Here is a 56,756-nt window from a genome sequence, read left to right as displayed (position 1 = left end):
GTGGTGGTCAGGTTGTCCAGTGCCTGCACCAGTTCCGGCGCGCTGTCGGAGAAGTTGTCGGAGAACTTCGCCAGCTCCTGCAGGTTGCGCTGCAGGTCGGGCAGGTGCGGGTTCAGGTCGCCCACGTACTGGCCGAGTTCGCTCAGCGTCTCGCCGAGCGGCTCGCCGCGGCCCTGCAACGCCGAGGAGATCGCGGTGAGCGTGCTCGACAGCTTCTGCGGCTGGACCGCCTGCAGCACCGGCAGCAGGTGCTCGAAGGCCTGCGACAGCTCGACCGCGCTGGAACTGCGGTCCTGCGGGATCACGTCCCCGTCGGCGATCTTCACCGGGGCCGGGTTCTCCGGGATCTCCAGCGACACGAACCGCTCGCCGAACAACGTCTTCGGCAGGAACCGCGCGGAGACGTTGGCCGGGATCAGCTGCGCCGACTCGGGCAGCAGCTCCAGGGTCAGCTCCGAGCCGTCCGGGGTGGCGGCGACGTCGGAGACCACCCCGACGATCAGGCCGCGCACCTTCACGTCCGACTGCCTGGCCAGCTGGTTGCCCACCTTGTCGGCCTGCAGCTTGACGTGCACGAACGAGCTGAACGCCTTGTTGTACATGGCCACGCTGAGGGTGACCCCGCCGATCATCACCACGATGAACGCCAGGCCCAGCAGGCGCTTGCGAATCGTGCTCATCCCGCGATCCTCACCGTGGTCGTGGTCCCCCAGATGGCGAACCCGATGAAGAAGTTCACGATCGCCACGGTGACGATCGTGGTCCGCACCGCGCGGCCGACGGCCACGCCGACCCCGGCCGGACCGCCGCTGGCGCGGTAGCCGTAGTAGCAGTGCGAAAGGATGATGATCACCGCGAAGATGAGCACCTTCACAAACGAGATGAACACGTCTTCGGGTGGTAGGAACAGGTTGAAGTAGTGGTCGTAGGTGCCAGCCGACTGGCCGTAGAAGTACACCGTGACTATTCGCGAGCCGAGGTAGGACATCAGCAGGCCGATGATGTACAGCGGGATGACCGCGATGAAGCCGGCGATGATCCGGGTGGTCACCAGGTAGGGCAGGCTCGGCACGCCCATCACTTCCAGCGCGTCGATCTCCTCCGAGATGCGCATCGCGCCGAGCTGGGCGGTGAAGCCGGCGCCGACGGTGGCCGACAGCGCGAGCCCGGCGACCAGCGGCGCGATCTCACGCGTGTTGATGTAGGCCGAGGCGAACCCGGCGAAGGCCGCGGTGCCGATCTGGTCCAGCGCGGCGAAGCCCTGCAGGCCGACCACCACCCCGGTGAACACGGTCAGGCCGACCATCACGCCGACCGTGCCGCCGATCACGGCGAGCGCGCCGGAGCCGAAGCTCACCTCGGCGAGCAGCCGCATCGTCTCCTTCATGTACTTCCGCAGCGACTGCGGGATCCAGGCCAGCGCGCGGATGTAGAACGACAGCTGGTCCCCGAGCTGGTCGAGCAGGCCGAGCGGGGCGTTCACCGCGCGGCGCGCGCCCTGGCCGATGGCGTGGCGAAAGGCCATGGTCAGCTCCCCTTCGCCGGAACGACCTGCAGGTAGAGCAGGGTCAGGATGAAGTTGACGAAGAACAGCAGCAGGAAGGTGATCACCACGGCCTGGTTCACCGCGTCGCCGACGCCCTTCGGGCCCGGCGGCGGGTTCAGCCCGCGGTAGGCGGCCACCACCCCGGCGATGAAGCCGAAGATCAGCGCCTTCAGCTCGCTGATCCACAGGTCGGGCAGCTGCGCCAGGGCGGAGAAGCTGGCCAGGTAGGCACCCGGCGTGCCGCCCTGCAGCACCACGTTGAAGAAGTAACCGCCGAGCACGCCGATCACGCTGACCACGCCGTTCAGCAGCACCGCGACCAGCATCGAGGCGAGCACGCGCGGCACGATCAGCCGCTGCACCGCGGAGACGCCCAGCACCTCCATCGCGTCGATCTCCTCGCGAATGGTGCGGGCGCCGATGTCCGCGCAGATCGCCGAGCCGCCGGCACCGGCCACCAGCAGCGCGGTCACGATCGGCGCGGCCTGCTGGATGATCGCCAGCACGCTGGCGGCACCGATGAACGACTGCGCGCCGAGCTGGGTGATCAGCGAGCCGAGCTGCAGCGCGACCAGCGCGCCGAACGGGATGGCGACCAGCGCGGTGGGCAGGATCGTCACGCTGGCGATGAACCACGACTGCTGGATGAACTCGCGCACCTGGAACGGGCGCTGGAAGATCCCGCGGATGACGTCGAGGCCGAGCGCGAAAAGCTTCCCGGTCTCGCGGAGCATCCCGATCCCGGGGATCTTGGCGGAGGTGGCCGAACTCATGTACCGCCCTGCCTGGGATCACGCGCTCGGGGCTCGGTCCAGCCGCTCTGCGGCATGCTGGCCACCTGGTCGGCGGGCAGCTGACCGCGGTGCTGGCTGGGCGGCTGCCCCTGGTACTGGGCTTGCGGGGGCTGCTGGGGTTGCTGTCTCGCGCCGACGAGCCGGTGCGGGTGCACGCCGTAGTGCCGCTGTTCTTCCGGCGAAAGCGACTCGATGACCTTCTCCTGCGCGGCGGGCGGCAGCGTGTGGAGGTTGCGCATCACGCGGTCCTGGCGGCGACGGGCGCCCATGCGCTCCGGCAGGCCGGGGGTGGGCTGCATCTGCGGCGGCACGCCACGCACGTCCTCGACCCCGCCGGCGTGGTGACCCGCCTCGAACATGGCCTTCTCGGCGGCCATGGTGGCGGAGTCCTTTTCCTCGCTCATCCCGATCGGGCCGTCCATCCGGCCGTTGAGGAACTGCTTGACCACCGGCTCCTCGCTGGTGAGCAGCACTTCGCGCGGGCCGAACATGACCAGTTCCTTGCGGAAGAGCATGCCGATGTTGTCCGGCACCGTCCTGGCCAGGTTGATGTTGTGCGTGACGATCAGGAAGGTGGCGTCGATCTGGGTGTTGACGTCGATGAACAGCTGGCTGATGTAGGTGGTGCGCACCGGGTCGAGGCCGGAGTCCGGCTCGTCGACCAGGATGATCTCGGGGTCGAGCACCAGCGCGCGGGCCAGCCCGGCGCGCTTGCGCATCCCGCCGGAGATCTCGCCGGGGAGCTTCTTGTCGGCACCGGCCAAACCGGTCATTTCGAGCTTTTCCAGCACGATCCGCTTGATCTCGGTTTCCGACTTCTTGGTGTGCTCGCGCAGCGGGAACGCGACGTTGTCGTAGAGGTTCATCGAGCCGAAGAGCGCGCCGTCCTGGAACAGCACGCCGAACAGCTTCCGCGTTTCGTACAGCTTCGACTCGGAGCAGCGGACGATGTCGACCCCGTTGATCGTGCAGCTGCCGCGTTCCGGCTTGAGCAGCCCGATCATCGACTTCAGGAACACCGACTTGCCGGTGCCCGACGGGCCGAGCAGGACCGAGACTTCACCAGGCGGCAGGGTCAGTGACACGTCCCGCCAGATGGCCTGCCTTCCGAAGGACTTCGTCAGACCCTCGACGACCACCTCGGCACCCATCGCACCTCCAGGAGCAGTCTTCATTGTCGGCTCTCGCACCCACCCTGGTGTAGCAACGAGCAGGGCGGACACAGGTTACTCATGAGTTTTCCCCGGCGGACGGGGGTTGGGCGCGGTGGCAGCACCGTAGCCCATCCGGGGGAATCTCGCACCAGAAGACGGAAGGGGCGGGCACCTCGCGGTGCCCGCCCCTTCCGGCAGTGCTGGGTCAGCCCTGGATCACTTGAGCGAGATCTTCGCGCCCGCGCCCTCGAGCTTCTCCTTGGCGGCCTCGGCGGCCTCCTTGTCGACCTTCTCCAGGATGGCCTTGGGCGCGCCCTCGACCAGCTCCTTGGCCTCCTTCAGGCCCAGGCCGGAGACGACCTCGCGGACCACCTTGATGACCTGGATCTTCTTGTCACCGGCGGACTCGAGCACGACGTCGAACTCGTCCTGCTCCTCGGCGGCGGCCGGGGCGGCACCGGCGGCACCCGGGGCGGCGGCGACGACCGCGGCCGGGGCGGCGGCGGTGACGTCGAAGGTCTCCTCGAACTGCTTCACGAACTCGGACAGCTCAAGCAGCGTCAGCTCCTTGAAGGCGTCGAGCAGTTCTTCGGTGCTCAGCTTCGCCATGATGGCGTTCCTCTCTGGATGTGAACTCTAGAGTTCAGGGGGTGGGTTTCAGCTTTCGGCAGGTGCTTCGCCCGCGCCGCCCTCTTCGCCCTTGCGCTTCTCTTCGAGCGCGGCGGCGAGCCGGGCGACCTGGGAAGCCGGCGCCTGGAAGAGCGCGGCGGCCTGGGACAACTTGGCCTTGAACGCGCCTGCGGCCTTGGACAGCAGCACCTCACGGCTTTCGAGGTCCGCGATGCGGGTGATCTCGTCGACGCTGAGGGGCTTGCCGTCCATGTAGCCGCCCTTGATGACAAGGGCGCTGTTGTCCTTCGCGAAGTCGCGGAGCGCCTTCGCGGCGTCGACCGCTTCACCTTCGATGAAGGCGATGGCGGTCGGGCCGACGAAGAGGTCGTCGAGACCCTCGATCCCCGCGTCCTGCGCAGCACGCTGGACGAGGGTGTTCTTCGCGACGCGGTACTTGGCACTGGAGCCGAGAGCGACACGCAGCTGTGACAGCTGGGCGACGGAGAGGCCGGTGTACTCGGTAACAACGGTGGCCGAGCTCGTACGGAACCTGTCCGCGATCTCGGCGACGGCCGCCACCTTGTCGGGCTTCGCCATTGGTCGCCTCCTCTCTTGGCTGGTGACCGCCGTGGAGGGACCCCGCGAAATGAAAAACGCCCCAGCGCAGACAGGCGCGGGGCGTCAAGCGACCATGACAGCATGGTCGAGCCTCGTTCCTCCTGCGCGGGCCGCCCGCCATCACGTGGGGGGGACCTTCGTTCCCGGGGCTTTCGCCCAGGGAAGACCAGCGGTCTTCGGTAGAACCGCCGACAACTATACGTGCCCACTTCCCCGCCCCCGCAGCCCCCCTGCTTTAGCGGGCAAAAGCAGCCTGGTGGGGTCACGGACCTGCTTTTGCCCGCAGAAGCAGGGTGGCGGGCAGACGGGGCGGGGGCGGACCGGCATCATGGGTCACGTGGCGGACCAGCGTGGAGAAGAGCACCCCGGGGCCGAGGTCGAACCTGCCCGCCGGGCGGAACCGGCCCCCCAGCCGCCTGCCGACCCGGAGCAGCTGCGCCAGTTCCAGCAGTTCCAGCAATTCCAGGAGTTCCTCAAGTTCTCCGAAGCGCAAAAAGCCCAGCAGTCTCAGCAGAGCGCCGAGCTGCCGCAGCAGAGCGCCGAGCTGACCCAGCAGGCGCCACTTCCGCAACCCACCCAGCAACCACCCCTGCCCCAGCCGAGCCACCAGCCGCCCCTGCCGCAGCCGAGCCAGCAGCAGTGGCTCCCCGCCCAGCAACCGCCCCCACCCCCGCGCCCCAAGGTGCCGCGCTGGCTGAAGTGGATCGGCAAGAAGGTGCTCGGCTGGCCGATCCTGCTCCTGCTGCTCGCCCTCGCCGCCACCTGGGCCTACAACCACTTCTTCCCCGGCGAGGACGAAGAGCTGCCCGCGCCGGAAGCCGGCCGCGGCACCTACAGCGCCACCGAGCTGCTCCAGCCCAACCCGTACCGCGCCGTGCAGCTGGTCTACCAGCAGATCGCGCAGAACCTGCCCGACATGGCCTGCGGCAACCTGTCGAAGGCCGCGCAGGCCAAGTTCGCCGCCGACCTCGGCTTCGCCGACTGCGCGCAGGCGGTGCACCAACTCAGCACCGAGGTCACCAACAAGACCCAGTACGCCCAGTCGATCCCGTTCAACAAGTCCGGCCAGCCACCCGGCGACGTCGTCGTGATCAACTCGTGCGACTACGAGATCAAGGGCGGCGGGCGCGCGCTCGGCGTGTTCACCGTCGAACGCCAGCGGACCGACGCCTCGGGTGGCCAGGTCAAGGGCGAGCAGTGGCTGATCACCGGGCACGAGCCCGGCCCGCACCCGTGCCCCGGCACAAAGCCGAGTGCGCCGCCGTCGAACTGACGCTGGTCACACAAGGTCCCCATCGGACGGCCTCCGGTTTAGGGTAGCTTCACCTAACTCAACGGAGGTTGTTCCAATTGCGTAGAAAGACGCTGGTGGCGACCGTCGCCGTCGCTCTTGTGTCGTTGTCGGCTTGCGGGTCGGGAGAGCAGGCCGCCGCGCCCGCGTCCGGCGGCTGGTCCTTCACCGACGACCGCGGCACCACGGTGACCGCCGCGGGCACGCCCCAGCGGATCGTCGCCCAGGTCTCCTCGGCGGCGGCACTGAAGGACTTCGGCGTGAAGGTGACCGGCACCTTCGGCCCGCTGGTCCGCCCCGACGGCTCGGTCGAGCCGGAGGCGGGCAGCCTGGTCCCGTCCGAGGTCACCGACGTCACCGGCCCGGCGTACGGCGAGCTGAACCTCGAGCGCCTCGCGTCGCTGAAGCCGGAACTGCTGGTCAGCGGCAAGTACGCGGAGTTCCCCGGCCTCTGGCACCTCAAGGAGGACCAGGAGAAGCGCGCGCTGGAGATCACCCAAACAGCCGGCATCGTGCAGTCCGGCGCCGACCTGCCCAAGACCATCTCGCGGTACAGGGACCTCGCCCGCGCGCTCGGCGCCGACGTCGAATCGCCGCAGGTCAAGGCCGATGAGCAGGCCTTCCACGCGGCGGCCCAGCGGATCAAGGACATCGGCGCGCGGATGAAGGCGGAGAACCGCAGCATCCTGGCCGTCGGCGGGCTGCCCGACCAGTACTTCGTGGTGGTGCCGGGCCGCAACCCCGACCTCGCCTACTACACCGAGGGCCTCGGCCTGCCGATCAAGACCCCGGACGCGCCGGACACCACGGGCGGCGGCTACTTCGAGATCCTGTCGTGGGAGCGGGCCGACAAGTACCAGGCCGACCTCCTGATGTGGGACACGCGCCCCGCGTCCATCCCGCCCGCGCAGCTCAAGGCGAACCCGGTGTTCGCCGCGATGCCCGCCGCCGCGAACGACCGCTTCGTCGAGTGGGACGCCGTCGCGCCGCTCAGCTACGCCAGCTACGCGAAGATCATGAACAAGCTCGCCGACCAGCTCGAAGCCAAGCTCGCCACGCTTTAGCCCGCAGAAGCAGCGGCGTCCTGCTTTAGCCCGCAGAAGCAGGACGCCACGCTTTTGCCCGCAGAAGCATGGCCACAAGCTTTTGCCCGCTAAAGCTGCCCCACCTGCTTTTGCCCGCAAAAGCAGGTGGCCGGGCGGAAGGGTGCGGTCAAGCAGAAGGGCGGTCCCGCAGCTGCGGGACCGCCCTTCTGGTGCTTCAGGCGACTCAGGCGTTCGCGTCCTCGGCGAGGAGGTTGCGGGTGCGAGCCGGGTCCACCGGGATGCCGGGGCCCATGGTCGTGGTGAAGGTGACCTTCTTCAGGTAGCGGCCCTTCGCCGACGACGGCTTGGCGCGCAGGATCTCGTCCAGCGCGGCGGCGTAGTTCTCCACCAGCTTGTCGGTGTCGAACGAGGCCTTGCCGATCACCAGGTGCAGGTTCGCCTGCTTGTCCACGCGGAAGTTGATCTTCCCGCCCTTGATGTCCGAGACCGCCTTGGCGACCGCGGGGGTCACCGTGCCGGTCTTCGGGTTCGGCATCAGGCCACGCGGGCCGAGGATGCGGGCGATGCGCCCGACCTTCGCCATCTGGTCCGGCGTCGCGATCGCGGCGTCGAAGTCGAGCCAGCCACCCTGGATGCGCTCGATCAGTTCGTCGGTGCCGACCGCGTCCGCGCCGGCGGCTTCGGCCTCGGCGGCCTTGTCGCCGGTGGCGAAGACGATGACGCGGGCGGTCTTACCGGTGCCGTGCGGCAGGTTCACGGTGCCGCGGACCATCTGGTCGGCCTTGCGCGGGTCCACCCCGAGGCGCATGGCGACCTCGACGGTGGCGTCCATCTTGGTCTTGGACGTCTCCTTGGCGAGCTTCGCGGCCTCGAGCGGGGCGTACAGCCGCTCGCGGTCGATCAGCTCGGCGGCCTGACGGTAGGCCTTGCTGCGCTTGGTCATGCTCTGTCCTTAACTAGCGTGTTCAGTGGATCAGTTGTGGTCGGAGCCAGCGCCTGGCTCTCCCACGGGAACCGGCTGGTTCAGCCTTCGACCGTGATGCCCATCGAGCGGGCGGTGCCGGCGATGATCTTCGCGGCCTGGTCGATGTCGTTGGCGTTGAGGTCGCTCTTCTTGGTCTCGGCGATCTCGCGGACCTGGTCCCAGGTGACCTTGGCGACCTTGGTCTTGTGCGGCTCGCCGGAGCCCTTCTCCACGCCCGCGGCCTTCAGCAGCAGCTTCGCCGCCGGCGGCGTCTTGAGCTTGAAGTCGAACGAGCGGTCCTCGTACACGGAGATCTCGACCGGCACCACGTTGCCGCGCTGGGACTCAGTCGCCGCGTTGTAGGCCTTGCAGAACTCCATGATGTTGACGCCGTGCTGACCCAGCGCCGGGCCGACCGGCGGAGCCGGGTTCGCGGCCCCCGCCGAGATCTGCAGCTTGATGATCGCTGCAAGCTTCTTCTTCTTGGGTGGCATTGCTTCGTGTCCTTCTCACTATCAAGTCCCCCGCACACCTGCCAGTACGCGGGGACTGCCGGCTCAGTGCCGAGCCGTCAGATCTTGGAGACCTGGTTGAACGACAGCTCGACCGGGGTTTCCCGGCCGAAGATCGACACCAGGACCTTCAGCTTCTGCCCGTCGGCGTTCACTTCGCTGATCGTGGCGGGCAGGGTGGCGAACGGGCCGTCCATCACGGTGACCGACTCGCCGACCTCGAAGTCCACCTCGACGGTACCGCCGCCGAGCGGGGCCTCCGCCGTCGCGGTCTCGCCCTTGGCCTTGGCCGGGGCGGCCTTCTCGACCTGCGGCGCGAGGAACTTCAGCACCTCGTCGATGGTCAGCGGCGACGGACGCGAGGTGGCGCCCACGAAGCCGGTGACACCGGGGGTGTTGCGGACCGCACTCCACGACGCGTCGTTGAGTTCCATCCGGACCAGGATGTAGCCGGGCAGCACCTTGCGCTGCACCTGCTTGCGCTGGCCGTTCTTGATCTCGGTGACCTCCTCGGTGGGCACCTCGATCTGGAAGATGTACTCCTCGACGTCCAGCGTCTGGGTACGGGTCTCGAGATTGGTCTTGACCTTGTTCTCGTAACCCGCGTACGAGTGCACCACGTACCAGTCGCCGGGCGCGGCCTTGAGCTCCGCGCGCAGCTTGGCGACCGGGTCTTCGTCGGCCTCGGGCTCTTCGGCCGGTTCCGGTTCCGTGCCCGCCGCGTCGCCGGCCGGCTCGTCGGAGCTGTTCGCCTCAACCGGCTCGGTGTGCTCACCGTCGTTGTCGACGGCCTCGGACACCTGCGCGTCGGAAAGGTCGGTCAGCTCCTGACCGTTGCCTGTGCCGTTGTCGGAGGTCACGTTCCGTCCTCTCAGTTGATCACGTGTCGTACTCGGGGCGTAGCCGCGGCACCGCCGTCCTCAGCGGCGGGCTCCGGCGCGCTCAGTTGCCGAATACGACACCGATGGCCTCGTGGAACACGAGGTCCAGGCCGAAGACCAGGGCCACCATGAACGCCAGGAAGACCAGCACCACCGCGGTGTAGGTGACCATCTGCTTGCGGGTCGGCCAGATGACCTTCCGCAGCTCGGCCCACACCTCGCGGATGAAGCGGACCAGCCGCTTGATCGGCGAGGCCTGCTTCTCCTTGCGATCACGCTTCGGCGTCGGCTTGGCCTTGGCGTCGGACGCCTTGCCCGCCGGCCGAGTCTTGTCCCCGTCCTCTTCCGACTTGGCCGCGCCTGCCTTGCCGGCTGGCCGGGCGGAGGCGCGACGCTCACGCCGAGCCGCGGCGGTGACCGGACGAGAAGGGCGCTTCGGCCCCTTCTCCTGGTCCTTCTCGCCGTCCTCGCTCACGAACCACTCCTCCGCTTCACCGACTGATACGCAGGGGTGACAGGACTTGAACCTGCAACCTGCGGTTTTGGAGACCGCTGCTCTGCCAATTGAGCTACACCCCTTTGAGCGCAACCGCCGCTCTTGGACGCATTCGACCCTCCCCGCATCCCTGCGGGGACGAGTGTCGGGCGTTCCAAGTTCGGAAGTCTACGGCACGCCTCACCGGCTCGTGCAAGCTACCCCTGCGGCAAGCCGCCGGGCGCTTGTGGCGTAGGGCACCCTTCGTGGAAAACTGCCCCCCATGACCACCAGCGACCGCATCTCGGCCAGGATCGCCGGCATCAACCCGTCGGCCACGCTCGCCGTGGACGCCAAGGCCAAGGCCCTCAAGGCCGAAGGCCGCCCGGTGATCGGCTTCGGTGCCGGTCAGCCCGACTTCCCCACGCCGGACTACGTGGTGGAGGCGGCCGCCGCGGCCGTCCGCGACCGCGCCAACCACGGCTACACCGCCGCCGCGGGCCTGCCCGAACTGCGCGAGGCGATCGCGGCGAAGACCCTGCGCGACTCCGGGTTCGAGGTCAGCCCGTCGCAGACACTGGTGACCAACGGCGGCAAGCAGGCGGTCTATTCCGCCTTCGCCACCCTGCTCGACCCGGGCGACGAGGTGCTGCTGCCCGCGCCGTACTGGACCACCTATCCGGAGTCGATCACGCTGGCGGGCGGCGTTCCGGTGCAGGTCACCGCGGACGAGTCGACCGGGTACCTGGTGAGCGTGGAGCAACTGGAGGCAGCGCGGACGCCGCGGACGAAGGTGCTGCTGTTCAACTCGCCGTCGAACCCGACCGGCGCGGTCTACCCGCGCGAGCAGGTCGAGGCGATCGGCCGGTGGGCGCTCGAGCACGGCATCTGGGTGATCACCGACGAGATCTACGAGCACCTGGTCTACGACGGGGTGAAGGCCGAGTCGCTGCCGGTGGTGGTGCCGGAGCTGGCCGACCGGACGCTGGTGCTCAACGGCGTGGCGAAGACCTATTCGATGACCGGCTGGCGGGTCGGCTGGATCATCGGGCCCGACGACGTGATCAAGGCGGCCTCGAGCTACCAGTCGCACCTGTGCGGGAACGTGTCGAACGTGGCGCAGCGGGCGGCGCTGGCCGCGGTGGCCGGTCCGCTCGACGCGGTGGCGCGGATGCGCGAGTCGTTCGACGAACGGCGCCGCACGATCGTGGCGATGCTGTCGGAGATCCCCGGTGTCGACTGCCCGACGCCGCAGGGCGCGTTCTACGCGTACCCGTCGGTGAAGTCCTTGCTGGGCAAGGAAATTCGCGGCGAGCGGGCGAGCGACACCGTGCAGCTGGCGGAAATCCTGCTGCGTGAGGCGGAGGTCGCCGCGGTGCCGGGTGAAGCGTTCGGCACGCCCGGGTACTTCCGGTTCTCGTACGCGCTGGCCAAGGACGACCTGGTCGAAGGCATCGGCCGCGTGGCGCGCCTGCTCGGCGAGGCACGCTGATGCGGCTCGGCGTCGGTCTCCCGCACTACGGCGCGCTCGCCGACCCGGCGGGCATCGCGACCTTCGCCGCGCACGCGGAGAAGGTCGGCTACGAGTCGCTGTGGGTGGGCGATCGGGTGCTGACGCCGCTGGAGCCGAGCGACCTGTATCCGGGTGGCACGCCGGAGCGGCCGTACCCGCCGCAGTTCACCAGGTACTTCGACCCGCTCGTGGCGCTGACCGTGGCGGCGACCGCCACCGAGCGGATCCGGCTGGGCAGCAGCACGCTGATCGGCACGCTGCATTCGCCGGTGCTGCTGGCGCGGACGCTCACCTCGATCGACCTGCTCAGCCGGGGCAGGCTGGACGTCGGCCTCGGCATCGGCTGGATGCGCTCGGAGTACGCGGCGGCGGGCGTGCCGTGGTCGGCGCGGGGGCGGCGGCTCGAGGAGCTGATGGACGCCCTCGTCGCCATGTGGACCGGCGACCCTGTTGCGCATGAAGGGCCGCTGTGGCAGATCCCGCCGTCGCAGGTGGACCTGCGTCCGGTGCAGCGCCCGCACCCGCCGCTGCTGCTCGGCGCGCACACCGAGGCCGCGCTGGAGCGGGTCGGCCGCAAGGCGGACGGCTGGCTGCCAGCGGGCAGGCCGCTCGAGGTGATGGCCCAGCAGTGGGACGTCATCCGCGCGGCCGCCGACCGAGCCGGACGCGACCCGGACCGCCTGCGGCGGGTGCTGCGACTGAACCCGCGGCCGGGGGCCGTGCTGACCGACGTGGCCGCCCAGCTCTCCGCCGCCCGGGAGGCGGGGATCGAGGAAGCCTTTGTCGACCTGCACTTCATCGCTTCCGATGTCGGGGAGGCGACGGAACTCGCGGACGAACTGTTCGCCCTCGTTGGCCAAGCCTGACCAGAACGGGCACGGTCGAAGAGGCAGGGCTCCGGCCACTCCCGCCCGACCGTGATGGGCACGATCGGGAGAGCACCGCTCCCGACCATCCGCGCCTGGCCGCGGCGGGCACGATCGAGGGGACGCCACTCCCGGCCTGCCACACCCGGGCGCGACGAGTGCTCGCGAGCAAGGCACCGCTCCCGTCGATCCGCGCCCACCCGTGACGGACACGGTCAGGCAAGGCGCCCCTCTGGCCATCCGTGCCCGACCGTGCTGGGCCCGGTCGAGGAGGCAGGGCTCCGGCCACTTCCGCCCGACCGTGATGGGCCCGCTCGGCCAAGCCGCTCTGACCATCTGCGCCTGGCCGTAACGGACACCCGTGGGCAAGGCGCCGCTCTGGTGACTCGCGCCCGGGCGAGGCGGATGCCGCCCGACTGTTCGCGCCTGGCCGTGACGAGCACAGTCACGGAGGGCACCGCGCCGCCCCTTTGGTGGCTGAGCGGAGTGGAGTGGCGCTGCGGCGTGTGGCTGTCGCGGGGCGTCGCTTGGGGTGACTCGCGCGTGTGGGCGCGAGGCCGCCGTGATGCGGCTGCTGTGCCGACGAGCGTCGGCGGTGGGTGGGGCTGGTGGGCCTCCTTTCCTCACCAGTGACGCTACGCCTGACCACCGTCAGCCCCTCCTACTTATCCACAGGTGTACGCCGCCTGTGGATAAGTCGAGGATAGTTCTATATCCACTAGAACAAAGTCGTTAGTTCTAGTACAGTTAGAACTATGCTGGTACGCATCGACCCCGCCTCTCCCTTACCGCTGTTCGAGCAGGTGGCCGCGGCGGTGCGGCGTGCGCTGGCCGAGGGGGACCTCGCGCTCGGCGAGCAGCTGCCGCCGGCCCGCGAGCTGGCGGCCTCGCTCGAAATCAACATCCACACCGTTCTCCGCGCCTACGCCCTCCTCCGCGACGAGGGCCTCATCGACCTGCGGCGCAGGCGCGGCGCGGTGGTCATCGCCGGTGCGCGGGAGCGCGCGCGGCTGACAGCACTGGTGGGCGACCTCATCACCGAGGCCAAACGCCTCGGCCTCGACGCCGACGAGCTCACCCGGACGATCAAGGAGCGCTACTCGTGAACCGACTCCGCATCTCGCTCGCCACCGGCGGCCTGCCCGCCGTACTCGCCATCGCCACCGGTCTACTGCACGAAACCTGGCGCGACCGACTGCCCGACCCGATCGCCGTGCACTGGCAGAACGGCAGCCCCGACGGGACCGCCGAAGCGGCCACCTTCGTCCCGATCATGCTCACCATCACCGCCGTCCTCCTGGTCGTGGGCAGCCTGCTGCTCAACCGCCGCCCCGTCCGATTCGGCGCCGGGTTCGCGGCCGGGATCGCGGCCTTCCCGGCCGTCACCGCGCTCGCCGTGCTGATCGCCAACCTCGACGCCGCCGACTGGCGGCAGGCCGACAACTTCCTGGTCGTGCTGGCCGTACCGGTCGGCGGCGCGATCGTCGCCGGGCTGCTGGGTGCGCTCATCGCGCCGAACGGCCCACAGCCGGTCAAGCCGGCCGGGCCGTCCGTCGGGCTGCGGCCCGGGGAACGCGCCTCCTGGTCCGGCGGCGCGAGCAACAACTACCTGCCCCTGCTCGCCCTCCTGACCCCGCTCACGCTGGTCTCCGGGAATCCCCCGCTCGTGCTGTACCCGGTGCTCACCATCGCCGTCGCGGTCGCGCTGTACGCGGTGACCAGGCTGCGCGTCCGGGTCGGCGCCGACGGCGTCACCATCCGCCTGATCGGCTTTCGCAGGCAAATGCCGCTCGACCGGATCGCCGGGGCCGACGTGGACCGCGTCAGCTTCTGGACCGGGCTCGGCGTGCGCGTCAACCCGCTCACCGGCGACACCGCGTACAAGGTCCGCGGCGGCGAGGCGCTGCGGCTCGACCTGAAGTCCGGGCGCAGCGTGTACGTCACGGTCGACCGGCCGCGGGAAGCCGCCGGGTTGCTGAACGACCTCCTGGCCCGTGACCAGGCGTCACCCGGTACGGGGAGTGCGGCGCGCTCCTGATCGCGTACAAACGGTCATGTGGCAAAAAACGGCGGCGGTTGCCTGCTCGTGGCGGTGGTGCTCGCGGCAGCCGTGGGGTTCGGCTACTACAAAACGCAGAACGGCGGTTCCGAGGCGGCCCCCGCGCCGCCCGGCTCGGCCGTCGGCGGCGGCACCGGGCGCTACGTGGCGCTCGGTGACTCCTACACCTCGTCGCCGAAAACCGGGAAGCTGTCCGGCGAACCGGCCGGCTGCGCCCGTTCCGACAACAACTACCCGCACCTGGTCGCCGCCGAGATCAATCCCGCCGAGTTCGCCGACGTCAGCTGCAGCGGCGCGGTGACCGCGTCCATCACCGGCTCGCAGAAGACCAGCAACGGCACCAACCCACCGCAGCTGAACGCGGTCAACGAGGCGACCACGCTGGTCACCCTCGGCATCGGCGGCAACGACGTCGGCTTCATCGGGTTCGCCGGCGAGTGCGTGGCCGGCTCGCCGACCGCCGCGCCCTGCAAGGAGAAGTTCACCTCGGGCGGCAAGGACCAGCTCGCCGCGAAGATCGACAGCACCGGCAAGAAGGTCGCTGAGCTGCTGAAGAAGATCCGCGCAAAGGCTCCGAAGGCGCAGCTCATCGTGGTCGGCTACCCGACCGTGCTGCCCGACGGCGACGGCTGCTGGCCCAACCTGCCGGTCGGCGCGCCCGACGTGGCCTACCTCCGCGACGCGCTCGCCGACCTCAACACCACGCTCTCCGAGACCGCCAAGCAGCACGACGCGGGCTTCGCCGACACCGCGGGCCCGACCAAGGGCCACGACGTCTGCACGAACCCCGACACCCGCTGGGTGGAGGGCCTGGTGGCCACCTCACCCGGCATCGGCCTGCACCCCAACGCGAAGGGCCAGCAGGCGATGGCCCAGGCCGTGCGCAAGGTGGTCAGCTAGGGCGGACGACCGCCTGCGCCTTGCCCAGCACCGACTTGCCGTCGAACTTCGCGGTCACGTCGACCCGCGCGGTGCCGTCCTCGTTCACCTTCGCCACCTTGCCGGTGAACTCGACCAGCGCGCCCTCGCTGTCGTCCGGCACCACCACCGGCCGGGTGAACCGGGTGAAGTACTCGGCGAGCCTGCCGGGGTCGCCCAGCCAGTCGGTGATCATCCGCGCGCCGAGCGCCATGGTGAGCATGCCGTGACCGATCACGTCCGGCAGCCCGACCTCCTTGGCGAACCGCTCGTTCCAGTGGATCGGGTTGAAGTCCAGCGACGCCCCGGCGTACTGGACGAGCTGCCTGCGCGTGACGCGGACGGACAGCGGCGGCAGTTCCTCGCCTGCGGTGAACGTGCTCACACGCCCTCCCCTCGGACGACCAGCTGGGCGCGCGTGGTGCACACGGGCTTCCCGTCGGCGTCGGTGATCTCGGCGCGCAGGGTGATGAAGTCGTTGCCCGCGCGGGCCATGATCTCGTCGATGTGCGTGGTCAGCTCGATCACGTCGCCGGCGTGCACCGGCCGGGTGTGCGCGAAGCTCTGGTCGCCGTGGACCATCCGCGAGTAGTCCAGCCCGAGTTCCGGGTCCCCGACGATGACGTTGATCGCGCGCAGGTTGACCACGGTGAGAAAGGTCGGCGGCGCGATCACGTCCGGGTAGCCGGCGGCCCTGGCCGCTTCGGGATCGCGGTAGAGCGGGTTCTTGTCGCCGATCGCGTCGGCGAATTCGGCGATCTTCGCCCGGCTCACTGCGTAGGCGTTGTCCGGCGGGTACACCCGGCCGGTGAACGAGGGGTCCAAAGGCACCCGAGCAGGCTACCCGGGACGCCGGAAGCGGGGCATTCCCGACCAGGGAACGCCCCGCTTCCGCGGGGAAAATCAGTTCAGCGAAACCCCGTACGCCGACAGGGCCTCGGTGACCGGCTGGAAGAACGAGCTGCCGCCGCCCATGCCGGAGGTGATGCCGACGCCGACGCTGCCGGCGAACAGGCAGCCGCCCGAGTCACCGGAGTTGACGCTGGCGCTGGTCTGGATCAGGCCGCTCACCGCGCCCTGCGGGTAGTTCACCGTCACGTCGGTGCCGGTGACCGAGCCGCAGGTCAGGTGCGTGGTGCTGCCGCTCTTGCAGATCTCCTGGCCCTGCGTGGCGTTGCCGGCCGAGGTGATCGCCTGGGTGGAGCCGTTCCACAGGGTGACCGCGCCCGGCGCGTCGCCGCTGTTGTTCTGGATCAGGCCGTAGTCGTTGCCGGGGAAGCTGGCCTCGACCGACGGGCCGATGCCGTCCCAGTTGGCCACCGCGCCGGTGCAGTGCCCGGCGTCGACGATGTAGTTCTGGCCGCCCTTGTTCGTGTTGAAGCCCGCCGAGCAGCGGGAACCGCCGCCGGTGATGGCCTCGCCGTTGAGGATCGCCGGGGTCATCTCGCCCGCGACGTGCTGGACGCGGACCTGGTCACCGAGCGCGCCGACGGCGGACAGCAGGGCGCCGGTGCCCTGCGCGGCGTCGGCGATGGTGACCACGATCTGGTTGGTCTTGGTGTCCTTGCCGATCGAGGTGTGCGCCACGGCTGGCAGCGCCTCGAGCTTGCTCTGCGCGGCTTCGAGCTGGGACAGCGAGTACTTGACCACCTTGGCGACCGCGCCGGTCGCGCTGACCTGCGCCGCGGCGGCCTGGTCGAGCACGTTCACCACCGGGGTGCCGTCGGTCTCGAAGTAGCCGCCTGCCTGGCGGTCGCCGAGGGCGCCGAGCGCGGTGTTCAGCGTGTTCGCGCGGGCTTCCTGGGTCTTCAGCAGTTGCTTCGCCTGTGCTTCGGTGAGGCCCTTCGCGGTGACCGAGGCGATGGCGGCGTCGGCGACCTCGGCCGCGTACCCATCGACTCCGGCGGCCGCGGTGGCCGGGGTGAGGAAACCGATCGCCGTGGCTCCGGCCAGCAGCGCGATCGTGGACCGGGCGGTCTTGCGCCGTCCAGGGTTGGGTTTCATACCGGCAACTCACTTTCGCAGGGGGACCGAACGGAACACCGGCCGTAACCGGCGGTACACAGTGTGTTCAAGGTCACCCGAAAGTGGTACCAACTTTAGTCGGTAACTTGCCAACCACAACCGAACTGTTGGTTATTCACCGTACAACGCCAACAGGCCGCCCCCTGGTCACGGGGACGGCCTGTGGAAGGTTCAGCGTGGGACGCGCGAGCGCCGAGCGCTCAGCGGGTCTCCTTGTGGGTCCGGTGCGTACCGCAGTTCGGGCAGAACTTCTTCATCTCCAAGCGGTCCGGGTTGTTGCGCCGGTTCTTCTTGGTGATGTAGTTGCGGTGCTTGCACTCTTCGCACGCCAGCGTGATCTTCGGTCGCACGTCGGTCGCAGCCACGGCACTAGCCTCTCTCTACACAGAAAATGTCCCGGCAACCCAACCAACGAAGGCAACCACCGGGGTCCAGGGGGCTTGCCCCCTGGCGGGGGTCCGGGGGTCCGACCCCCGGGTCATACGGCGGAGCGGCGACGGTTTGCGCAGTCCGCAAACACAGCCCACCCAGCCCGCGTAGCGGTGGCCGGACTTGAACCGGCGACACAGCGATTATGAGCCGCTTGCTCTGCCAACTGAGCTACACCGCCGCACATGACCGATGCCGCGATACGCGCTTACGCATCGCGGCGTAGGTCACCGAGCCCCTTTACGGAATCGAACCGTAGACCTTCTCCTTACCATGGAGACGCTCTGCCGACTGAGCTAAAGGGGCCTGCTCTGTTCTTGCTCGAAAAGATTACCAAGGCCGTTCCAGCCGCCGGAGAGGGGGTCCCCTTTTGGCAAAACCTCAGGTCAGCAGGGTCAGCACGGTCTCGGTGTGGCGGCCGGGCGAGCGGGCCGTGCGGGCCAGCAGCCACGCCTCGAGCCGGTCCTCGGCGAGCGGGCGCGAGATCAGGTAGCCCTGGGCGACGTCGCAGCCCATCGCCTCCAGCTGGTCGCGCGCCACGTCGTCCTCGACGCCCTCGGCGACGACCGTCAGGCCCAGCGAATGGCCGAGTTCGACGATCGACCGCACCACCGCCAAATCGCCGAGGTCGGTGCCCATGCCGAGGACGAAGCTCTTGTCGATCTTGACCTGGTCGACCGGGAGCTGCCGCAGGTAGGCCAGCGACGAGTACCCGGTGCCGAAGTCGTCCACCGCCAGCACGATGCCCAGCGAGTGCAGCTCACGCAGGATCGGCAGCGCCTTCTGCGGGTCGGACATCACGCCGGACTCGGTCAGCTCGAAGGTGAGCAGCTCCGGCGGCACGTCGAAGCGCTCGAGCGCCTCGACCACCTTGCGCGGGAACTCCTCGTCGGCCAGGTTGCGCACGGACAGGTTGACCGCCGCCGAGATCCGCAGGCCCTCGTCCAGCCACTTGCGCACCCGCCGCAGCGACTGCTCCAGCACGAACTCGGTGAGCACGCCGATCAGGCCGGCCGCCTCGACCGCGGGCACGAATTCGTCCGGGTCGAGCTTGCCGAACTCCGGGTGCACCCAGCGGACCAGCGCCTCCACGCCCTGCACGTGCCGGTTCGGCAGCGTCACCTTGGGCTGGTAGTGCACGCTGACCTGGCCGTCCTCCACGGACTGCCGGAACTGCGTGACCATCTGGAACCGGCGCATGAAGATCTGGCCCATGCTCGGCACGTACCCGCGGACCTCTTCACCACCGCGGGTGGCGCGGACCGCGACGTCGGCGCGCTGGAGCAGGGCGTCCACGTCGACCGCGTCCGCGCTCTCCTCCTCCGGCGTCGGCGAGGCGTAGCCGACCTTGGCGTTGGCTTCGACGGTCAGCCGGTCCACCGGATACGGCGCGGACAGCTCGGCCCGCAGGCATTCGGCGATCTCGTGCGCCTGTTCCGGCGTGCGTTCGACGATCAGCGCGGCGAAGGAAGCGCCTTCGAGCCGGGCGAGCGGCACGTCGCTGCCGAGGGTGTCGCGGATGCGGCGACCGGCCGCGATGACCATGCGGTCCGCCCAGGCGTAGCCGAGCGCGTCGCTGACCGTGGAGAACACGTCCAGCTCGATCCGGAGCACCACCGAGCCGAGGCGCTCGCGCAGCGGCTCGCGCGCCACCTGGCGGAAGCCGGGCCGGTTCAGCAGGCCGGTGAGCGGGTCGTGGTAGGCGTCGTGACGCAGCGTGGCCAGCAGGCGGCGGTTGTCCAGCGCGGTGGCGAGGTGGCTGGCCATGGTGCCGAGCAGCTGCACGTCGGACTTGCCGAAGCCGCGCCAGCGGGACAGCCTGTCGTGCGCTTCGATGATGCCGAGCAGCTGGTTCGCGCTGCGCAACGGCACCACGAGTGCCTCCTGCGCGCCGCGGTCCAGCAGCGCGCCGCGCACCTCGGGATTGGCTTCGGTGAGCCGGAAGTGGCGGACGTGCGCGCCGGGCAGGCGGACCAGCGGGTCGTCGGCGGTGGTGTCCTCGGCGGGCAGCGGATCACCGGAGACGACCGCGCGCATGGCATCGGTGGGTTCGAGCCGCAGCCGCAGCACCACCCGGCCGGCGGCGAGCTGGTCCTTGATGCGCTCGGCGATCGCGCCCCATTCGACCACGTCCACGCCGCGGCCGAAGTCGTCGGCGCGGCTGGCCGGGCGGGCCGCGGCCTGCTGACCGGAGCGCGCGACCATCAGGCTCACGTCGGACAAGGCTTCCATGTCGCGCTGCTCGCGCAACAGGTCCGAATAGGCCCAGTAGAGGGCGGTGAGGCCGAGGAACACCGCGAGCACCAGCGGCCACGCCTCGGGCACGTGGAAGATGACCAGGTAACCGGACAGGCCGACCGAGGCGTTGACAAAGCCGACCACCAGGATCCGGCCGGTCAGCCGCAGCGCGGTGCTCACGCGCATGCGGCGCCGCAGCACGCGGACCGCGGCGAGCGCGAGCAGGGTGCTGACCAGCGGCGCGGTGAGCGTGCCGGCCAGCGCGGCCAGCCACGGCATGCCGGGCCCGCCGACGGCGAACTTGACCAGTCCGGCCACCGCGAAGGCGCCGGTGATCTCCAGCAGGAAGGCACCGGCGTTGTACAGCACGCGCCCGCGTACCTTCCGGGCCAGCAGCGTGCCGACGCCGGCGATCAGGTGCGCCACCAGCACCACTTCGAACGGCGCGATGAAGAAGCCGATGACCAGCGGGATCTCGGTGAACGAGATGGTCCACGAGATGCCGCTGCGGACGTCGACGTTGATGCCGAGCTGTTCGGCGAGCAGGAAGGCCAGCGCGAGCACCGGGGTGATCCACCAGAGCATCGCCGAGCCCTCGAAGGGCAGCCACCAGCTCACCACCGCGGCGGTGACCAGGCCGACGGTGAGCACGGTCGCGGTGTAGACGCGGAAGCGCCGTTCGTCCACCGCCGCCTCGTCCGCGGCTGTCGAGGGCACCGGGCCGGCGGTAGCGGTTCTGCCGCCTGAGTCCGGCATGCAACCTCCTTACGGCCTGATCGCGAACGAGGGCTCACTGTACCCCGGAGGGGGTATTTGAGCCTCTTTCCGACCATTATGGGATCAGCTAAGGGTTAACTCCTAGCCAACCGCGTGGACCTGGGGGAACCACCGGGGTGAAACGCGAGTGGTATTCGGGTCCGGGGCCGCGGTGGGCCGGGTGTCTCTCTGAAGACGCGGGGGACTTGAATATGTGACGTGGACCTCACGGATTTTTCTGCCATCGCCGACGAGCACGCCGCCCGGCTGAAGGCGATCGACCCCCTCCTGCCCCCGCCAGGGAACCTGCCCGACGATCCGGATGTCACCGTGCTGACCGCCGAGGAGCGCGATTCGGCCGCACTCGGCGTGCTCTCCTGCGAGATGACCCCTGGTGACGCCCCCGGCGCGCAGTGGCGCGCGCTGGTCGAGCACCGGATGGACCTGCGGCTGGCGGGTCCCGATCCGGGCACCGCGCTCGGCAGGCTGCTGGAGAAGTGGCAGGAACGGCTGGCCGCCGCCGGTACCGCGCGGAATGACTGGGAGACCGCCGCCGTGGTGATCCGGCCCAGCCGCGACTCGACCGGTGCCGGTGAGCTGCTGCGACACGGGTTCGCGCCGGTGCGCGTGGTGGCCGTCCGGCCGGCCGAACGGCACGGCCGCGGGCCGCGGCAGACGCCGGGCGTGGCCGTGCGCACGGCCACCCGCGACGACCTCACCAACGTGGTCGACCTCCTGCTGGAGCTGCAGCACTACGACGCGCAGTTCGGCGTCGCGACCGTGCGCGAGAGCACCGAGCGCGCGCTGACCGCCGAGGTCGAAGAGGTGCTGGCGCAGGACGAGCCGCCGTTGTGGATCGCCGAGGTGTACGGCAAGGCGCTCGGGGTGGCCAGGGTGCAGCTGCCGCCGTCGTCGGACTGGGCGAAGATCTACGTCGACCAGCGCAGCCACCCGAAGATCGGGTACCTGACCTCGCTGAACGTCGCCGAGCAGGCACGCAGCACCGGCGTCGGCACCGCGCTCGCCGCGCACGCGCACCAGGTGTTCGACACCGAGGGCGTGGATCTCGCTCTGCTGCACCACGCGCTGGCGAACCCGCGCTCGACGCCGTTCTGGTACGCGCAGGGCTACCGGCCGCTGTGGACCTACTGGTACCGGCGGCCCGCCGTGCGATAGAACTGTTGAACGCAGTTCGCCACAAAACCTCCGGAGCCACCGTTGACCGACAGCACCGATTCCGCCCCGGAAGCCCCGGCCGGGGTGGACACCGAGAAGCCGTCCTCGGCCCGGGTCTACGACTGGTACCTGGGCGGCACCCAGAACTGGGCGGTGGACCGCGAATTCGGCAAGCGGCTGGAAGAGCAGTGGCCGCACGTGAAACCGGGGGCCCGGCACAACCGCGAGTTCATGAACCGCGCGGTGCGGGCCGCGCTCGACGCCGGGATCCGGCAGTTCCTCGACCTCGGTTCCGGTGTGCCGACCGCGGGCAACGTGCACGAGGTGATCCGCGAGGAGCTGGGCGACGGGCCCGACGCCGAGCGGGCGACGGTGGTCTACGTGGACTACGAAGCCGTCGCCACCGCGCACGCCACGCTCATCCTCGAACGGCAGGGCGCCACCGGCTGGGCCGGGCACGTCCAGGAGGACCTGCGCAATCCGAAGGCGATCTTCCACCACCCGACCACGCGGCGGCTGATCGACTTCGACCAGCCGGTGTGCCTGCTGATGATGGCGGTGCTGCACTTCGTCGGTCCCGACGACGACCCGGACGGGCTGGTGAAGACCTACCGCGACAGGCTCGCGCCGGGCAGCTGGCTGGCGCTGTCGCAGATGTCGGTCGGCGGCACCACCGGCGAAGAGGCCGAGGGGGTGCGCAACTTCGCCGCGCAGTACCGGAACACGCAGAACCCGGTGTGGCTGCGTGACCGCGAGGAGATCGAGCGCTGGATCGACGGCTGGACGCTGCTGGAGCCGGGGGTCACGCACCTGCCGGACTGGCGGCCGGACCGGGAGCTGACCGCCCGCGAAGCCAAGGCGCGGCCGTTCGCCTGGTGCTTCGTCGCGCAGAAACCGTAGGCGGTTTTATTCCCCGGTGACGCTCGCTACGGGCGAACAGCCAGCGGAAACAAACCCGAGCTCCGGAAAGTTGAGCTGAGCAGACTCAACTGAGAAGGAGCATTCGATGACCGACACCCGGCTCCTGCCCGTACTCCCCCTCGACTCCGACGTTGTGCTGCCCGGCATGGTCGTGCCGTTCGACCTGACCGAAGCCGAGACGCGCGCCGCGGTGGAGTCCGCGCAGGCCAAACCCCAGGGCCCGACCGTGCCCGGCATCCGGACCGCCCCCAAGGCGGAGGTGCTGATCGTGCCGCGCGTGGACGGTGAGTACGCCGAGATGGGCACGGTCGCCACCGTCGAGCGCATCGGCCGGGTCCCCGGCGGCAAGGCCGTCGTGGTCCTGCGCGGCGCCCAGCGCGCGCACGTCGGTGCCACCGGCGACGGTCCCGGTGCCGCGCGGTGGGTGCACGCGGAAACCGCCACCGAACTGCCCGCCGGTGAGCACGGCAAGCAGCTCGCCGGGGAGTACAAGGCGGTGGTGCTGTCCGTGCTCCAGCAGCGCGGTGTCTGGCAGATGCTGGACGCGGTGCAGGAGCTGGAGGACCCGTCGGCGCTGGCGGACCTCGCGGGCAACGCGCCCTACCTGGACCTGGCGCAGAAGCTCGAGCTGCTGCGGACGCTGGACGTCACCACCCGCCTGGAGAAGGCGCTGGAGTGGACGCGTGAGCACCTGGCCGAGCTGGAAGTGACCGACACGATCCGCAAGGACGTGGCCGAGGGCATGGAGAAGCAGCAGAAGGAGTTCCTGCTGCGCCGCCAGCTGGAGGCGATCCGCAAGGAGCTCGGTGAGCTGGACGGCAGCGGCGAGGAGGACGACTACCGCGCCCGCGTGGAGTCCGCCGAACTGCCCGAGCACGTCCGCAAGGCCGCGCTGGCCGAGGTGGACAAGCTGGAGCGCACCTCCGACCAGTCGCCGGAGGGCGGCTGGATCCGCACCTGGCTGGACACGGTGCTGGAGATGCCGTGGAACACCACCACCGAGGATTCCTACGACATCGCGGGCGCGCGTGCGGTGCTCGACACCGATCACGCCGGTCTGGACGACGTGAAGGAACGCATCATCGAATACCTGGCCGTGCGCAAGCGCCGGGTGGACGCCGGTGCCGTGGTCGGCGGGCGCAGGTCGGGCGCGGTGCTGGCGCTCGCCGGTCCTCCCGGGGTCGGCAAGACCTCGCTGGGCGAGTCGATCGCGAAGGCGATGGGCCGCAAGTTCGTCCGGGTGGCGCTCGGCGGCATCCGCGACGAGGCCGAGATCCGCGGTCACCGGCGCACCTACGTCGGCGCGCTGCCCGGCCGCGTGGTGCGGGCGATCAAGGAAGCCGGTTCGATGAACCCGGTGGTGCTGCTCGACGAGATCGACAAGGTGGGCGCCGACTACCGCGGCGACCCGACCGCGGCGCTGCTCGAAGTGCTCGACCCCGAGCAGAACCACACCTTCCGCGACCACTACCTCGAGGTCGAGCTGGACCTGTCGGACGTGGTGTTCCTGGCCACGGCCAACGCGCTCGAGACCATTCCCGGCCCGCTGCTGGACCGCATGGAGCTGGTCACCCTCGACGGGTACACCGAGCACGAGAAGGTCACCATCGGCCGTGACCACCTGCTGCCGCGTGAGCTGGAGCGGGCCGGGCTGGCCGAGGGCGACGTGACGCTGACCGACGCGGCGCTCAGCCGGATCGCGGCCGAGTACACCAGGGAAGCGGGTGTGCGCGCGGCGAACCGGACGATCGCGAAGGTGCTGCGCAAGATCACCACGAAGGTGGCGCTGGGCGAGGCCGAACTGCCGGTCACGGTGGACGCCGCCGAGCTGGAGACCTATCTCGGGCGGCCGCGGCACCTGCCGGAGTCCTCGCTGCCGGTGTCCACCCAGCGCACCTCGATCCCCGGGGTGGCGACCGGGCTGGCGGTGACCGGTGCCGGTGGGGACGTGCTGTACGTGGAGGCGTCGCTGTCGGACAAGGAAACCGGCGGCACCGGGCTCTCGCTGACCGGGCAGCTGGGCGACGTGATGAAGGAGTCGGCGCAGATCGCGCTGTCCTACCTGCGCTCACGCGGCGCCGAGCTGGAGCTGCCGGTCGGTGACCTGGCCGAACGCGGCATCCACGTCCACGTGCCGGCGGGCGCGGTGCCCAAGGACGGGCCGTCGGCCGGGGTCACCATGACCACCGCGCTGGCGTCGCTGCTCTCGGGCCGGGTGGTCCGCGCCGACGTGGCGATGACCGGTGAGGTGTCGCTGACCGGGCGGGTGCTGCCGATCGGCGGGGTGAAGCAGAAGCTGCTCGCCGCGCACCGGGCCGGGATGAAGACGGTGATCATCCCGCAGCGCAACGAGCCGGATCTGGACGACGTGCCCGCCGAGGTGCTCGCCGAGCTGGACGTGCACCCGGTGGCGTCGGTGCGCGAGGTGCTCGACCTCGCGCTGGCCCCGGCGGCGACGCCGGTCACCCAGGCCGCCTGAGCCGCTCGATGCAATGAATGTGGCTTTCATAGCGCCTGGCGCTATGAAAGCCACATTCATAGCGTTCAGCGGCGGCGGTTGTCCTCGGAATGCAGGTCGCCGACGAAGCGGCCGCGGCCACCGGTCATCTCCGGCACGGAGAGCATCCGAGTGGGGCGGTCGTCGTCCTGCTCCACAGGCTCTTCCTCGGGCTTGTTCCGGTTCTTCAGGCGCTTCACCACGAAGACCACCACGGCCAGCACCACCAGGCCGATCACGATCTTCTGGAAGATGCCCGCGTACTCCTCCATCACGTGCCAGTTCGCCCCGAGGACGTACCCGGCCACCACGAAGATGGTGTTCCAGATCAGGCTGCCCAGCGTGGTCAGCGACAGGAACTTCCAGACCGGCATCTTCTCGATCCCGGCCGGCAGCGAGATCATGCTGCGGAACAGCGGGATCATCCGGCCGAAGAAGACCGCCTTGGTGCCGTGCTTGGCGAACCACTGCTCGGTCTTGTCGAAGTCGGAGCCCTTGACCAGCGGCACCTTGCAGATCAGCGCGCGGCAGCGGTCCCGGCCGAGCAGCGCCCCCAGGTAGTAGACGATCACCGCGCCCGCCACCGAGCCGAGCGTCGTCCAGATCAGCGCTTCGGCCAGGCTGAAGGTGCCCTGGCTGGCGGAGAAGCCGGCCAGCGGCAGCACCAGTTCGCTGGGGATGGGCGGGAAGAGGTTGTCGAGGCCGACGATGACGGCCGCGCCCACCCCTCCGAGCGTGTCCATCAGACTCACCGCCCAACCGGCGAGCCCTCCCATCTCCGGGGCTTGCTGGGCGAGTTGCGTGATCATCGGCGGCCTTTCATGGTCGTCTGCACCTGCCAACGAAGCTACGAACACCTCGAGTTCCGGACATTGCGGTGAGTCGTCCCATATCCAGCCGGATACCCCAGCCCGAACCTGCGGAAAACCGCAGTTCGCCGCGCGTGCGGGCCGGTTAGCCTCACGGGGTGGAAAAAAGCTGGGCGCGTGCCGCCGGGCGCGGTACCGCCGGGCTGGCCGCCGGCGCGCTCACCGCGGTCGCCGAATCGATCTACGTGGTCGCCGGAACTCTGGCACTCGTGCTGCCGCCCGCGCGTCCCGGGGTCTACCGCGGGGCACGCGCGCTGGCGGAGGTCGAGCGGCGGCGGCTCGCCCGCTGGTTCGGCGCGGAGAACGGCGACGACTACACCGGTGACCGCGCGCTGCGGTACCTGGTGCCACGCAGCGTGACCGGCATGGTCGGCCTCGGGGTCTTCCTGCTGATCGTCTACGGCGCCGCGTCCGCGGCCATCATGCTCGGCCAGGTGGTCACCGGTGGCCGCGTCGGCGGTGGGGACGAGCCCGCCGACTGGTACGACTCGATCACCATCCTGCTGTTCGGCCTGCTGCTCGCCTTTCTCGCGGTGCAGGGGCTGATCGGGGTGGCCAAGCTGGACCTGCTCCTGGCGGGCCGGTTCTTCGGGCCGAGCAAGCAGGAACAGCTGCGCCGCCGGGTGTCCGAGCTGGCCATCAGCCGCGCCGAGGTGGTCGAGGCGGTCAACGACGAACGCCGTCGCATCGAACGTGACCTGCACGACGGCGTGCAGCAGCGGCTGGTCGCGCTCGGCATGCTGCTCGGCCGCGCGCGGCGGGCCGAAGACACCGAACGGGCGGCGGAACTCGTGCGCCAGGCACACGAAGAATCCCAGCAGGCCCTGCGTGACCTGCGCGAAGTGACCTGGCGGGTGTACCCGACCGCGCTCGACGACGGTGGGCTGCACCCGGCGCTGGAGGCCGTCGCGGAGAACGCGGGACTGCCGGTGCACCTGGACTTCCAGCTCACCGAACGGCCGTCGCTCGCGCTGGAGACGGTCGCGTACTTCGTGGTCTCGGAGGCGGTGACCAACGCGATGAAGCACGCGTCGGCCACCCGGATCGACGTGTCGGTGCACCGCACCGGCACCATGCTCATCGTGCGGATCAGCGACGACGGGACCGGCGGGGCGCGGCCGGGCGGCGGGCTTTCCGGGCTCGCGCGCCGGGTCGCCGCCGCGGATGGGGAGTTCACTGTGGACAGTCCGGTCGGCGGTCCGACCACGATCACCGCGGAACTGCCGTGCGGTTAGTGCTCGCCGAGGACAGCACGCTGCTGCGGGAAGGGCTGGTTCGGCTGCTCGCCGAAGAGGGGCACGAGGTGCTGGCCGCGGTCGGTGACGCCGCCGCGCTGCTGTCCGCCACCGCCGCGTACCGCCCCGACGTGATCGTCACCGACGTCCGGATGCCGCCGACGCACACCGACGAGGGCCTGCGCGCGGCACTGGAGATCCGCGCGCGGTTCCCCGAGGTCGGGGTGCTGGTGTTGTCGCAGTACGTGGAAAAGCGGTATGCCACCGAGCTGATCACCGACGACGGCGGCCGGGTCGGCTACCTGCTCAAGGACCGGGTGGCGCAGGTCGGCGAATTCCTCGACGCGCTGACGCGGGTCGGTGAGGGCGGCGCGGCCTTCGACCCGGAGGTGGTGCGCCGCCTGCTCGCCAGGACCACGCACAGCGACCCGCTCGGCAGGCTGACCGCACGCGAACGCGAGGTGCTCGACCTGATGGCGCAGGGCCACACCAACGCCGGGATCGCCGGGCAGCTCTACGTTTCGCTGAGCGCGGTGGAAAAGCACGTGAACGCGATCTTCGACAAGCTGGAGCTTTCGCACACCAGCGGGTACAGCCGCCGGGTGCTCGCGGTGCTGCGCTACCTGGGCTCCTGAGCCGCGCGCCACGCGGCGTCGATCCGGCCGAGTTCCGTCACCGGTTCCTCGCCGTGCAGCCATTCCCGCGCGATGCGGTGCCAGTTCCCGCGGGCCCGCAGCCTGCCGAGCAGGCCGAAGGTGTACAACTCCGCCCTCCGCGCGAACAGGTGCTCCGGCGGCAGGTACTGCCAGCGCATCTTGCGGTAGTGCGGCGACCGCGGGTCGATCGAACTGATCATGGCCTCGGCCGCGAGTTCGGGGGTCGCCTCGATTTCGGCGTCGGCGAGGTACCAGCCGACGGCGTCCTCGATGTAGGCGAGCACCTCGTCCGGTTGGATCCGGCCGGGTTCGCCGAGAATGCCCGCCGCGGTCATCCGCGCGTGCACCTGCTCGGCGTCACCGTCGGCCGCGGCCCGCAGCACCGACCGCTCGAGCGCCGCGCTCTCGGGGCTCATCCGCTTGAACAGCCCGAAATCCAGGAACGCCACCCGGCCGTCCGGTCGCAGCAGCACGTTGCCGGGGTGCGGGTCGCCGGGGAAGTCGCCGGTGCGGAACAGGGAGCCGCAGTAGAAGCGGTAGACGATCTCGCCGACCCGGTCGCGCACCGGCTGCGGTTGCGCGGCGATGTGGTCGAAGTCGAGCCCGTCGACGAACTCGGTGACCAGCACGCGTTCCCCGCAGAGTTCCCCGACGCTGTCCGGGATGACGAGGAACGGGTGCCCGGCGAAGCGGGTGGCGAGGTCGTGCTGCGTCCGCGCTTCCAGCCGGTAGTCCAGTTCCTCTTCGACGCGCAGCCGGATCTCCCTGGCCAGCGAGTCCATTTCCAGGCCGGGGAAGAGGTCCGGCGCGAGCCGCAGGAACAACGCCAGGTTCTTCAGGTCGGCCCGCACCGCGGTGGCGATGCCCGGGTACTGCACCTTCACCGCGACCGCGCGGCCGTCGGCCAGCCGCGCCCGGTAGACCTGCCCGATCGAGGCCGCGGCGACCGGATTCTCGTCGAATTCGGCGAACACCTCGGCGATCGGCGCGGCCAAATCCGCCTCGATCACCTTCCGCATTCCGGAGAACGGAACGGCGGGGGCCCGGTCGAGCAGTACCGCGAGTTTCCGCCGGAATTCCGGGCGCACCGACTCGGGCACGAGATCGAGATCGAGCACCGAAAGCAGCTGCCCGATCTTCATCGCGGCGCCCTTCATTCCGCCGAGCACCGAAACGAGCTGATCGGCGGCCTCGAGCGCCCGGCGGTCGAGCAGCCTGCGCTTTTCCTCACCCGATCGGCCCAGTGCGGCGACCTTGCTGCCCGCCTGCCGCAGCGCCTGCCCGGCGGCCAGCCTGCCCAGCGCGGTCCCGCGCACCAGCCGCGACCTCGGTGGTGCCTTCCTCATCGGCCCTCCCCGGCGTAACCGGCCTTTATAGCGCGACATGCGTGCGAAATCGACCGTTTTCCGCACATCGCGGAAAATCCGGCGCCAGAATACGGCCGGGCCGCCCCGGTGAAACAGCCGGCCGAATCGGGAAGCGCGCTCCGTAGAACCCGGGGTGGCGGTGCGTGATCGTGTGCACTAATGCAGAGCTGAGCCGTACACGGAAGTTCAGGTCCCGTAAGCTGACCGGGATGGAATCCGCGTCCACGTCCCCACCGGCGACGCCCCGCGCGCGCCGGGGCAGGCCGCCGGAAAAGGGCCTGGCCGAACGGCGCCGCAGGCAGATCGTCGACGCCGCGTGTGTCATCTTCACCGAACGCGGCTACGAAGCCGCCAACATCTCCGACGTGGCCAAGCACGCGAAGGTGGGCCAGGGCACCGTCTACCGCTACTTCGACAGCAAGCGCGAGTTGCTCGACCACGTGCTCGACCACTGCGTGGAGCGCCTGATCACCACCGTGCGAGCCGCGGCCACCCGCGAAAAACCGCGTGACGCCGAGGAGTTCGCCACGCAGCTGCGCGCCATCGCGCGGCGGTTGTTCACGCTGATCGACGAGGAACCGGACCTGCTCAAGCTGGTGCTGGTGGAGGCAGCGGCGATCGACGCGGAGCTGAAGGCGCGGCTGCTCGGGCTGGAGGCCACGCTGTCCGCGCTGATGGCGTCCTATCTGGAACACGGCGTGCGGTCGGGTTGGCTGCGGCCGAACCTGGACACCGCCGCGGTGGCGCACGGGCTGAACGCGCTGGTCGTGCCGGGCTTCCTGCTGGCCATGCGCGGTGAGGCGACCGAGGAGAAACGCGTGCGGTACATCGACACCCTGGTCGGGTTCGCCGTGCACGGGGTGGGCAAGTAAGTGATGGGAGCGTCCGTGCGCAACCGTACGGCAGAGCGGCGGGTCCAGCTGGTTCGCGCCGCGCACCACGTGTTCTCCTCGCGGGGTTACCGCAACACCGGGGTTTCCGACATCGTCAAGGAAGCCGGGGTCAGCCACGGCACCTTCTACAACTACTTCGACAACAAGCGGCACATTCTCGACGAGGTGCTCGACACCGGCGTCGACTTCATCCTCGACGCGGTGGTCGCCGGTGACGAGCCCGACGACGCGTCCACCGCGGACGAACTGGCCGCGCAGTTCCGCACCATTCTGACCAGGGTGTTCGACCTGGTCGAGCGGGAACCCGCGCTGGTCCAGTTCATCCTGCTCGACGCCCCGGCCATCGACGACGAATCGCTGCAGCGGCTGCTGCGGCTGGTCCGGACCTTCGGCGCCACCGCGTCGGCCTTTCTCGCCAACGGGGTGCGCCGCGGTTTCCTCCAGTCCGATCTGGACACCGAGGTCGCCGGGGAGGGCCTGCTGTCGCTGATCATCTCGGCGATCCTGACCGGGGTGCGCGGGGTGACCCCGGCCGAACGCGAGCGCGTCATCGAGTCGTTCGTCGGGTTCGCGATGCACGGCGTTCGCTAGGCTCGGCCCGCGCGCACCAGTTCCCGGTCGCCGTGGCCGCGCACGCTGATCGCACGCACCTCGTTCAGCGGCACCAGCACCGCCCCGCCGAACCGCGTCGCCTTCTCCGAAGCCGCCCAGCTGCCCGCTTCGTGCTCGACGCCCGCGGAGTCGGTGACCACCAGGCGGCAGCGCTCGCCCCAGGAAACCCCGGCGACCTCGACGTCGAACCGGGTCCACCCCGGCGCGGGCAGGAACCGCGCGGTCAGGTGGACCCCGTCGCCGGAGGCGGCGCTGAACACCGGCTCGGTGAGTTCCGGCTGTCCGATCAGCAGGCCACCGGCGAGCGCGCCCGCGGCCAGCAGAACTCCGGCGACCAGCCCGGCGAACCAGCGGCGCCGGTGCCGGCGGCGGCGCTCCTCGCGCACCCGCTCGATCGCCCGGCGGAGCACGGGATCCGGTGGCGGACAGGAAAAAGCCTGGCCATTCCGGGAATGGCCAGGCCTGCTCCCGGCTGGCTCAGTAGCCATTGCCACCGCTGTCCGGCGCCGACCCGGCCGGCTCGGACTTCTTCTGCTCCTGCTTGCCCTGCTGCGCGACGAACGGTGCTTCGGACTTGCAGCCCTCCGGCATCATCGCGTACCAGGTGCCGCCGACGCCGTGCCCGTTCGCCTGTCCCGCGGCGGCGTCCTTGGCGTAGGTGTAGACCGGCCAGCCGCCGACGGTGACCTGCTCGGTGCCGTCGTCCCGCTTCACCTTGCCGACCAGGTTCGGGTCCACACCGGACAGTTCGGGGGTGCCGTTGGCCAGCAGCGGCGGCCAAGTGGTGGCGCAGTCGCCGTTGCAGACCGACTTCGGCGGCTTCTTGCTGTCCTTGCTGAACAGGTACAGGGTCAGCCCGTTCTGCTCGGTGAGCACCCGGCCGACGCCCTCGACCTCGGCGGCGGTCAGCTTCACCTGTGCCCGCGGTTGCTGTTCGGGCTGTGCCTCGGCCTTGCCGCCCTGCGGGTTCACCGCGTACCAGGTGCCGCCGACGGCCTGGCCCTTGACCTCGCCGGCCGCGGTGTCCTTGGCGTAGGTGTAGACCGGCCAGCCCTTGACGGTGACCTGCTTGGTGCCGTCCGCCCTGGTCACCTCGCCGACCACCGAAGCGTCCACTCCGGACAGTTCGGGCGCGGCGTCACCGGCCAGCAGCGGTGGCCACGCCTTGGCGCAGTCGCCTTCGCAGTTGGACTTGGGTGGGCTCGCGGTGTCCTTGTCGAAGCGGTAGAGCGTTTTGCCGCCCTGCTCGGTGAGCACCTGGCCGAGCCCGTCGACCTCGGTGGCGGTCAGCTTGACGGCGGGTGCGGCCTGCTGCGCCGCGGGCGCGACCACGGCCTGCTCGGCGGCCGCCGGCGCCGCCGCCCCGCCCGGCGCGGTGCCCTGCCCGCAGGCGCCCAGCACGGCCATGCCGAGCACCGCGGTGGTGGCCGAGAGAACGATCCGCTTGCGTGCCATGGGTTCTGCTCCTTCACTGGTCGAACGGCCCCGCCCATCCCGCGGCGACCGACACCGGGCAACACGGGGCACCGCCCGGACCGGTTCGAAGTTTTTTCGTACGTCCTGTCGTCGCGCGTACAGCGACTTCTGGAGCTGCGGCTACCAGGTCTAGGTTGGCCACCATGACGAACGGAGGACCGAGCTGGCCGGGCGCGGGTCAGCAGCCTTACCCGCCGGGCGCCGCCCACCCTCGGGGCGCGGGTCAGCAGCCGTACCAGCAAGGCGCGGCGCGGCAGCCATTCGCGGGCCAGCCACCGCGGCCGTACGCGCCCCAGCAGCAATATCCCCAGCAGCAGCCCGAGCCGGGCCCCGAGCAGCCCCTCACCCTCCCCGGCCCGGGCGCCATCCCAGCCGTCCTCGGCGCGGTGGTGGCCATCGTCGGCCTCTTCGCCCTCACCTGGGTCGGCGATGCCAACTTCGCCGACCTGAACGATGCCCTGAACAGCTCCCCCGACCTCAAGGGGGACGAGCAGTGGCTGAAGCTCTACCTGCGGCAGGGCGCGATCATCGCGCTGGCGCTGTCGGCCGTGCCGCCGGTGCTGTGGACGCTGGGCTCACTGCGCGACCGGAAAAGCATCAAGCGCCGGGGCGGCCTGATGAAGAAGAGCCTCAGCGCCGGCAACACCACCCCGACGCGGAACCTGATCACCGGCATCGCCGGGGCCGCGCTGCTCTACCACGTCGTCAGCCTGCTGCTCTTCACCGACGGCGGGAAGCACCTGGACCAGCTCGGCGCGGGCCCGTGGCTGCTGGTAGTCGGCACCGCCCTCTCGGTCGTCGGCGCCGCGATCGGCCCACGCGTCCCAGGCCGCCGCTGACACCCCGGACGCAGAGAAACGCCCCGGGACCTGTTTCCGCAGGTCACCGGGGCGTTTCCGCTGGTGTGGCAGGTGAGGGATTCGAACCCCCGAAGGCGAAGCCATCTGATTTACAGTGCGGAATCGCAGTTGACTCTGACCAGCAGTTACTCTCGCCGAACCGGTCCCGTCGGGGCGCCTGCGGGGCGAACACCCAAGCAGGTGGTTACCCAGACCTCAGCTTCTCTCCACTCGGAGACATCAGGCTCGCAAGTTTGAGCGCACGACGAACTCGATAACAACCACACCAAGGTGAGGCACCCCTAATGTTGCCATCCTCCCGAGCGCCAAGACAGCAGGACATTAACCGATACAACCAAAGAACTGTGGCAAAGCGGTAAAAGATCACCGGATCGACCTATTGGCACCCCGAAGCACCCCTGAGAGAATCGCTCATTGGCCCAATGCACCATATGGACGATCTCAGCGGAGGCGAGATGTCGAAGGACTCAGCGCCGGAGAAATGGGGATACCCGCCGCACACCAAGGCCAAGCACGACATACTTGCATACTACCTCGATGGCTGGTACCCGACCCTGTCACGCTGGAACGGACGGATCTTGTTCTTGGATGGCTTCGCCGGACGGGGGCGATATACCAACAAAGCCGAAGGGTCGCCCCTGATAGCACTGAAGCATCTGCTAGACCATCAATATTACCCACATATGACGCATCGCGAATTTGTCTTCCTATTCATCGAAGCAGATGCAGATAACGTAGCTTCCCTTCAAGCTGAGATCGACAAGCTTAAGGCCCAGCGAGCTCCGTGGCCAGACAAGATTAAGGTCCACGTAGAGCACGCCGCCTTCGACGAGAGCGCCACAAGCTTAATAGACTACTTGAAGCAGCAGAAAAAATCTCTAGCGCCAACCTTTGCTTTCGTTGACCCATTCGGATACAGCGGACTTCCGATGGACACACTTGCCAGCCTGCTATCCTACGACAAGACTGAGATATTCGTAAACTTTATGGTGAATCATGTAAACAGATTTATCACCCGCGAAGGTCAAGAGTCCGCCATGCGCAGTCTTTTCGGCATGGACGTTGGTGACATTCTTTCAGATTTCAATGGAGAGAACCGGATAGAACATTTGAAAGATGTCTATGAACGACAGCTTAAGAAATTGGCAGGGTTTGACCACGTTCAATCGTTTGCCATGAAGAATAGCACCGGAAACGTTGGGTACTACATGATCCACGGCACGCGACACATCAAGGGCGTTAAGCTCATGAAAGATGCAATGTGGAAGATCGATCCCGGAGGCGGCTACACCTTCTCCGATAAGCTCGCCGGCGTCTCGGTACTCTTTGAAGCCAACCCAGACCTCAAACCCCTACGAGCAAATCTCGTTCACACCTTCACTGGAGCGGGCGAAGTCACCATCGAGGAGATCGAGCAGCACACAATTTTATACACGCCCTACAGGGATGCACACGTACGCTCCGTCCTGAACCCGCTCGAGAACGAAGGCCTCATCTCTGTCCGACGACTTGGAAAGAAGGGTTACGCCAAAGGGAAGACTTGGATCACCTTTACTTAGCGATAACCGGCATTTGATCCCAAGTCCGGCCATCGAGCATTCGACCACCAGATGTGGGCCTACGGCCACCCCATTGCTTGAAGAAGAACTTCACATCGCTAGAGATGCATTTATCGCGAATCTCTCCTACCCACTCTTGCCGCATCTCACGCGCAGAATGACCACTTTCACCACCAACAATTACCCAATCGATCCCACCTAGGTCAATTTCAGCAAGAGATCCCAGGAGTGGCTCACATGAAAGAAATCGCACAGCAGCAGGGACGCTTCGCAGGTCTTCAACCCTTGACGCCACTTCCATAGATTCGACCGAAGTGCCCATCCACACATTCTCCGGCCAGTCAAGCTTCTCAGCCATCCTGCGCAGGCGCACAGTACGCTTGGTAAGTATCTGATATGTATGGCGAGGAGTTTCTTTCATCACCTTAAAAACATCCCGCACAAAAGAGATCGGAACTTGCGCGTGGAACAAGTCGCTCATTGAGTTCACGAAGACTAATCGTGGCTTTTTCCATGAGAATGGATCCGCCAATGCATCAAGATGCAAGGAAACCCCAAAACCGGGACCGCTAGTACGAGGATCGCCATCTCGCTGATATCGCGGCTGCCCCATCGCCTTAAGGCGCCGCGCAAGAGCCATCGCATAACAGTTGTCACAACCAGCAGATACTCGATCACAACCCGTAGTTGGATTCCATGTGGTTTCGGTCCACTCGATGGTCGTTCGACTACCGCCCACACCACACCTCCCTGACATCTGCCAAATCGAACGCTAGTTCGAATATAGCCCTTGTGGCCTACTCACACCAGTGCAGATGACGCCGCACGCGCCGAAGCGACACTCCGAACACCACAGCAACATGATTACACTCGGTGTATATGCCGTCGACACCGGGAGAGCAGTAGTCTAGATGCACATGACCATCATCCGGGCGGCACAAGATCTCTCACGGGAACTCGTCGCGCCTCTGGGCAGGCGCTGGACGCACGTGCAGGCTGTAGCAGCGGAAGCCGACCGCCTTAAGAACTCGGTGCCGGCAGAGCAGCAGGACCTGCTTGTGGCAGCGGCTTAGCTGCACGACGTTGGCTACTCCCCGAAGGTAGGTCAAACCCGATTCCACCCCTCTGGACGGTGCGCGCTATCTCCGGAGCGGAGGGTGGTGTCACCAGGTTGTCAACCTCGTGGCGCATCACTCGGGCGCACGGTTTGAAGCTGTCGAACGTGGTCTATCGCAACAACTCAGTGAGTTCCCGTTCGAAGATAGTCCTGCGTTGGACGCCCTGGTTACAGCAGATCTGACCACTGGTCCCGACGGTGAGCGGCTGACATATGACGAGCGGAGCGCGGAGATTCTGAAGCGTTACCCGCCGGAAGACCCGGTTCACCGGACCTGGATGAAGGCAGCGCCGATCCTCAAAGAGGCTGTGAAGCGCACCGAGGAACGGCTAGCGAAGGCTCAACCCAAGTAGGGAGCTGTCCGGCCGGCGTCCAGGCCGTGGTCGATGCGAAGGCGCATCGACGGGTGGATGTTCAAAGCGTCCAGGTCCGCCGGCTGGTCGCGTTCTTCGGGCTCATGTACTACGCAGCCTTGCGACCGGAGGAAGTGACCAACCTCAGCAAGCACGACCTCTCCCTGCCGGAGAAGGGTTGGGGAGATCTCCACTTGGAAGGCACCCGGCCCGAGATCGGTCGGGAGTGGACGGACTCGGGCACGGCGAATGAACTGGCTCCGCTGAAGCACCGGGAGAAGGACGCCGGCCGAACGGTGCCCTGTCCACCTGTGCTCACCGAGCTGCTTCACGAGCACATGGTCAGGTTCGGCACAGCGCGCGACGGCCGCCTGTTCCGCGGTGCCCGTGACGGCGGCCGGGTGGGCAGCACCGTCTATGGCCGTGTGTGGGCGGCAGCTCGGGAACGCGTCTTCACGCCGGAGGTGGCGCTGGCCCGCTCGCCAAGCGACCGTATGACCTACGCCACGCCGCTGTGTCGACGTGGCTCAACGGCGGGGTGGAGCCGCCCAGGGTCGCGAAGTGGGCCGGGCACAGCCTCTCCGTCCTGCTCCGCGTCTACGCCAAGTGCCTCGACGGAGGCGAGCAAGCCGCCCGGGACCGCGTCGAGCGCGCGCTGGACGGGCTCTGAAACGTCGGGGCGCATTTGGGGCGAGCCGCCGCAAACGGCTGCCTGTGGCCGCACATGGCCGCACACAGCAAGATCGGCCCGGTGTCCTGTTTTCGCAGGTCACCGGGCCGATCTGGCTGGTGTGGCAGGTGAGGGATTCGAACCCCCGAAGGCGAAGCCGTCTGATTTACAGTCAGATCCCTTTGGCCGCTCGGGCAACCTGCCGTAGCCGGATCAACCGGCCGAGGAAGAGAATACAGGGCGGCCTGGCGGGCTCGGCACCCGGCCTGGCCAAGCTAGGGTGGACCGACCGACTAGTGCGATGACGAGGTGTGAGAACCAGTGGCGGATCCCTCATTCGACGTGGTGAGCAAGGTCGACCGGCAGGAGGTGGACAACGCGCTCAACCAGGCGAGCAAGGAGCTCGCCACCCGCTTCGACTTCCGCGGGGTGAACGCGAAGGTCGCCTGGGCGGGCGAGGAAGCGATCGCGATCGAGGCCGAAACCGAGGAGCGCGCGCTCGCCGCGGTCGAGGTGTTCAAGGAGAAGCTGATCAAGCGCGGCATCTCCCTCAAGGCCTTCGAGGCCGACGAGCCCGCCCTCTCCGGCAAGATCTACAAGGTCAACGGCCGCATCCTGCAGGGCATCGCCTCCGACAAGGCCAAGCAGATCGCCAAGTTCATCCGCGACGAAGGCCCCAAGGGCGTCCAGGCCCAGATCCAGGGCGACCAGCTGCGGGTGTCCGGCAAGAAGAAGGACCACCTGCAGGAAGTCATCGCGGCGCTGAAGAACAAGGACTTCGAGATCGCCCTGCAGTTCACCAACTACCGGTGACCACCGCCCGCGGGGTGCCACGGCGCCCCGTGGGTTCACCCGTGTGGGCGACGTAGCCGGGCCCCGGCGCCACCTCATGGTGTAATCGCGCGGTCGCCGTGCGAGAGGGGTTCGATGCGTCGCGTGCTCACCGGCCTGGCCATGCTGGTTTCGCTGTCGGTACTGGGAAGCCTGCTCAGCCCGGTCCAGGCGGCGACGGCCGACCGCCGGCTGCTCTTCGAGGGCATGGGGTCCTACCCCCGGCTGATCCGCCTCGAACACTCCGGCGCCCGCAACGGCCGCATCCTCGCCGCGATGACCAGCGAGGACGGCCGCGGCCGGTACGCGCCGATCTTCCAGAGCGACGACGAGGGCGCCTCCTTCCGCCAGATCGGCGAGGTCCGCGACCCCGAGGGCGCCACCGGCATGTGCTGCGGCACCCTCTACGAACTCCCCCAGCGCGTCGGCCGGCTCCGCGCCGGCACCCTGCTGTGGGCCGCCAGCTACGGCCAGAACGCCGGCCCCGGCCGCCGGATCGCGCTCAAGATCTGGGCCAGCCGCAACGGCGGCCGCGACTGGGACTTCCTCTCCGAAGCCGCCCGCTCCCACAACCACGACGGCATCTGGGAACCCGAATTCAACGTCGACGCCGGCGGCACGCTCTGGCTGCACTTCGCCGACGAGACCGAGGCCCCGCAGTTCGCGCAGGTGCTCAACCGGATCGGCTCGGCCGACGGGCTCAACTGGGGCACCAAGCAGCGCACCATGGCGATCCCGCCGCACCGCGTGCGCCCCGGCATGCCGATCGTGCGCAGGCTGCCCGGCGGCCGCTACTACTTCGGCTACGAGATCTGCAACTACGGCAAGCACTTCTGCGACCCGTACTACAAGATCTCCCCGGACGGCGCCAACTTCGGTGAGCCGGGCGCGCCGGGCACGCAGATCACCACCGCCAACGGCAGCCACTTCCAGCACGCCCAGACCATCACGCTGTTCCCCGGCGGCCCGAACGGCACGCGGCTGCTGATGGTCGGCCAGATCTTCGTCGCGGACAACGGCGACCCGCTGCCCGGCAACGGCGCCACCCTGCTCGCCAACGACAACTTCGGCGCCGGGCACTGGTACGAGCTGCCCGCGCCGGTGCGCGTCACCAAGCCGATCGACCACTGGTGCCCGAACTACAGCTCCACCCTGCTCCCGGTGGACGGCGGCACGAACGTGCTGCAGATCGCCGCCGACCTCGAGCCGGACGGGATGTGCCGCGCCTACTTCGGCAAGGGCCCCGCGTTCTGATCCCGCAGCAGCCCGGCCGTCCACGCGCCGAGCGCCTCTTCGGCCTGGGCACGGGTGGCCGCCGGGTCGTCGGCGTAGGCGATCATCAGCGCCGCCTCCGCCACCGCGCTGAGCACCAGCTGCGCCAGCACCTTCACCGGCCGCGGCTCGAACAGGCCGTGCTCGATCGCGGCCGCCACCAGTTCCTCGATCAGCCCGAGCCCGTACCGCGCCTCCAGCTCACGCCACGCCTGCCAGCCCAGCACGGACGGCCCGTCGATCAGGGAGATCTGCCGCACCTCCGGCCGGGCGCAGGCGTCGAGGAACGCGGTGAGCGCGACCGCCAGCCCGGACAGGAAGTCCGGCTGCGCGGCCATTTCCGCCCGGATCGCGTCGGTGACCTCCTGCTCCAGCTGCTCGACCACGGCACGGAAGAGCCCCTGCTTGTCGCCGTAGTGGTGGTACAGCGCACCCCGGCTCACGCCGGCCGCGCGCACGATCTCGTCGGCGGGCACAGCCTGGTAACCGCGCTCCGCGAACAGCTCGCGCGCCGCTGTCACCAGCGCGTTCTTCGTTCCCGCCGACCGGTCCCGCTGTGTTCGCCGCACCCGCTCAATCTGCCATGACGCCCGCGAACTCGACGATGTGCCCGGCCAGCACGCCCGGCTGGTCCTCGGGAACGAAGGTGTAGGAGTCCTCGATCTCGACGAGCCGCGCGTCCGGGAACGCCCCGGCGAACCGCCGCGCCAGCGGCATCGGGAACAGCTTGTCCTCGCGGGCCCACGCCAGCAGCACCGGCTTGTCGAAGGCGGCCAGCTTCGGCGCGGCCTCCAGCGTGTACCGGTTGCTCACCTGGCGGACGAACTTCCGCAGGTCCCGGCGCACGCCCGCGCTGCGCCACGCCGGATCGAGGTAGCGCCGCACGATCCGCGCGTCGACCGGCCGCTTCGCCACCCAGCCGAAGGCGACCGGCAGCCGCTGCAACGGTTTCACCCGCAGCAGCCCCGCGGTGAGCAGGCCGAACCCGGGCACGCGCGCCAGCTTCGGCAACGGCGCGAACACCGGCGGGAAGAAGCTCTCGAAGCAGTCGGACGGCGTGAAGACCACCGCACCGACGCGCTCGGGCCGTCGCGTCAGCAGCAGCTGGGTGAGCGCGCCGCCGGTGTCGTTCGCGACCAGGAGCACGTCCCGCAGGTCGAGCGCGTCCAGGAAGTCCGCGATCAGGTCGGCCACTCCAGCCGGGCTCAGGTCCGAGTCGGGGCGCAGCGGCAGTTCGTGCGCGCCGAGCGGCAGATCCGGGGCCACGCAGCGGAACCCGGCGTCGGCGACGGCGGGCACCACCTTGCGCCACAGCTCGGCGTTGACCAGCAGCCCGTGCACAAAAACCACGGGACGACCGGCGCCCCGCTCGAAGTAACGCACCGCGCCCTGCGGTAGTTCGACCGCCGCGGGCGCCCCCAGTTCCTGGCTCCGTTCCATGCGGGCAGAATACATACAGACTGTATGTATGTAAATGACCCGATACTGTGGTCCGGTGCAGGCGGAATCGAGATGGGGGAACGTATGAAGGGCATCGTGCTGGCCGGGGGCAGTGGAACGCGGCTCCACCCGATCACCCAGGCGGTCTCCAAGCAGTTGCTGCCGGTCTACGACAAACCGATGATCTACTACCCGATCTCGGTGCTGATGTTCGCCGGCATCCGCGACATCCTGATCATCTCCACCCCCGCCGACCTGCCGAACTTCCGGCGCCTGCTCGGTGACGGCAGCACCTTCGGGCTCAACTTCAGCTACGCCGAGCAGCCCAGCCCCAACGGCCTCGCCGAGGCCTTCGTGATCGGCGCGGACTTCGTCGGCGACGACGACGTGGCGCTCGTGCTCGGTGACAACATCTTCTACGGTCAGGGTTTCTCCACCAGGCTGCAGCAGGAAGTGTCCACCTTGGACGGTTGCGTGCTGTTCGGCTACCCGGTGAAGGACCCGGAACGCTACGGCGTCGGCGAGGTGGACGGCGACGGAAAGCTCGTCTCCATCGAGGAGAAGCCCGCGCACCCGAAGTCGAACAAGGCGATCACCGGGCTCTACTTCTACGACAACGAAGTGGTCGAGATCGCGCGCTCGCTCAAGCCGTCGCCGCGTGGCGAGCTGGAGATCACCGACGTCAACCTGGCCTACCTGCGGGCCGGGCGCGCGAAGCTGGTCGACCTCGGCCGCGGCTTTGCCTGGCTGGACACCGGAACACACGATTCGCTGCTGGAAGCCGGGCAGTTCGTGCAGGTGCTGGAGCACCGCACCGGCGTGCGCATCGCCTGCCTGGAAGAGGTCGCGCTGCGCATGGGCTTCATCAGCGCGGACGAGTGCTTCGCGCTCGGCGCCGCGCTGGCGAAGTCCGGGTACGGCGACTACCTGATGGCCGTGGCCAAGTCGGCGGGCGCGGCGTAACCAGGCTTAGCCGCGAGCCAGTTCTTCCAGCCGCCGCACCCGTTCGGCGATCGGCGGGTGCGTGGAGAACCAGCGGGAGAACTTCTCGCCCGGCCGGAACGGGTTCGCGATCATCAGGTGCGACTGGGAAACCAGCCTCGGCTCGGGCACCAGCGGCGCCGCCTTCGTGCCCGCGTCGAGCTTGCGCAGGGCGGACGCGAGCCCGAGCGGATCGCCGGTCAGCTCCGCGCCGGAGGCGTCCGCCTCGTACTCGCGGGACCGGCTGACGCCCATGCGCACGATGCCGGCCGCGATCGGGCCGATCAGCACCAGCAGCAGGGTGACCAGCGGGTTGTCGTCCTCGCGGTCGCTGCCGCCGAACACCCCGGCGAACATCGCCACGTTGGCGGCCACGCTGACCACGCTGGCCAGCACCCCGGCCACCGACGAAATCAGGATGTCGCGGTTGTAGACGTGGGCCAGCTCGTGCCCGAGCACGGCCCGCAGCTCACGCTCGTCGAGCAACTCAAGGATGCCGGTGGTGCAGCAGACCGCCGCGTGCCGCGGGCTGCGGCCGGTGGCGAAGGCGTTCGGCGCGGCCGTCGGGCTCAGGTACAGGCGCGGCATCGGCTGCCGCGCGCTGGTGGCCAGCTCGCGGACGATGCGGTGGATCGCCGGGTACTCGGCTTCGGAGATCGGCCTGGCACGCATGGCGCGCAGCGCCAGCTTGTCCGAGCGGAAGTAGGCGAAGCCGTTCATGCCCAGCGCGAGCACCAGGCCGACCAGCAGCGCGCCGCGGCCGAAGGCGGCGCTGATCGCGATGATCAGCGCGCTGAGCAGGCCCAGCAGCAGGGCGGTCCGCACCCCGTTCCGGTGCTTGTGCACTGGTGGCCGCCTCCCTTCGCGCTCAGGGCCTCCCGGAGTCAGAACGCGTGCGGACCGCACGAGGTTCCGGCGGGATCCTCACCCGGGCGGGCGGGCCGCACAACCGGCGGTCACCCAGGAGAGGAGTTAGGGTCGGGCGGAAGGTGACAGCACGCGACAGGAGCGCTACCCACGGCTGAGGCGGTGAGGAACCATGCGGGCAACGCTGGTCTCGACGTTGGTACTGGCCATCGGCCTGGTGACCGCGCCATCGGCGCACGCCGAGGAGGTGGTCACGATCAACGTCGGCGACCGGCCATCGGCCATCGCGGTGAATTCCGTCACCGGTGCGGTCTACGTGGCGGGCAGCCGGGCCGTCACCGTGGTGGCGGGCAACCTGGTGGTCGCCACCGTCGACATCGGCGGCCCGCTGAGCGACATCGCGGTCAACGAGCGCACCGGCCGGGTCTACGCGGCGAACGCCGCCACGGGCACGGTGACCGTGCTCGACGGCGACAGCAACGCCGTGGCCGGGGTGATCGCGGCGGGGCCCGGGAAGTCCACAGTGGATGTCGACGAGGAGTCGAACACGGTCTACGCCACCGGTGGCCCGTCCGGTGAGGTGGCCGTGCTCGACGGCGTGAGCGACACGGTGCGCGAGAAGCTGCCCGGACCGGCGGGCCCGCTGGCCGGGGTGGCGGTCGACGACGGCAGGCGGCTTGCCTACTTCACCGGCGAGCGGAACAAGACGGTCGAGGTGCTCGACACCGTCGGCGAGGCGTTCGTCGGCAGCGTCCCGGTCGGCACCGCGCCGGACGGGCTCGACCTGCACGAGGCGAGCAACACGCTGTACGTGGCGAACTCCGGGATCCACCACATGTCCGTGGTCGACGGCGCGACCAGGACGGAGAAGGCCACGGTCCTGCTGCGCAGCGCGGCGTCGGCGGTGGCGGTGCACCAGTCCAGCAACACCGTCTACAGCAACGGCGGGCCGAACGGGCTGATCCGGATCGACGGCACGAAGAACGAGGTGTCCGGCGAGCTGACGCTGGGCACCAACGCCGGGGACGTCGCGGTGGACCAGCGGACCCGGGTCGTCTACGCCGCCGACCCGCAGCGCGACGCACTGCTCGCCATCACCGGTTTCTGAGCGCTGAAGCGCGGCTGACGAACTGGTCCGCGAATTCGCGAAGTGGTTCCCGCGGTCGCTCCACTTTAGCCGTTCTCGTTGACGTGGCGCTCGTCACGTAATTTACTGGTCGCTCCTACCCGGGCGAGTGCACCGAGGACGACCAGTGGGCAATCAGGGTCACCAGCTGCGCGGCGGCGTCCAGCCGGATGTCTCGGCGGTCGCCAACGTACTGGCGGGGCAGGGTTTCCACGGCCCGGACGGCGCACCGCTGAGCGAGGCGCTGGTGTTCGCCTGCTCCGGCGGGATCGGCGCTGGCTACCTGCTGTGGGAGTTCCAGCACGACGGCAACAAGCCGCTGGTGCTCGGTTTCCGCGGCCGCTGGCAGTACCCGCAGGCCTGGCTCGAGTCCACTGTGGAACGTCTGGGCGTGCCGGCCGAGGTGCACACCACCACCGGCGCGGCGGGCGCCGCGCGGCGGCTGAGCGAGGAACTGGCCGCCGGGCACCCGGTGATCGTGCTGCCCGACCGCTACCTGCTCGGCTACTGGCACCTGCCCGCCAGCACGGAGGCGATGGGCGGGCACTTCGTGGTGGCCTACGGCGAGGAGAACGGCCGGGTGCTGGTCGACGACCGCAACCTGGCCCCGCTGACCGTCGAGCGCGCCGCCTTCGACCGGGCACGCAGCCGGGTCGTCTCCTACCAGAACCTGCTGGTCCGGTTGCGGCCGCCGGAGGACGGGATCGGCGCGGCGGAACTGCGTGCGGCGGTGCGCGCCGGACTCACCGAATGCGCCGAACGGCTCTCCGCGAAATCCGCCTCCTTCTCGCTGCCCGCCTGGGCCAACTGGGCGCGCCTGCTGACCGACGAGCAGAAGCCGAAGGGCTGGCCCACCGTGTTCGCCGACCGCGGCGGACTGACCGGGACGCTGCTGTCCATCTGGGACAGTGTCACGCCCGCCGGGATGACCGGCGGCAGCCTGCGCGGGCTGTTCGCCGCCGCGCTCACCGAATCGGCGGCGGTGCTCGACCTGCCCGCGCTGGCCGAGCAGGCACAGCGGTGGCGTGAGATCAACGGGCTCTGGCACGGTTTCGCCGACGCCGCGCTCGATCCGTCGATCGAGCCGTTCGCCAGGATGCGCGAGCTGACCTCGGCCATCACCGGCGGCATCTTCACCGAGGGCGACGCGATGCAGCAGTCGGCCGGGCAGGCCGCGGCGGAGCTGTGGATGCTGCGTGCCCAGTACGACGCCGTCTGCCCATTGTCCAAAAAGGACGTCCAGGTGCTGTTCGCCGAGCTCGCCGCGCGCCTGCGGGAGATCCACGAGGCCGAAACCGCGGCCATCGGCGCCCTGCGGTCGGTGATTTTCGAACCGTAGCGCGATCACGCGTTCACGCTCCGTGTAACGACTCCCGGTGGCCAGGCGAATCACAGCGTGGAGCCGGGGCCGCAAGGGGCCCGCGGAACGGGGAGTCGGACGTGGAACGCATCGGCTTGGCCGTGATCGGTGCCGGGTACTGGGGCCCGAACCTGGTCCGGAACGCGCAGGCGACACCGGGGCTGCGCCTGGAATACCTGTGTGATCTGGACGTTTCCCGCGCGCGGCAGGTGCTCGGCGACTACTCGACGGTGCGCGCGAGCGCGTCGCTCGACGAGGTGCTCGCCGACGACGCGGTCGGCGCGGTGGCCATCGCCACCCCGGCCGGCACGCACCTGAAGGTCGCGCTCGCCGCGCTCGAAGCGGGCAAGCACGTGCTGGTGGAGAAGCCGCTGGCGGCGAACCTGGCCGAGGGGCGGCGGCTGGTCGAGGCGGCGGAGAGCCGCGGGCTGGTGCTCATGCTCGACCACACCTACTGCTACACCCCCGCCGTGCGCCGCCTGCGGGAACTGGTGCGCGGCGGGGAGCTCGGCGACATCCAGTACCTGGACTCGGTGCGCATCAATCTCGGCCTGGTGCAGCCGGACGTGGACGTGCTGTGGGACCTGGCCCCGCACGACCTGTCGGTGTTCGGCGCGATCCTGCCCGACGGCGTGGAACCGCTGGAGGTGGCCGCGCACGGGTCCGACCCGATCGGCGCCGGGCGGGCCTGCGTGGCGCACCTGACCATCCGGCTGACCGGCGGCGCGATGGCCCACGTGCACGTGAACTGGTTGTCCCCGACCAAGATCCGCACCATGGTGATCGGCGGGTCGAGCCGCACGGTGGTGTGGGACGACCTGAACCCGAGCCAGCGGCTGTCGATCTACGACCGCGGCGTGGACCGGCGCGCCGACCTGGGCGCCGGCGAGCGCGAGCAGGCGATCATCTCCTACCGCGTCGGCGACATGGTGGCCCCGGCGCTGACCGAGCGCGAGGCGCTGCGCTCGGTGATGGCGGAGTTCGCCGGCTCGATCGCCGAAGGCCGCCGCCCGCTCACCGACGGCCGGTCCGGCCTGCGGGTGCTCGCCCTGCTCGAAGCCGCCAGCGAAAGCCTGGCGACCGGAGGGACTTTTGTCCCCGTCAAAACGGAGGTAGCCGCGTGAGCCCTCAGCCCATCGAAGGTCAGCGGTGCCTGGTCACCGGGGGCGCGGGCACGATCGGGTCCGCGGTGGTGGACCAGCTGCTCGAAGCGGGTGCCGCCGAGGTCGTGGTGCTCGACAACTTCGTGCGCGGCCGTCGCGAGAACCTGGCCGACGCCGAAGGTGACCGGCTGACCGTCGTCGAGGGGGACATCAACGACGCCGAGCTGGTCCACGAGCTGACCCAGGGCATCGATCTCGTCTACCACCTCGCGGCCATCCGGATCACCCAGTGCGCCGAAGAACCGCGCCTGGCGCTGGAGTCCCTTGTGGACGGAACTTTCACCGTGCTGGAAGCGGCCGCCGCGGTCAAGGTGCGCAAGGTGATCGCCTCGTCGTCGGCGTCGGTATACGGGCTGGCCGAGTACTTCCCCACCGACGAGCGCCACCACCCCTACCACAACGACACCTTCTACGGCGCCGCGAAGGCGTTCAACGAGGGCATGCTCCGCAGCTTCAAGGCGATGTACGACCTCGACTACGTGGCACTGCGTTACTTCAACGTGTACGGCCCGCGCATGGACGTGCACGGGCTCTACACCGAGGTGCTGATCCGCTGGATGGAGCGCATCGCCGACGGCAGGCCGCCGCTGATCTTCGGGGACGGCGCGCAGACGATGGACTTCGTCCACGTGCACGACATCGCGCGCGCGAACATCCTGGCCGCCCGCGCCCCGGTCACCGACCGCGTCTACAACATCGCGAGCGCCACCGAGACCAGCCTCCGCGAGCTGGCGCTCGACCTGCTCACCGCGATGGGCTCGGACCTCGAACCCGAGCACGGCCCGGAACGCGCGGTCAACGGCGTCACCCGGCGGCTGGCCGACATCTCCGCCGCCGCGCGCGACCTCGGCTGGGAGCCCCGGATCAAGCTGCCCGACGGCCTGCGGGGGCTGGTCGAATGGTGGCGGCAAAGCGCCTGAGCGGGACCGGCCGCGGTTTTCGCGGGACGCGCGTGATTTCCTACCTGTTCGGCCGCTTTACTGCTTTTCGTCATTACGTTATGTAGTGCTTTCCTCGCCGGTCCGGGCGTTATGGAATTGCGACTGCCCAATAGCGTGAGCAAGCCCGGATCGCTGTAACAACACTCGAGGCCGCCTCGATTCCGCTTTTGTCAGATACAGCTGGGCGTCTGACCACCGCGTTTTCTCGCCGGTGCCGGTTGACCTCCCTTTGAACGGAAGGCAGGACCATGCACGCCCATTCCACGGGGGAGCGCGGCCGGGTGCGGCCGTTGCGGCCGCTGCTGCTGGCCGCGGTGCTGTTCGTGCTCGCGGGCTGCCTGGTGGCCGCCCCGGTCCCGTTCGGCGCGCTGGCGCAGGCGCAGGCGGCCTGCGCGAACAAGATCGCCTGTGAGAACGAAGCCACCGGCACCGACGACTGGCAGGTCACGAACTTCGACGACACCATCGCCGGGTTCACCACCGACATCAGCGCGACCCCGGGTTCCACGGTCACCTTCAAGATCAAAACGGCCGCACCCGGTTACACCGTGACCATCTACCGGCTGGGCTGGTACCAGGGCAAGGGCGCGCGGTACCTGGGCACCGCGACCAGGAACACCGGCCAGTCGCAGCCCGCCTGCCTGACCGATCCGACCGGGCTGCTCGACTGCGGCAACTGGGCGCCGTCGGTGACCTGGACCGTGCCCGCGAACGCCACCTCTGGGCTGTACTACGCGGTGCTGCGCCGGAACAACCTGACGCCGGAGGAATTGGCCAGCAACCCGCCGGAGAACGAGATCGCCTTTGTCGTCCGCGACGACGCGAGCACCTCGAAGATCCTGTTCCAGACCTCGGACTCAACCTGGCAGGCCTACAACACCTACGGCAACGGCCCGAACCGCGCCGGGAACAGCCTGTACTACACCACCTACGACGAGCCGGCCCCGGGCCAGCCGGCCAATCCGACCGGGCCCGGCCCGCAGGGCTCGGCGTACAAGGTCAGCTACAACCGCCCGCTCTACGGCCAGGGCGACGAGAACTTCATCTTCAACGCCGAGTACCCCATGTTGAAGTTCATGGAGCGCAACGGTTACGACCTGAGCTACACCACCGACGTGGACACCGCCCGGCGCGGCCGCCTGATCAAGAACCACCAGGTGTTCATGGCCGTCGGGCACGACGAGTACTGGTCGAAGGAGCAGCGGTCCCAGGTGGAGGCCGCCCGCGACGCCGGAGTGCACCTGGCCTTCATGACCGGCAACGAGGTGTTCTGGAAGACCCGCTGGGAGCCGAGCATCGCGGGCACGCCGACCGACTGGCGCACCGTGGTCTGCTACAAGGAGACCAAGCACGACGGCAAGATCGATCCGCACCCGGACTGGACCGGCACCTGGCGCGACGCCCGCTACAGCCCGCCGTCGGACGGTGGCAGGCCGGAGAACGCCTTGCTGGGCAACATTTTCACCGTCAACGGCAAGCGGGAGGACTCGCTCACCGTGCCGTCGGCGTACGGCAAGATGCGCCTCTGGCGCAACACCGCGGTGGCGCAGAAGCCCGCCGGTGACGTGTACACCTTCCAGCCGGGCACGCTCGGCTACGAGTGGAATTCCGTGGAGGACAACGGGTTCACCCCGCCCGGCACGGCACAGCTGTCCCGCACCACGGTGACCATGGACGGGTTCTGGGTGCTCCAGAACGAAGGGGACGAATACGGCTCCGGCACCAAAACGCACGCGCTGACGCTGTACCGGCACCCCAGCGGCTCGCTGGTCTTCGGCGCCGGGACCGTGCAGTGGGCCTGGGGACTGGACAACGAGCACGCATTCGGAGAGCACGACCAGACCGCCGACCCGGCGATCCAGCAGGCCACCGTGAACCTGCTGGCGGACATGGGCGTGCAGCCGACCACGCTGATGGCGGGCCTGGTCGCGGCCACCGCCAGCACCGACACCACGCCGCCGGTGGTGGCCATCACCAGCGCGCCGCCGACCACGGTCGGCACCGACTACACCATCGCCGGCACGGTCACCGACGCCGCGGGCAAGGTGGCCGGGGTCGAGGTCTCGGTGGACGACGGCGCCACCTGGCACCCGGGCCTGTGGACCGCGGGCACCACCAGCTGGCAGTACAGGTTCACCCCGGCCACCTCGGGCACGCCGACGGTCAAGGTGCGCGCGGTGGACGACTCGGCGAACCTGTCGCCACCGGTGTCGCGGGTGATCACGGTCAACACGCGGACCTGCCCGTGCAGCATCTGGACCCCGCAGATGGCCCCGGCCAATCCGGCGGCCAACGACGCGGGCGCGATCGAGGTCGGCGTGAAGTGGCGTGCCTCGGCCGACGGTTACGTGCGCGGCATCAAGTTCTACAAAGGACAGGGCAACACCGGCACGCACACCGGCAGCCTGTGGACCAAGGACGGGCAGCTGCTCGGCACCGGCACGTTCACCAACGAAACGGCGACGGGCTGGCAGACGCTGACCCTGCCGACTTCGGTACCGGTGACCGCCGGAGTCACCTACGTGGCCTCGTACTACGCGCCCAACGGGCGGTACAGCGCGGACAACTTCACCTTCACCAACAACGGCGTCTCGCTCGATCCGCTGACCGCGCTCAAGAGCGGCGTGGACGGCCCGAACGGGGTGTTCAAGGGCGGCGGTCCCGGCTTCCCGCAGTCCAGCTACCAGGACACGAACTACTGGGTGGACGTGGTGTGGGCGCTCGATCCCGGCCCGGACACGCGCGCGCCGATGCTGCTGAACACCGCGCCGCTGGCCGGGGAGACCTCGGTGAAGACCGCGAGCCCGCCGGTGTCGGTCACCTTCGACGAGAACGTCGCGCCGAGCACCGTGCAGTTCTCGCTGACCTACCCGGGCGGCACCGAGCCGGGTTCGGTGTCCGTCACCGGCGGCAAGGTGACCTTCACCCCGTCGCTGGCGCTGGACGCGGGCACGGTCTACACCGCGACCGTGCGTGCCTCGGACGCCGCCGGCAACGCGGCCCAGCCGGTGCAGTGGCAGTTCACCACCGGATCACCACGCCCGGCGGCCTGCCCGTGCACGGTCTGGGACGACTTCACCCACCCGGTGAACAAGGCCGATCCGCACGACTCGTCGCCGGTCGAGCTGGGCACGAAAGTGCGCTTCGACGGCAAGGGCAACGTGCTCGGCGTGCGGTTCTACAAAGGACCGGGCAACACCGGCACGCACACCGGCACGCTGTGGAACGCCGCCGGGCAGCCGCTGCGCACCGGCACCTTCGTCAACGAGAGCGCGGTCGGCTGGCAGACGCTGATGTTCAGCTCGCCGGTCGAGGTGCAGGCGAACACCACCTACGTGGTCTCGTACTACGCGCCGAACGGGCACTACGCCGGGGACAATGCGTTCTTCCGCGACACCGGTGCCGACTACGGCGGCATCCGCGCGCTCGGTGAAGGGGTCGACGGCGGCAACGGCGTCTACCGCTACGGCGCCGGTGGCGGCTTCCCGCAGAACTCGTGGGGTTCGACGAACTACTGGGTCGACGTGATCTTCCAGAACGGCCTCAACGGCGACACCACGCCGCCCGCGGTCACCGGCCGCACCCCGGCGTCGGCAGCCACGAACGTGCCGTTGACCTCTGCGGTCAGCGCCACCTTCAACGAGCCGATCGACCCGTCCAGCGTGCAGTTCACCCTGCAGGACCCGGGATTGGCGAAGCTGTCCGGCACGGCGTCGCTGTCCGCCGACCAGAAGACGGTCACCTGGACGCCGTCGGCCCGGCTCGCGCCCGGCACCACCTACACGGCGAACCTGAAGGTGGCCGACGCCAACGGCAACGCCATGCCGTCGCCGACCACCTGGTCGTTCACCACCACAACCACGCCGAGCTGCCCGTGCTCGCTGTTCTCGGCGGCCACCGTGCCGACGGTCCAGGCGGAGAACGACAGCGGCTCGTACGAGCTGGGCGTCCGGTTCAGCTCGTCGGTGCCGGGCACGGTCACCGGGGTGAAGTTCTACAAGGGACCGGGCAACACCGGCACGCACACCGGCAGCCTGTGGACCGCGGGCGGTCAGCTGGTGGCCAGCGGGACCTTCGTGAACGAAACCGCGACGGGCTGGCAGACCCTGCTGTTCGCCACCCCGGTGGGCATCCAGGCCGGTGAGTCCTACATCGCGTCGTACACCGCGCCCAACGGCCACTACTCGGCCGACGGGAGCTACTTCGAGCGGACCGCGGTGACCAGCACGCCGCTGACCGCGGGCGCGACCGGCGGTGACACGCCCAACGGCGTTTACCACGTCGGGCCGGGCTTCCCGCAGTCCTCGTTCCGCGGTGCGAACTACTGGGTCGACGTGGTCTGGCAGCCGGCTCCATGACGGGGCGGCTGACGGTCCTCGTCTCGGGCGTGCCGTGGGACGGGGTGAAGGGCTCGGAGCGCCAGCTCGCCGAGGCCCTCACCGCGCACACGGACGTGCTGTGGGTGGATCCGCCGGTTTCCCCGGCCACGCCCGCGCGGTACCGCGGGCTCGCCGGGGAGGGCAGGCGGTGGCGACCGCGGTCACGGCCGGTTTCCGACCGGCTGACCCGGCTGACCCCGGTCGCCCTGCCGGGCCTGTCGCGGCCGGGCGTGCGCGCCACCACCTGGCCGCTGGTGCGCGCGCAGCTCCGCCGGGTGCTGCGCGGACTGCGGCGGTGGCCGGACACGGTGATCGCGTGCTCTACGCACGACGTGCTGGGGCGGTGGGGCGCGGGCGTGACGAAGGTGCTCTACGGCACCGACGACTGGGTGGCCGGTGCCGAGCTGATGGGCATCGACGTCCAGCAGGTCGTGGCCGGTGAGCGGCGGAACCTGGCCAGGGCGGACGTGGTGCTCGCGGTCGGGCCGGAGCTCGCCGCGCGCTGGCGGGACCACGGCGTGACCCCGGTGGTCTTCCCCAACGGGGTCGATCCCGGCGCCTACGCCGGGATCGACGCGGTGACGCCGATCGAGCTGCCGCCGGGCTTCCCGGACAAGATCGCCGGATTGTGCGGGCAGCTGTCCGACCGGATCGACCTGCGGTTGCTGGAGGCGGTCGCGGACACCGGGGTGGGGCTGCTGCTGGTCGGCCCGCGGGCGCCCGGCTGGCAGCCGGAACGGGTCGGCGCGCTGCTCGCGCGGGACAACGTGCACCACACCGGGCCGGTGCCGTTCGAGCGGCTGCTGCCCTGCCTCGCGCGGTTCGGCGTCGGGCTCACCCCGTACGCGGACACCGCGTTCAACCGCGCGTCCTTTCCGTTGAAGACGCTCGAATACCTCGCCGCGGGCCTGCCCGTGGTGAGCACGGACCTCCCGGCCAGCAGGCGGCTGCAGGCCGAGTTCCGGGAACTGGAGATCACCGGCGACGCCGATTCGTTCGCGCTCGGGGTGCTCGACGCGCTGGCCACCTCGCCCACCCGGGCGCGGGTGGCGGCGCGGCGCGCGTTCGCTCGCCGGCATTCGTGGGCCGCCCGCGCGGCCCACCTGGTGGAACTGCTGGAGATCAGGGAGGGAACCACGTGATTCCGGTGATGCGGCCGATGCTGGGGGACGAGGAGGCCGACGCCGTGGCGGCGGTCGTGCGCTCCGGCTGGGTCGCGCAGGGCCCCAAGGTGGCCGAGTTCGAGCGGGCGTTCGCGGCCAGGGTCGGTGCCGCGCACGGTGTCGCGGTCTCGTCGTGCACCACGGCGCTGCACCTGGCGCTGCACGCCATCGGGGTGGGGCCGGGTGACGAGGTGGTGGTGCCCTCGTTCAGCTTCATCGCCACCGCCAACGCGGTGCGCTACTGCGGCGCGGACCCGGTGTTCGCCGACGTGGACGCGCTGACCGGCAACCTCACGGCGTCCACTGTGGACGAAGTGCTGACCACGCGCACCAAGGCGGTGCTGGCCGTGCACCAGGGCGGCGTGCCCGCCGACGTGGACGCGCTGCGCCGGTTGTGCGGCAGCATCCCGGTGCTCGAGGACGCCGCCTGCGCGGCCGGCTCGACCTATCTCGGCCACCAGGTCGGCGCGGGCGCCCCGCTCGCCGCGTGGTCGTTCCACCCGCGCAAGCTGCTGACCACCGGCGAGGGCGGCATGCTCACCACCGACGACGCCGAACTGGCCGCGCGCCTGCGGCGGCTGCGTGAGCACGGGATGAGCGTGTCGGCGGCGGACCGGCACGCGGCGGGCACCGCGATCGTCGAGCAGTACCTGGAGACCGCGTTCAACTACCGGATGACCGACATCCAGGCGGCGATGGGCCTGGTGCAGCTGACCCGGCTGGAGGCGCTGGTGGCGCATCGGCGGTCGCTGGCGGCGCGGTACCACGAACTGCTGGCCGACGTGCCCGGCGTGCGGCCGCTGCGTGATCCCGCATACGGCAAGACGAACTACCAGACGTTCTGGGTGCTGCTCGACGAGCGCGTGGACCGCAACGCGCTGCTCGGCACGCTGGCCGAAGCCGGGATCTCGGCGCGTCGCGGGATCATGGCGTCACACCTGGAACCGGCCTACGCCGGGCACGCGCACGTCCCGCTGCCGGTCACCGAACGGCTCACGCGGCATTCGCTGATCCTGCCGCTGCACCACGAACTCACCGCAGAGGACCAGCGGTACGTCGTAGGCACGCTCGCCGCCGCGCTGCACCCGGTGGCCAGCCGATGAGGCGGCCGCTGCTGCTCGTGGGCGCCGGTGGCCTGGCCCGCGAGACGCTCGCCGCGGTGCGGGCCGGGACGGACTGGCACCCGCTCGGCGCGCTCGACGACAACCCCGCCACGCACGGCACCCGCATCGACGGGTTGCGGGTGCTCGGACCGTCCACTTTGGTCCACGAGATGCCGGACGCGGCGGTGGTCATCTGCGTGGCCAACGTCCGGCGGCCGTTCGCGCGCCGGGACATCGCCGCCCGGCTGGACCTGCCCGACGAGCGCTACGCCACCGTGGTGCACCCGGCCGCGTCACTGGCTCCCGGCACGGAGGTCGGCGCGGGCTCGATCCTGTTCGCGGGCGTGGTGGTGACCGCGCCGCAGCGGGTCGGCAGGCACGTGCTGGCCATGCCGCACGTGGTGTTCACCCACGACGACGAGGTCGGCGACCACAGCTGCTTCGCCGCGCGGGCGGTGCTCGCCGGTGGCGTCCACATCGGACAGTGCGCGTACCTGGGCCAGGGCGCGCTGGTCCGCGAGTTCACCAAGATCGGCGAGGGCGCGGTGATCGGCATGGGCTCGGTGGTGCTCACCGACGTGCCGGCCGGGCAGACCTGGGCAGGCGTACCGGCGAGACCACTGGGGGAAAAGTGAGGGTGCTGGTCTACCCGCACGCGATGGAGATCGGCGGCTCGCAGCTCAACGCGCTGCAGCTGGCCGGGGCCGTGCGCGACCTCGGGCACGAAGTGACGGTGTTGTCCGAGCCGGGTCCGCTGGTCGACCACGTGCATGAACTGCGACTGCCGCACGTCGAGATCCCCCTGCACCGCCGTCGTCCGTCGGCCTCGGTGGCGCGGCGGATCGGCTCGTTGATCGACGATCTGGGCATCGACGTGGTGCACGGGCACGAGTGGCCGCCGGTGCTGGAGGCCTTGGCGGCCACAGTGTCCAACCCGACCCGGCGGAACACCGCGGTTTTCGCCACCGTGATGTCGATGTCGGTGGTGCCGTTCTTCCCGCGCACGGTGCCGATGACCGTGGGCACCGAGGAGATCAGGGCGGCCGCGCTCGCCGCCGGGCACCGGCGGGTCACGCTGCTCGAACCGCCGGTCGACACCGACGCCGACCGGCCGGAGCTGGAGACGTCGTTCCGCGAGGAGCACGGGCTCGACCCGGCGGTGCCGCTGCTGGCGATGATCTGCCGCCTGGTGCCGGAGCTGAAGCTCGAAGGCCTGCTCGCCGCGTGTGACGCGGTCGGGGAACTCGCCGTGGCGGGCCGGAAGGTGCAGCTGGTGATCGTCGGCGACGGCCGCAGCCGCGATGAGGTCGAGGTGCGCGCGGCACGCGCGAACGAGCTGGCCAGGTCGCGCGTGGTGGTGCTGACCGGCGAGATCAGCGACCCGCGACCCGCCTACGCCGCCGCGGACGTGCTGGTCGGGCAGGGCGGCTCGGCGCTGCGCGGGATGTCGTTCGGCAAGCCGCTGGTGGTGGTCGGCGAGCGCGGGTTCAGCGAGCTGCTGACCCGCGAGACGGCACCACGCTTCCTGTCCGCCGGGTGGTACGGGCAGGGGCCGGGGTCGCGCGGGTCCGGGGTGCCCGGGCTGCGGGACACGCTCGACCACGTGATCGCCAATCCCGTGCTGCGCCAGGAACTCGGCGCGTTCTCGCGGGAGCTGGTGCTCGAGCGGTTCAGCCTGCGTGGCGCGGCCGAGCTGCTCGAACGCGAGTACACCGCCGCGCGGTACGGGCCGCGACCGCTCGGCCCGCTCGCCGCCGACGCGGCCCGCAGCGCCGCCGGGCTGCTCGGTTACAAGCTGCACCGCAAGTACCAGGGCCTGCGTGGCACGGCCCGCACCGACGACGCCAACGCCAACCCGGTTCTTTCCCGCGAGAGGGCAGTCAGATGAGCGGAATCCCCCTGGTCGACCTGGCCGCGCAGCACCGGCAGGTGGCCGACGAGGTCGCCGACGGCTGGGCGGCGGTGCTCAAGGCCACCGCGTTTGTCGGTGGTCCGCAGGTCGCCGCGTTCGAGGCCGAGTTCGCCGCGTTCTCCGGGGTGGCGCACTGCGCCGCGGTCGGCAACGGCACGGACGCGATCGAGCTTTCGCTGCGGGCGCTGGGCGTCGGCCCCGGTGACGAGTGCGTGCTCCCGGCGAACACCTTCATCGCGACCGCCGAAGCGGTGGCGCGCACCGGCGCCACGCCCGTGCTGGTGGACGTCGACGAGCGGACCGCGCTGCTCGACCCGGACCTGCTCGCCGCGCGGATCACCCCGCGCACCAAGGCGATCCTGCCGGTGCACCTGTACGGGCAGACCGCGGCGGTCGAGGACATCCTGCCGATCGCGCGGGCCGCCGGGGCGTTCGTGGTCGAGGACGCCGCGCAGGCGCAGGGCGCCCGGCGTCACGGCGTGGTCGCCGGAGGACTCGGTGACGTCGCGGCGACCAGCTTCTACCCGGGCAAGAACCTCGGCGCCTACGGGGACGGCGGTGCCGTGCTGACGCGGGACGCCGGGATCGCCGAACGCGTCAGGCTGCTGCGGGAGCACGGCTCCCCGCGGAAGTACGAGCACACGACGCTCGGCTTCAACAGCCGCCTGGACACCCTCCAGGCCGTGGTGCTGTCGGCGAAACTGCGCCGGCTCGCCGGGTGGAACGCGGCACGCCGCGCCGCCGCCGCGCGGTATTCGGTGCTGCTGCGCGACGTTCCGGAGGTCCAGCCGCCGGAGGTGCTGCCGGGCAACGAACCCGTGTGGCACCTGTACGTGCTGCGGGTCGCCGAGCGCGACCGGGTCCTCGCGCACCTGCAGGCCAACGGGATCGGCGCGGGCATCCACTACCCGACGCCGGTGCACCTCACGCCCGCCTTCGCTTCGCTCGGCCACCGGCCGGGTGCTTTCCCGGTCACCGAACGGCTGGCCGGGCAGCTGCTGTCGATCCCGCTTTTCCCGGAGATCACCGCGGCACAACAGGAACAAGTGGTGCGAGTGCTGATGGAGGCGGTTCGATGACCGAGGTTCGGGTGCACCCCCACGGGTTGTGCGAAAGCGACCAGGTCGGCGCGGGCACGCGGGTGTGGGCGTTCGCGCACGTGCTGCCGGGGGCGAAGGTCGGCAAGGACTGCAACATCTGCGACGGTGCGTTCGTCGAAGACGGCGCGGTGCTGGGCGACAACGTGACGGTGAAGAACTC

The 56,756-nt window shown here is 69.6% G+C and carries 54 protein-coding genes, 4 tRNA genes and 1 pseudogene (2 of these 59 cut by a window edge); 32 read left to right on the top strand and 27 right to left on the bottom strand.

Going from position 1 to position 56,756, the window contains the following annotated elements; genetic code table 11:
* The 6 genes from A4R43_RS34045 to rplJ form a co-directional block, all read right to left on the bottom strand.
* Positions 1–680, bottom strand: the 5' portion of a protein-coding gene (locus A4R43_RS34045; protein WP_113695841.1) for an MCE family protein. 652 nt of this gene lie to the left of the window's left edge; only the first 680 of its 1,332 coding nucleotides appear in the window; the start codon lies at positions 678–680; its stop codon lies beyond the left edge, outside the window.
* Complete coding sequence (locus A4R43_RS34040) at positions 677–1,525, bottom strand: MlaE family ABC transporter permease (protein ID WP_113695840.1); 849 nt, start codon at positions 1,523–1,525, stop codon at positions 677–679. Before A4R43_RS34040 ends, A4R43_RS34045 begins: the two co-directional genes overlap by 4 nt.
* A gap of 2 nt (positions 1,526–1,527) precedes the next feature.
* On the bottom strand, positions 1,528–2,319 hold the full coding sequence (locus tag A4R43_RS34035; RefSeq protein ID WP_113695839.1) for an MlaE family ABC transporter permease: 792 nt from the start codon (positions 2,317–2,319) through the stop codon (positions 1,528–1,530).
* Positions 2,316–3,491 carry an ABC transporter ATP-binding protein gene (locus A4R43_RS34030; protein ID WP_113695838.1) on the bottom strand — a complete coding sequence of 392 codons (1,176 nt, stop codon included), beginning with the start codon at positions 3,489–3,491 and terminating at the stop codon, positions 2,316–2,318. Before A4R43_RS34030 ends, A4R43_RS34035 begins: the two co-directional genes overlap by 4 nt.
* Before the next feature lie 219 nt (positions 3,492–3,710).
* Entirely contained in the window at positions 3,711–4,103 is a 393-nt protein-coding gene (rplL, locus tag A4R43_RS34025) for a 50S ribosomal protein L7/L12 (protein ID WP_113695837.1), read from the bottom strand.
* 48 nt (positions 4,104–4,151) lie between these two features.
* On the bottom strand, positions 4,152–4,703 hold the full coding sequence (rplJ, locus tag A4R43_RS34020) for a 50S ribosomal protein L10 (RefSeq protein ID WP_113695836.1): 552 nt from the start codon (positions 4,701–4,703) through the stop codon (positions 4,152–4,154).
* A gap of 349 nt (positions 4,704–5,052) precedes the next feature.
* Between rplJ and A4R43_RS34015 the strand changes: the two genes are divergently transcribed.
* Both A4R43_RS34015 and A4R43_RS34010 read left to right on the top strand, forming a co-directional pair.
* Positions 5,053–5,997 (top strand): hypothetical protein, encoded by a 945-nt coding sequence (locus A4R43_RS34015; RefSeq protein WP_113695835.1) that lies wholly within the window; start codon positions 5,053–5,055, stop codon positions 5,995–5,997.
* Positions 5,998–6,074: 77 nt separating this feature from the next.
* Positions 6,075–7,079 carry an ABC transporter substrate-binding protein gene (locus A4R43_RS34010; RefSeq protein ID WP_113695834.1) on the top strand — a complete coding sequence of 335 codons (1,005 nt, stop codon included), beginning with the start codon at positions 6,075–6,077 and terminating at the stop codon, positions 7,077–7,079.
* Positions 7,080–7,284: 205 nt separating this feature from the next.
* Here A4R43_RS34010 and rplA read toward each other — a convergent pair whose 3' ends face one another.
* The 5 genes from rplA to A4R43_RS33985 all read right to left on the bottom strand — a co-directional run bounded on the left by rplA (position 7,285) and on the right by A4R43_RS33985 (position 9,997).
* A complete protein-coding gene (gene rplA / locus A4R43_RS34005) occupies positions 7,285–8,004 on the bottom strand; it encodes a 50S ribosomal protein L1 (protein ID WP_113695833.1) in 720 nt (239 codons plus the stop codon).
* Positions 8,005–8,084: 80 nt separating this feature from the next.
* Positions 8,085–8,519, bottom strand: coding sequence for a 50S ribosomal protein L11 (gene rplK, locus A4R43_RS34000; RefSeq protein ID WP_113695832.1), 435 nt, complete (start codon positions 8,517–8,519; stop codon positions 8,085–8,087).
* Positions 8,520–8,596: 77 nt separating this feature from the next.
* A complete protein-coding gene (gene nusG, locus A4R43_RS33995; protein WP_113695831.1) occupies positions 8,597–9,397 on the bottom strand; it encodes a transcription termination/antitermination protein NusG in 801 nt (266 codons plus the stop codon).
* A gap of 82 nt (positions 9,398–9,479) precedes the next feature.
* Entirely contained in the window at positions 9,480–9,893 is a 414-nt protein-coding gene (gene secE / locus A4R43_RS33990) for a preprotein translocase subunit SecE (RefSeq protein WP_113695830.1), read from the bottom strand.
* Between the two features lie 31 nt (positions 9,894–9,924).
* Positions 9,925–9,997, bottom strand: a tRNA-Trp gene (locus tag A4R43_RS33985).
* A 179-nt stretch (positions 9,998–10,176) separates the two neighbouring features.
* Here A4R43_RS33985 and A4R43_RS33980 point away from each other — a divergent pair.
* The 5 genes from A4R43_RS33980 to A4R43_RS33960 all read left to right on the top strand — a co-directional run bounded on the left by A4R43_RS33980 (position 10,177) and on the right by A4R43_RS33960 (position 15,231).
* Positions 10,177–11,385, top strand: coding sequence for a pyridoxal phosphate-dependent aminotransferase (locus A4R43_RS33980; protein ID WP_113695829.1), 1,209 nt, complete (start codon positions 10,177–10,179; stop codon positions 11,383–11,385).
* On the top strand, positions 11,385–12,272 hold the full coding sequence (locus tag A4R43_RS33975; protein WP_113695828.1) for a TIGR03619 family F420-dependent LLM class oxidoreductase: 888 nt from the start codon (positions 11,385–11,387) through the stop codon (positions 12,270–12,272). Before A4R43_RS33980 ends, A4R43_RS33975 begins: the two co-directional genes overlap by 1 nt.
* A 755-nt stretch (positions 12,273–13,027) precedes the next feature.
* Positions 13,028–13,378 carry a GntR family transcriptional regulator gene (locus A4R43_RS33970; RefSeq protein WP_113695827.1) on the top strand — a complete coding sequence of 117 codons (351 nt, stop codon included), beginning with the start codon at positions 13,028–13,030 and terminating at the stop codon, positions 13,376–13,378.
* Complete coding sequence (locus A4R43_RS33965) at positions 13,375–14,310, top strand: SdpI family protein (RefSeq protein WP_113695826.1); 936 nt, start codon at positions 13,375–13,377, stop codon at positions 14,308–14,310. Before A4R43_RS33970 ends, A4R43_RS33965 begins: the two co-directional genes overlap by 4 nt.
* A gap of 18 nt (positions 14,311–14,328) precedes the next feature.
* Positions 14,329–15,231 carry an SGNH/GDSL hydrolase family protein gene (locus A4R43_RS33960; RefSeq protein ID WP_113695825.1) on the top strand — a complete coding sequence of 301 codons (903 nt, stop codon included), beginning with the start codon at positions 14,329–14,331 and terminating at the stop codon, positions 15,229–15,231.
* Here the strand turns inward: A4R43_RS33960 and A4R43_RS33955 are convergent.
* From A4R43_RS33955 to A4R43_RS33925, 7 genes are all read right to left on the bottom strand, one after another.
* Positions 15,224–15,634 (bottom strand): MaoC family dehydratase, encoded by a 411-nt coding sequence (locus A4R43_RS33955; protein WP_113695824.1) that lies wholly within the window; start codon positions 15,632–15,634, stop codon positions 15,224–15,226. The two genes, A4R43_RS33960 and A4R43_RS33955, sit on opposite strands and share 8 nt — an antisense overlap.
* Positions 15,631–16,080 (bottom strand): MaoC family dehydratase N-terminal domain-containing protein, encoded by a 450-nt coding sequence (locus A4R43_RS33950; RefSeq protein WP_113695823.1) that lies wholly within the window; start codon positions 16,078–16,080, stop codon positions 15,631–15,633. Before A4R43_RS33950 ends, A4R43_RS33955 begins: the two co-directional genes overlap by 4 nt.
* A 72-nt stretch (positions 16,081–16,152) precedes the next feature.
* Positions 16,153–17,253 carry a S1 family peptidase gene (locus A4R43_RS33945; protein ID WP_113695822.1) on the bottom strand — a complete coding sequence of 367 codons (1,101 nt, stop codon included), beginning with the start codon at positions 17,251–17,253 and terminating at the stop codon, positions 16,153–16,155.
* A 221-nt stretch (positions 17,254–17,474) separates the two neighbouring features.
* The gene (gene rpmG, locus A4R43_RS33940) at positions 17,475–17,639 is read right to left on the bottom strand and encodes a 50S ribosomal protein L33 (protein WP_005152047.1); all 165 of its coding nucleotides are present in this window, start codon (positions 17,637–17,639) and stop codon (positions 17,475–17,477) included.
* A gap of 172 nt (positions 17,640–17,811) precedes the next feature.
* A tRNA-Met gene (locus tag A4R43_RS33935) sits at positions 17,812–17,884 on the bottom strand.
* Positions 17,885–17,936: 52 nt separating this feature from the next.
* Positions 17,937–18,009: transfer RNA gene (locus tag A4R43_RS33930), tRNA-Thr, on the bottom strand.
* A 75-nt stretch (positions 18,010–18,084) separates the two neighbouring features.
* On the bottom strand, positions 18,085–20,697 hold the full coding sequence (locus tag A4R43_RS33925; protein WP_113695821.1) for a putative bifunctional diguanylate cyclase/phosphodiesterase: 2,613 nt from the start codon (positions 20,695–20,697) through the stop codon (positions 18,085–18,087).
* A gap of 219 nt (positions 20,698–20,916) precedes the next feature.
* Between A4R43_RS33925 and A4R43_RS33920 the strand changes: the two genes are divergently transcribed.
* The 3 genes from A4R43_RS33920 (at position 20,917) to lon (ending at position 25,273) form a co-directional block, all read left to right on the top strand.
* Positions 20,917–21,873, top strand: a complete 957-nt coding sequence (locus A4R43_RS33920) for a GNAT family N-acetyltransferase (protein ID WP_113695820.1) — start codon at positions 20,917–20,919, stop codon at positions 21,871–21,873.
* 42 nt (positions 21,874–21,915) lie between these two features.
* Positions 21,916–22,773, top strand: coding sequence for an SAM-dependent methyltransferase (locus tag A4R43_RS33915; RefSeq protein ID WP_113695819.1), 858 nt, complete (start codon positions 21,916–21,918; stop codon positions 22,771–22,773).
* 106 nt (positions 22,774–22,879) lie between these two features.
* Positions 22,880–25,273, top strand: coding sequence for an endopeptidase La (gene lon / locus A4R43_RS33910; protein ID WP_113695818.1), 2,394 nt, complete (start codon positions 22,880–22,882; stop codon positions 25,271–25,273).
* A 191-nt stretch (positions 25,274–25,464) separates the two neighbouring features.
* Here the strand turns inward: lon and A4R43_RS33905 are convergent.
* Positions 25,465–26,100, bottom strand: a pseudogene (locus tag A4R43_RS33905) (DedA family protein); the annotation flags it as partial.
* A 158-nt stretch (positions 26,101–26,258) separates the two neighbouring features.
* Here A4R43_RS33905 and A4R43_RS33900 point away from each other — a divergent pair.
* Both A4R43_RS33900 and A4R43_RS33895 read left to right on the top strand, forming a co-directional pair.
* A complete protein-coding gene (locus A4R43_RS33900) occupies positions 26,259–27,395 on the top strand; it encodes a sensor histidine kinase (RefSeq protein ID WP_113695816.1) in 1,137 nt (378 codons plus the stop codon).
* Positions 27,386–28,030 (top strand): response regulator, encoded by a 645-nt coding sequence (locus A4R43_RS33895; protein ID WP_113695815.1) that lies wholly within the window; start codon positions 27,386–27,388, stop codon positions 28,028–28,030. The genes A4R43_RS33900 and A4R43_RS33895 overlap by 10 nt, the downstream gene beginning before the upstream one ends.
* On the opposite strand, the gene A4R43_RS33890 is transcribed toward A4R43_RS33895, so the two are convergent.
* Complete coding sequence (locus A4R43_RS33890) at positions 28,015–29,397, bottom strand: ABC1 kinase family protein (protein ID WP_113695814.1); 1,383 nt, start codon at positions 29,395–29,397, stop codon at positions 28,015–28,017. The two genes, A4R43_RS33895 and A4R43_RS33890, sit on opposite strands and share 16 nt — an antisense overlap.
* A 230-nt stretch (positions 29,398–29,627) precedes the next feature.
* Here A4R43_RS33890 and A4R43_RS33885 point away from each other — a divergent pair, with 230 nt between their 5' ends.
* Positions 29,628–30,290 carry a TetR/AcrR family transcriptional regulator gene (locus tag A4R43_RS33885; protein ID WP_113695813.1) on the top strand — a complete coding sequence of 221 codons (663 nt, stop codon included), beginning with the start codon at positions 29,628–29,630 and terminating at the stop codon, positions 30,288–30,290.
* A 15-nt stretch (positions 30,291–30,305) separates the two neighbouring features.
* The gene (locus A4R43_RS33880) at positions 30,306–30,902 is read left to right on the top strand and encodes a TetR/AcrR family transcriptional regulator (protein ID WP_162788686.1); all 597 of its coding nucleotides are present in this window, start codon (positions 30,306–30,308) and stop codon (positions 30,900–30,902) included.
* On the opposite strand, the gene A4R43_RS33875 is transcribed toward A4R43_RS33880, so the two are convergent.
* Both A4R43_RS33875 and A4R43_RS33870 read right to left on the bottom strand, forming a co-directional pair.
* Positions 30,899–31,333 (bottom strand): hypothetical protein, encoded by a 435-nt coding sequence (locus tag A4R43_RS33875; RefSeq protein ID WP_113695811.1) that lies wholly within the window; start codon positions 31,331–31,333, stop codon positions 30,899–30,901. The two genes, A4R43_RS33880 and A4R43_RS33875, sit on opposite strands and share 4 nt — an antisense overlap.
* Before the next feature lie 67 nt (positions 31,334–31,400).
* On the bottom strand, positions 31,401–32,378 hold the full coding sequence (locus A4R43_RS33870) for a hypothetical protein (protein WP_113695810.1): 978 nt from the start codon (positions 32,376–32,378) through the stop codon (positions 31,401–31,403).
* A gap of 164 nt (positions 32,379–32,542) precedes the next feature.
* Between A4R43_RS33870 and A4R43_RS43005 the strand changes: the two genes are divergently transcribed.
* Both A4R43_RS43005 and A4R43_RS33860 read left to right on the top strand, forming a co-directional pair.
* Positions 32,543–33,238 (top strand): hypothetical protein, encoded by a 696-nt coding sequence (locus A4R43_RS43005; protein ID WP_162788685.1) that lies wholly within the window; start codon positions 32,543–32,545, stop codon positions 33,236–33,238.
* Between the two features lie 452 nt (positions 33,239–33,690).
* Positions 33,691–34,818 (top strand): three-Cys-motif partner protein TcmP, encoded by a 1,128-nt coding sequence (locus A4R43_RS33860; RefSeq protein ID WP_162788684.1) that lies wholly within the window; start codon positions 33,691–33,693, stop codon positions 34,816–34,818.
* Here the strand turns inward: A4R43_RS33860 and A4R43_RS33855 are convergent.
* Complete coding sequence (locus A4R43_RS33855; protein ID WP_113695807.1) at positions 34,811–35,575, bottom strand: DUF5131 family protein; 765 nt, start codon at positions 35,573–35,575, stop codon at positions 34,811–34,813. The genes A4R43_RS33860 and A4R43_RS33855 overlap by 8 nt on opposite strands.
* Before the next feature lie 515 nt (positions 35,576–36,090).
* On the opposite strand from A4R43_RS33855, the gene A4R43_RS44280 reads away from it, so the two are divergent.
* Positions 36,091–36,288, top strand: a complete 198-nt coding sequence (locus A4R43_RS44280; RefSeq protein WP_236808452.1) for a hypothetical protein — start codon at positions 36,091–36,093, stop codon at positions 36,286–36,288.
* Positions 36,289–36,802: 514 nt separating this feature from the next.
* Positions 36,803–36,958, top strand: a complete 156-nt coding sequence (locus tag A4R43_RS43500) for a hypothetical protein (protein WP_205215125.1) — start codon at positions 36,803–36,805, stop codon at positions 36,956–36,958.
* 122 nt (positions 36,959–37,080) lie between these two features.
* Here the strand turns inward: A4R43_RS43500 and A4R43_RS33835 are convergent.
* Positions 37,081–37,162: transfer RNA gene (locus tag A4R43_RS33835), tRNA-Tyr, on the bottom strand.
* 117 nt (positions 37,163–37,279) lie between these two features.
* Here A4R43_RS33835 and A4R43_RS33830 point away from each other — a divergent pair.
* A complete protein-coding gene (locus A4R43_RS33830) occupies positions 37,280–37,771 on the top strand; it encodes a YajQ family cyclic di-GMP-binding protein (protein WP_113695806.1) in 492 nt (163 codons plus the stop codon).
* A 114-nt stretch (positions 37,772–37,885) separates the two neighbouring features.
* Complete coding sequence (locus A4R43_RS33825; RefSeq protein ID WP_113695805.1) at positions 37,886–39,043, top strand: sialidase family protein; 1,158 nt, start codon at positions 37,886–37,888, stop codon at positions 39,041–39,043.
* Here A4R43_RS33825 and A4R43_RS33820 read toward each other — a convergent pair.
* Together A4R43_RS33820 and A4R43_RS33815 are read right to left on the bottom strand one after the other, a co-directional pair.
* Positions 39,016–39,630 carry a TetR/AcrR family transcriptional regulator gene (locus tag A4R43_RS33820; RefSeq protein ID WP_113695804.1) on the bottom strand — a complete coding sequence of 205 codons (615 nt, stop codon included), beginning with the start codon at positions 39,628–39,630 and terminating at the stop codon, positions 39,016–39,018. The two genes, A4R43_RS33825 and A4R43_RS33820, sit on opposite strands and share 28 nt — an antisense overlap.
* A 4-nt stretch (positions 39,631–39,634) precedes the next feature.
* Complete coding sequence (locus tag A4R43_RS33815; protein ID WP_113695803.1) at positions 39,635–40,501, bottom strand: alpha/beta fold hydrolase; 867 nt, start codon at positions 40,499–40,501, stop codon at positions 39,635–39,637.
* 84 nt (positions 40,502–40,585) lie between these two features.
* Between A4R43_RS33815 and rfbA the strand changes: the two genes are divergently transcribed.
* A complete protein-coding gene (rfbA, locus tag A4R43_RS33810) occupies positions 40,586–41,464 on the top strand; it encodes a glucose-1-phosphate thymidylyltransferase RfbA (protein WP_113695802.1) in 879 nt (292 codons plus the stop codon).
* A 6-nt stretch (positions 41,465–41,470) separates the two neighbouring features.
* Here the strand turns inward: rfbA and htpX are convergent, their stop codons facing one another.
* A complete protein-coding gene (htpX, locus tag A4R43_RS33805) occupies positions 41,471–42,328 on the bottom strand; it encodes a zinc metalloprotease HtpX (RefSeq protein ID WP_113695801.1) in 858 nt (285 codons plus the stop codon).
* Positions 42,329–42,521: 193 nt separating this feature from the next.
* Between htpX and A4R43_RS33800 the strand changes: the two genes are divergently transcribed.
* The 11 genes from A4R43_RS33800 to A4R43_RS33750 form a co-directional block, all read left to right on the top strand.
* The gene (locus tag A4R43_RS33800) at positions 42,522–43,457 is read left to right on the top strand and encodes a YncE family protein (RefSeq protein WP_113695800.1); all 936 of its coding nucleotides are present in this window, start codon (positions 42,522–42,524) and stop codon (positions 43,455–43,457) included.
* A gap of 145 nt (positions 43,458–43,602) precedes the next feature.
* Complete coding sequence (locus tag A4R43_RS33795; RefSeq protein ID WP_236808450.1) at positions 43,603–44,814, top strand: BtrH N-terminal domain-containing protein; 1,212 nt, start codon at positions 43,603–43,605, stop codon at positions 44,812–44,814.
* A 101-nt stretch (positions 44,815–44,915) separates the two neighbouring features.
* Entirely contained in the window at positions 44,916–45,959 is a 1,044-nt protein-coding gene (locus A4R43_RS33790) for a Gfo/Idh/MocA family protein (protein WP_113695799.1), read from the top strand.
* Positions 45,956–46,918: an NAD-dependent epimerase/dehydratase family protein gene (locus tag A4R43_RS33785; RefSeq protein ID WP_113695798.1), complete on the top strand. Its 963-nt coding sequence runs from the start codon at positions 45,956–45,958 to the stop codon at positions 46,916–46,918. Before A4R43_RS33790 ends, A4R43_RS33785 begins: the two co-directional genes overlap by 4 nt.
* A 269-nt stretch (positions 46,919–47,187) precedes the next feature.
* Positions 47,188–51,297, top strand: coding sequence for a DUF4082 domain-containing protein (locus A4R43_RS33780; protein ID WP_113695797.1), 4,110 nt, complete (start codon positions 47,188–47,190; stop codon positions 51,295–51,297).
* Complete coding sequence (locus A4R43_RS33775; protein WP_113695796.1) at positions 51,294–52,460, top strand: glycosyltransferase family protein; 1,167 nt, start codon at positions 51,294–51,296, stop codon at positions 52,458–52,460. The genes A4R43_RS33780 and A4R43_RS33775 overlap by 4 nt, the downstream gene beginning before the upstream one ends.
* Positions 52,457–53,584, top strand: coding sequence for a DegT/DnrJ/EryC1/StrS family aminotransferase (locus A4R43_RS33770; protein WP_236808448.1), 1,128 nt, complete (start codon positions 52,457–52,459; stop codon positions 53,582–53,584). The genes A4R43_RS33775 and A4R43_RS33770 overlap by 4 nt, the downstream gene beginning before the upstream one ends.
* Positions 53,581–54,219, top strand: coding sequence for a NeuD/PglB/VioB family sugar acetyltransferase (locus A4R43_RS33765; protein ID WP_113695795.1), 639 nt, complete (start codon positions 53,581–53,583; stop codon positions 54,217–54,219). Before A4R43_RS33770 ends, A4R43_RS33765 begins: the two co-directional genes overlap by 4 nt.
* The gene (locus A4R43_RS33760; RefSeq protein ID WP_113695794.1) at positions 54,216–55,472 is read left to right on the top strand and encodes a glycosyltransferase; all 1,257 of its coding nucleotides are present in this window, start codon (positions 54,216–54,218) and stop codon (positions 55,470–55,472) included. The genes A4R43_RS33765 and A4R43_RS33760 overlap by 4 nt, the downstream gene beginning before the upstream one ends.
* Entirely contained in the window at positions 55,469–56,575 is a 1,107-nt protein-coding gene (locus A4R43_RS33755) for a DegT/DnrJ/EryC1/StrS family aminotransferase (RefSeq protein ID WP_113695793.1), read from the top strand. Before A4R43_RS33760 ends, A4R43_RS33755 begins: the two co-directional genes overlap by 4 nt.
* A protein-coding gene (locus tag A4R43_RS33750) for an acyltransferase (protein WP_113695792.1) crosses the window boundary here: on the top strand, positions 56,572–56,756 show its 5' portion. It continues 388 nt past the right edge of the window; 185 of the gene's 573 nt are visible here — the first part of the coding sequence; the start codon lies at positions 56,572–56,574; its stop codon lies beyond the right edge, outside the window. The genes A4R43_RS33755 and A4R43_RS33750 overlap by 4 nt, the downstream gene beginning before the upstream one ends.

The organism is Amycolatopsis albispora (assembly GCF_003312875.1).
Taxonomy (GTDB): Bacteria; Actinomycetota; Actinomycetes; order Mycobacteriales; family Pseudonocardiaceae; genus Amycolatopsis; species Amycolatopsis albispora.
The sequence above is the reverse complement of the archived record's forward strand: the minus strand, read 5'-3'. Positions and strand labels throughout refer to the sequence as shown.

Bases quoted from the DNA above. Each gene is read 5' to 3' on its own strand.
- A4R43_RS34040 (WP_113695840.1), bottom strand. From the start codon at position 1,525: ATGGCCTTTCGCCACGCCATCGGCCAGGGCGCGCGCCGCGCGGTGAAC.
- A4R43_RS34035 (WP_113695839.1), bottom strand. From the start codon at position 2,319: ATGAGTTCGGCCACCTCCGCCAAGATCCCCGGGATCGGGATGCTCCGC.
- A4R43_RS34030 (WP_113695838.1), bottom strand. From the start codon at position 3,491: ATGGGTGCCGAGGTGGTCGTCGAGGGTCTGACGAAGTCCTTCGGAAGG.
- rplL (WP_113695837.1), bottom strand. From the start codon at position 4,103: ATGGCGAAGCTGAGCACCGAAGAACTGCTCGACGCCTTCAAGGAGCTG.
- rplJ (WP_113695836.1), bottom strand. From the start codon at position 4,703: ATGGCGAAGCCCGACAAGGTGGCGGCCGTCGCCGAGATCGCGGACAGG.
- A4R43_RS34015 (WP_113695835.1), top strand. From the start codon at position 5,053: ATGGGTCACGTGGCGGACCAGCGTGGAGAAGAGCACCCCGGGGCCGAG.
- rplA (WP_113695833.1), bottom strand. From the start codon at position 8,004: ATGACCAAGCGCAGCAAGGCCTACCGTCAGGCCGCCGAGCTGATCGAC.
- rplK (WP_113695832.1), bottom strand. From the start codon at position 8,519: ATGCCACCCAAGAAGAAGAAGCTTGCAGCGATCATCAAGCTGCAGATC.
- A4R43_RS33980 (WP_113695829.1), top strand. From the start codon at position 10,177: ATGACCACCAGCGACCGCATCTCGGCCAGGATCGCCGGCATCAACCCG.
- A4R43_RS33975 (WP_113695828.1), top strand. From the start codon at position 11,385: ATGCGGCTCGGCGTCGGTCTCCCGCACTACGGCGCGCTCGCCGACCCG.
- A4R43_RS33970 (WP_113695827.1), top strand. From the start codon at position 13,028: ATGCTGGTACGCATCGACCCCGCCTCTCCCTTACCGCTGTTCGAGCAG.
- A4R43_RS33945 (WP_113695822.1), bottom strand. From the start codon at position 17,253: ATGAAACCCAACCCTGGACGGCGCAAGACCGCCCGGTCCACGATCGCG.
- A4R43_RS33925 (WP_113695821.1), bottom strand. From the start codon at position 20,697: ATGCCGGACTCAGGCGGCAGAACCGCTACCGCCGGCCCGGTGCCCTCG.
- lon (WP_113695818.1), top strand. From the start codon at position 22,880: ATGACCGACACCCGGCTCCTGCCCGTACTCCCCCTCGACTCCGACGTT.
- A4R43_RS33890 (WP_113695814.1), bottom strand. From the start codon at position 29,397: ATGAGGAAGGCACCACCGAGGTCGCGGCTGGTGCGCGGGACCGCGCTG.
- A4R43_RS33885 (WP_113695813.1), top strand. From the start codon at position 29,628: ATGGAATCCGCGTCCACGTCCCCACCGGCGACGCCCCGCGCGCGCCGG.
- A4R43_RS33870 (WP_113695810.1), bottom strand. From the start codon at position 32,378: ATGGCACGCAAGCGGATCGTTCTCTCGGCCACCACCGCGGTGCTCGGC.
- A4R43_RS43005 (WP_162788685.1), top strand. From the start codon at position 32,543: ATGACGAACGGAGGACCGAGCTGGCCGGGCGCGGGTCAGCAGCCTTAC.
- A4R43_RS33860 (WP_162788684.1), top strand. From the start codon at position 33,691: ATGGACGATCTCAGCGGAGGCGAGATGTCGAAGGACTCAGCGCCGGAG.
- A4R43_RS33855 (WP_113695807.1), bottom strand. From the start codon at position 35,575: ATGTCAGGGAGGTGTGGTGTGGGCGGTAGTCGAACGACCATCGAGTGG.
- A4R43_RS33825 (WP_113695805.1), top strand. From the start codon at position 37,886: ATGCGTCGCGTGCTCACCGGCCTGGCCATGCTGGTTTCGCTGTCGGTA.
- A4R43_RS33815 (WP_113695803.1), bottom strand. From the start codon at position 40,501: ATGGAACGGAGCCAGGAACTGGGGGCGCCCGCGGCGGTCGAACTACCG.
- rfbA (WP_113695802.1), top strand. From the start codon at position 40,586: ATGAAGGGCATCGTGCTGGCCGGGGGCAGTGGAACGCGGCTCCACCCG.
- A4R43_RS33800 (WP_113695800.1), top strand. From the start codon at position 42,522: ATGCGGGCAACGCTGGTCTCGACGTTGGTACTGGCCATCGGCCTGGTG.
- A4R43_RS33780 (WP_113695797.1), top strand. From the start codon at position 47,188: ATGCACGCCCATTCCACGGGGGAGCGCGGCCGGGTGCGGCCGTTGCGG.
- A4R43_RS33775 (WP_113695796.1), top strand. From the start codon at position 51,294: ATGACGGGGCGGCTGACGGTCCTCGTCTCGGGCGTGCCGTGGGACGGG.
- A4R43_RS33765 (WP_113695795.1), top strand. From the start codon at position 53,581: ATGAGGCGGCCGCTGCTGCTCGTGGGCGCCGGTGGCCTGGCCCGCGAG.
- A4R43_RS33755 (WP_113695793.1), top strand. From the start codon at position 55,469: ATGAGCGGAATCCCCCTGGTCGACCTGGCCGCGCAGCACCGGCAGGTG.